General features: G+C 44.8%; 61 protein-coding genes, 1 pseudogene and 1 riboswitch (1 of these 63 running past the window's edge). Of the genes and pseudogenes, 4 read left to right on the forward strand and 58 right to left on the reverse strand.

Going from position 1 to position 57,671, the window contains the following annotated elements:
* Positions 1–42 precede the first annotated feature (42 nt).
* Both ESE_RS0103955 and ESE_RS0103960 read right to left on the reverse strand, forming a co-directional pair.
* On the reverse strand, positions 43–777 hold the full coding sequence (locus tag ESE_RS0103955; protein WP_010371602.1) for an SDR family NAD(P)-dependent oxidoreductase: 735 nt from the start codon (positions 775–777) through the stop codon (positions 43–45).
* A gap of 81 nt (positions 778–858) precedes the next feature.
* Positions 859–1,737, reverse strand: a complete 879-nt coding sequence (locus ESE_RS0103960; RefSeq protein ID WP_010371606.1) for a LysR family transcriptional regulator — start codon at positions 1,735–1,737, stop codon at positions 859–861.
* Between the two features lie 127 nt (positions 1,738–1,864).
* Between ESE_RS0103960 and ESE_RS0103965 the strand changes: the two genes are divergently transcribed.
* The gene (locus ESE_RS0103965; RefSeq protein WP_010371609.1) at positions 1,865–3,490 is read left to right on the forward strand and encodes a malolactic enzyme; all 1,626 of its coding nucleotides are present in this window, start codon (positions 1,865–1,867) and stop codon (positions 3,488–3,490) included.
* A 22-nt stretch (positions 3,491–3,512) separates the two neighbouring features.
* A complete protein-coding gene (locus ESE_RS0103970) occupies positions 3,513–4,466 on the forward strand; it encodes an AEC family transporter (protein WP_010371612.1) in 954 nt (317 codons plus the stop codon).
* A gap of 240 nt (positions 4,467–4,706) precedes the next feature.
* On the opposite strand, the gene ESE_RS0103975 is transcribed toward ESE_RS0103970, so the two are convergent.
* The 23 genes and pseudogenes from ESE_RS0103975 to ESE_RS0104085 form a co-directional block, all read right to left on the reverse strand.
* The gene (locus ESE_RS0103975; RefSeq protein ID WP_010371616.1) at positions 4,707–6,038 is read right to left on the reverse strand and encodes a dihydrolipoyl dehydrogenase family protein; all 1,332 of its coding nucleotides are present in this window, start codon (positions 6,036–6,038) and stop codon (positions 4,707–4,709) included.
* A 168-nt stretch (positions 6,039–6,206) separates the two neighbouring features.
* The gene (locus ESE_RS0103980; RefSeq protein ID WP_010371619.1) at positions 6,207–6,779 is read right to left on the reverse strand and encodes a TetR/AcrR family transcriptional regulator; all 573 of its coding nucleotides are present in this window, start codon (positions 6,777–6,779) and stop codon (positions 6,207–6,209) included.
* Positions 6,780–6,810: 31 nt separating this feature from the next.
* Positions 6,811–7,315, reverse strand: a pseudogene (locus ESE_RS11400) (VanZ family protein).
* Between the two features lie 49 nt (positions 7,316–7,364).
* Positions 7,365–8,045 (reverse strand): ABC transporter ATP-binding protein, encoded by a 681-nt coding sequence (locus ESE_RS0103990; RefSeq protein WP_010371627.1) that lies wholly within the window; start codon positions 8,043–8,045, stop codon positions 7,365–7,367.
* A 2-nt stretch (positions 8,046–8,047) separates the two neighbouring features.
* Positions 8,048–9,103, reverse strand: a complete 1,056-nt coding sequence (locus ESE_RS0103995) for an FtsX-like permease family protein (protein WP_010371628.1) — start codon at positions 9,101–9,103, stop codon at positions 8,048–8,050.
* Positions 9,104–9,246: 143 nt separating this feature from the next.
* A complete protein-coding gene (locus tag ESE_RS0104000) occupies positions 9,247–10,212 on the reverse strand; it encodes a matrixin family metalloprotease (protein ID WP_010371631.1) in 966 nt (321 codons plus the stop codon).
* A 159-nt stretch (positions 10,213–10,371) separates the two neighbouring features.
* Positions 10,372–11,565, reverse strand: a complete 1,194-nt coding sequence (locus ESE_RS0104005; RefSeq protein ID WP_010371635.1) for an SAM-dependent methyltransferase — start codon at positions 11,563–11,565, stop codon at positions 10,372–10,374.
* A 124-nt stretch (positions 11,566–11,689) separates the two neighbouring features.
* The gene (locus tag ESE_RS0104010; protein WP_010371638.1) at positions 11,690–12,058 is read right to left on the reverse strand and encodes a VOC family protein; all 369 of its coding nucleotides are present in this window, start codon (positions 12,056–12,058) and stop codon (positions 11,690–11,692) included.
* 108 nt (positions 12,059–12,166) lie between these two features.
* A complete protein-coding gene (gene rpsN / locus ESE_RS0104015; RefSeq protein ID WP_010371640.1) occupies positions 12,167–12,436 on the reverse strand; it encodes a 30S ribosomal protein S14 in 270 nt (89 codons plus the stop codon).
* Between the two features lie 2 nt (positions 12,437–12,438).
* Positions 12,439–12,588: a 50S ribosomal protein L33 gene (gene rpmG / locus ESE_RS0104020; protein ID WP_002827335.1), complete on the reverse strand. Its 150-nt coding sequence runs from the start codon at positions 12,586–12,588 to the stop codon at positions 12,439–12,441.
* 298 nt (positions 12,589–12,886) lie between these two features.
* Entirely contained in the window at positions 12,887–13,255 is a 369-nt protein-coding gene (locus ESE_RS0104025) for an iron-sulfur cluster biosynthesis family protein (protein ID WP_010371650.1), read from the reverse strand.
* Between the two features lie 142 nt (positions 13,256–13,397).
* On the reverse strand, positions 13,398–14,030 hold the full coding sequence (locus ESE_RS0104030) for a hypothetical protein (RefSeq protein ID WP_010371653.1): 633 nt from the start codon (positions 14,028–14,030) through the stop codon (positions 13,398–13,400).
* A 92-nt stretch (positions 14,031–14,122) separates the two neighbouring features.
* A complete protein-coding gene (locus tag ESE_RS0104035) occupies positions 14,123–14,302 on the reverse strand; it encodes a hypothetical protein (protein ID WP_010371655.1) in 180 nt (59 codons plus the stop codon).
* Positions 14,303–14,352: 50 nt separating this feature from the next.
* Complete coding sequence (locus ESE_RS0104040; RefSeq protein WP_010371658.1) at positions 14,353–15,546, reverse strand: acetate/propionate family kinase; 1,194 nt, start codon at positions 15,544–15,546, stop codon at positions 14,353–14,355.
* A gap of 167 nt (positions 15,547–15,713) precedes the next feature.
* Complete coding sequence (pepT, locus tag ESE_RS0104045) at positions 15,714–16,946, reverse strand: peptidase T (RefSeq protein WP_010371661.1); 1,233 nt, start codon at positions 16,944–16,946, stop codon at positions 15,714–15,716.
* A gap of 21 nt (positions 16,947–16,967) precedes the next feature.
* On the reverse strand, positions 16,968–17,765 hold the full coding sequence (locus ESE_RS0104050) for a Nif3-like dinuclear metal center hexameric protein (protein WP_010371664.1): 798 nt from the start codon (positions 17,763–17,765) through the stop codon (positions 16,968–16,970).
* Positions 17,762–18,454: a tRNA (adenine(22)-N(1))-methyltransferase gene (locus tag ESE_RS0104055; RefSeq protein ID WP_010371667.1), complete on the reverse strand. Its 693-nt coding sequence runs from the start codon at positions 18,452–18,454 to the stop codon at positions 17,762–17,764. The genes ESE_RS0104050 and ESE_RS0104055 overlap by 4 nt, the downstream gene beginning before the upstream one ends.
* A 93-nt stretch (positions 18,455–18,547) precedes the next feature.
* Positions 18,548–18,967 (reverse strand): Hsp20/alpha crystallin family protein, encoded by a 420-nt coding sequence (locus ESE_RS0104060; RefSeq protein ID WP_010371670.1) that lies wholly within the window; start codon positions 18,965–18,967, stop codon positions 18,548–18,550.
* A gap of 167 nt (positions 18,968–19,134) precedes the next feature.
* Positions 19,135–20,418, reverse strand: a complete 1,284-nt coding sequence (locus tag ESE_RS0104065) for a tetratricopeptide repeat protein (protein ID WP_010371672.1) — start codon at positions 20,416–20,418, stop codon at positions 19,135–19,137.
* Positions 20,419–20,513: 95 nt separating this feature from the next.
* Positions 20,514–20,663, reverse strand: a complete 150-nt coding sequence (locus ESE_RS12345) for a hypothetical protein (RefSeq protein WP_010371675.1) — start codon at positions 20,661–20,663, stop codon at positions 20,514–20,516.
* A gap of 55 nt (positions 20,664–20,718) precedes the next feature.
* Positions 20,719–22,422: a hypothetical protein gene (locus tag ESE_RS0104075; protein WP_010371678.1), complete on the reverse strand. Its 1,704-nt coding sequence runs from the start codon at positions 22,420–22,422 to the stop codon at positions 20,719–20,721.
* A gap of 102 nt (positions 22,423–22,524) precedes the next feature.
* Entirely contained in the window at positions 22,525–23,151 is a 627-nt protein-coding gene (locus ESE_RS0104080; protein ID WP_010371681.1) for a hypothetical protein, read from the reverse strand.
* A gap of 26 nt (positions 23,152–23,177) precedes the next feature.
* Positions 23,178–23,564 carry a hypothetical protein gene (locus ESE_RS0104085; protein ID WP_010371684.1) on the reverse strand — a complete coding sequence of 129 codons (387 nt, stop codon included), beginning with the start codon at positions 23,562–23,564 and terminating at the stop codon, positions 23,178–23,180.
* A gap of 141 nt (positions 23,565–23,705) precedes the next feature.
* On the opposite strand from ESE_RS0104085, the gene ESE_RS0104090 reads away from it, so the two are divergent.
* The gene (locus tag ESE_RS0104090) at positions 23,706–24,185 is read left to right on the forward strand and encodes an NUDIX hydrolase (protein ID WP_225070619.1); all 480 of its coding nucleotides are present in this window, start codon (positions 23,706–23,708) and stop codon (positions 24,183–24,185) included.
* 83 nt (positions 24,186–24,268) lie between these two features.
* Here ESE_RS0104090 and ESE_RS0104095 read toward each other — a convergent pair whose 3' ends face one another.
* The 25 genes from ESE_RS0104095 to ESE_RS0104215 form a co-directional block, all read right to left on the reverse strand.
* Positions 24,269–24,646, reverse strand: coding sequence for a hypothetical protein (locus ESE_RS0104095; RefSeq protein WP_010371688.1), 378 nt, complete (start codon positions 24,644–24,646; stop codon positions 24,269–24,271).
* 258 nt (positions 24,647–24,904) lie between these two features.
* On the reverse strand, positions 24,905–25,048 hold the full coding sequence (locus ESE_RS12350) for a hypothetical protein (RefSeq protein WP_010371691.1): 144 nt from the start codon (positions 25,046–25,048) through the stop codon (positions 24,905–24,907).
* Between the two features lie 52 nt (positions 25,049–25,100).
* Positions 25,101–25,634: a hypothetical protein gene (locus ESE_RS0104105; RefSeq protein ID WP_010371694.1), complete on the reverse strand. Its 534-nt coding sequence runs from the start codon at positions 25,632–25,634 to the stop codon at positions 25,101–25,103.
* Between the two features lie 117 nt (positions 25,635–25,751).
* Positions 25,752–28,937, reverse strand: a complete 3,186-nt coding sequence (locus ESE_RS0104110) for an AAA family ATPase (protein WP_010371697.1) — start codon at positions 28,935–28,937, stop codon at positions 25,752–25,754.
* Positions 28,938–28,939: 2 nt separating this feature from the next.
* A complete protein-coding gene (locus ESE_RS0104115; RefSeq protein ID WP_010371700.1) occupies positions 28,940–30,109 on the reverse strand; it encodes a metallophosphoesterase family protein in 1,170 nt (389 codons plus the stop codon).
* A gap of 70 nt (positions 30,110–30,179) precedes the next feature.
* On the reverse strand, positions 30,180–31,112 hold the full coding sequence (locus ESE_RS0104120; protein ID WP_010371703.1) for an L-lactate dehydrogenase: 933 nt from the start codon (positions 31,110–31,112) through the stop codon (positions 30,180–30,182).
* A 76-nt stretch (positions 31,113–31,188) separates the two neighbouring features.
* Entirely contained in the window at positions 31,189–32,397 is a 1,209-nt protein-coding gene (locus ESE_RS0104125; RefSeq protein ID WP_010371705.1) for an MFS transporter, read from the reverse strand.
* A gap of 110 nt (positions 32,398–32,507) precedes the next feature.
* Positions 32,508–33,026 carry an ECF transporter S component gene (locus ESE_RS0104130; RefSeq protein WP_010371707.1) on the reverse strand — a complete coding sequence of 173 codons (519 nt, stop codon included), beginning with the start codon at positions 33,024–33,026 and terminating at the stop codon, positions 32,508–32,510.
* A gap of 1 nt (position 33,027) precedes the next feature.
* Positions 33,028–33,825, reverse strand: a complete 798-nt coding sequence (locus ESE_RS0104135) for a bifunctional hydroxymethylpyrimidine kinase/phosphomethylpyrimidine kinase (protein WP_224228594.1) — start codon at positions 33,823–33,825, stop codon at positions 33,028–33,030.
* Between the two features lie 179 nt (positions 33,826–34,004).
* The gene (locus ESE_RS0104140; protein ID WP_010371713.1) at positions 34,005–34,280 is read right to left on the reverse strand and encodes an HU family DNA-binding protein; all 276 of its coding nucleotides are present in this window, start codon (positions 34,278–34,280) and stop codon (positions 34,005–34,007) included.
* 246 nt (positions 34,281–34,526) lie between these two features.
* A complete protein-coding gene (gene der, locus ESE_RS0104145; protein WP_010371715.1) occupies positions 34,527–35,837 on the reverse strand; it encodes a ribosome biogenesis GTPase Der in 1,311 nt (436 codons plus the stop codon).
* 185 nt (positions 35,838–36,022) lie between these two features.
* Positions 36,023–37,255, reverse strand: coding sequence for a 30S ribosomal protein S1 (rpsA, locus tag ESE_RS0104150; protein ID WP_010371718.1), 1,233 nt, complete (start codon positions 37,253–37,255; stop codon positions 36,023–36,025).
* Between the two features lie 99 nt (positions 37,256–37,354).
* Positions 37,355–38,029, reverse strand: a complete 675-nt coding sequence (gene cmk / locus ESE_RS0104155; protein WP_010371721.1) for a (d)CMP kinase — start codon at positions 38,027–38,029, stop codon at positions 37,355–37,357.
* 94 nt (positions 38,030–38,123) lie between these two features.
* Entirely contained in the window at positions 38,124–38,768 is a 645-nt protein-coding gene (locus tag ESE_RS0104160) for a LysM peptidoglycan-binding domain-containing protein (RefSeq protein WP_010371725.1), read from the reverse strand.
* Positions 38,769–38,848: 80 nt separating this feature from the next.
* The gene (locus tag ESE_RS0104165) at positions 38,849–40,291 is read right to left on the reverse strand and encodes a RecQ family ATP-dependent DNA helicase (RefSeq protein ID WP_010371726.1); all 1,443 of its coding nucleotides are present in this window, start codon (positions 40,289–40,291) and stop codon (positions 38,849–38,851) included.
* The gene (locus ESE_RS0104170; RefSeq protein WP_038228910.1) at positions 40,284–41,336 is read right to left on the reverse strand and encodes a YpbB family protein; all 1,053 of its coding nucleotides are present in this window, start codon (positions 41,334–41,336) and stop codon (positions 40,284–40,286) included. Before ESE_RS0104170 ends, ESE_RS0104165 begins: the two co-directional genes overlap by 8 nt.
* Before the next feature lie 129 nt (positions 41,337–41,465).
* A complete protein-coding gene (locus ESE_RS0104175) occupies positions 41,466–42,044 on the reverse strand; it encodes an ECF transporter S component (protein ID WP_010371732.1) in 579 nt (192 codons plus the stop codon).
* Positions 42,045–42,131: 87 nt separating this feature from the next.
* A riboswitch (FMN riboswitch) is annotated at positions 42,132–42,263 on the reverse strand.
* Between the two features lie 26 nt (positions 42,264–42,289).
* Positions 42,290–42,808, reverse strand: coding sequence for a hypothetical protein (locus ESE_RS0104180; RefSeq protein ID WP_010371735.1), 519 nt, complete (start codon positions 42,806–42,808; stop codon positions 42,290–42,292).
* 86 nt (positions 42,809–42,894) lie between these two features.
* Entirely contained in the window at positions 42,895–43,482 is a 588-nt protein-coding gene (locus tag ESE_RS0104185) for a TMEM175 family protein (protein ID WP_010371738.1), read from the reverse strand.
* A 48-nt stretch (positions 43,483–43,530) separates the two neighbouring features.
* A complete protein-coding gene (locus tag ESE_RS0104190; protein ID WP_010371741.1) occupies positions 43,531–44,298 on the reverse strand; it encodes a pseudouridine synthase in 768 nt (255 codons plus the stop codon).
* Positions 44,299–44,303: 5 nt separating this feature from the next.
* A complete protein-coding gene (scpB, locus tag ESE_RS0104195) occupies positions 44,304–44,939 on the reverse strand; it encodes an SMC-Scp complex subunit ScpB (protein WP_010371743.1) in 636 nt (211 codons plus the stop codon).
* Entirely contained in the window at positions 44,929–45,711 is a 783-nt protein-coding gene (locus ESE_RS0104200; RefSeq protein WP_010371745.1) for a segregation and condensation protein A, read from the reverse strand. The genes scpB and ESE_RS0104200 overlap by 11 nt, the downstream gene beginning before the upstream one ends.
* Entirely contained in the window at positions 45,704–46,075 is a 372-nt protein-coding gene (locus tag ESE_RS0104205) for a hypothetical protein (RefSeq protein WP_010371748.1), read from the reverse strand. The genes ESE_RS0104200 and ESE_RS0104205 overlap by 8 nt, the downstream gene beginning before the upstream one ends.
* 13 nt (positions 46,076–46,088) lie before the next feature.
* Complete coding sequence (gene xerD, locus ESE_RS0104210; protein ID WP_010371750.1) at positions 46,089–47,000, reverse strand: site-specific tyrosine recombinase XerD; 912 nt, start codon at positions 46,998–47,000, stop codon at positions 46,089–46,091.
* Position 47,001: 1 nt separating this feature from the next.
* A complete protein-coding gene (locus ESE_RS0104215) occupies positions 47,002–47,877 on the reverse strand; it encodes a CvfB family protein (protein ID WP_010371753.1) in 876 nt (291 codons plus the stop codon).
* Between the two features lie 231 nt (positions 47,878–48,108).
* Between ESE_RS0104215 and ESE_RS0104220 the strand changes: the two genes are divergently transcribed.
* Positions 48,109–48,660: a hypothetical protein gene (locus ESE_RS0104220; protein ID WP_010371757.1), complete on the forward strand. Its 552-nt coding sequence runs from the start codon at positions 48,109–48,111 to the stop codon at positions 48,658–48,660.
* A 52-nt stretch (positions 48,661–48,712) separates the two neighbouring features.
* Here ESE_RS0104220 and ESE_RS0104225 read toward each other — a convergent pair whose 3' ends face one another.
* The 8 genes from ESE_RS0104225 to ESE_RS0104260 all read right to left on the reverse strand — a co-directional run.
* Positions 48,713–49,678 carry a cation:proton antiporter gene (locus ESE_RS0104225; RefSeq protein ID WP_010371760.1) on the reverse strand — a complete coding sequence of 322 codons (966 nt, stop codon included), beginning with the start codon at positions 49,676–49,678 and terminating at the stop codon, positions 48,713–48,715.
* A gap of 110 nt (positions 49,679–49,788) precedes the next feature.
* The gene (locus ESE_RS0104230) at positions 49,789–49,959 is read right to left on the reverse strand and encodes a type II toxin-antitoxin system RelB/DinJ family antitoxin (RefSeq protein ID WP_003607683.1); all 171 of its coding nucleotides are present in this window, start codon (positions 49,957–49,959) and stop codon (positions 49,789–49,791) included.
* A gap of 144 nt (positions 49,960–50,103) precedes the next feature.
* Positions 50,104–50,550, reverse strand: coding sequence for a D-aminoacyl-tRNA deacylase (gene dtd / locus ESE_RS0104235; RefSeq protein ID WP_010371768.1), 447 nt, complete (start codon positions 50,548–50,550; stop codon positions 50,104–50,106).
* Positions 50,550–52,784, reverse strand: coding sequence for a RelA/SpoT family protein (locus ESE_RS0104240; protein ID WP_010371771.1), 2,235 nt, complete (start codon positions 52,782–52,784; stop codon positions 50,550–50,552). Before ESE_RS0104240 ends, dtd begins: the two co-directional genes overlap by 1 nt.
* A 204-nt stretch (positions 52,785–52,988) precedes the next feature.
* Positions 52,989–56,372: a DNA polymerase III subunit alpha gene (locus ESE_RS0104245; protein ID WP_010371773.1), complete on the reverse strand. Its 3,384-nt coding sequence runs from the start codon at positions 56,370–56,372 to the stop codon at positions 52,989–52,991.
* 122 nt (positions 56,373–56,494) lie between these two features.
* Positions 56,495–56,695 (reverse strand): YjzD family protein, encoded by a 201-nt coding sequence (locus tag ESE_RS0104250; RefSeq protein ID WP_010371776.1) that lies wholly within the window; start codon positions 56,693–56,695, stop codon positions 56,495–56,497.
* 104 nt (positions 56,696–56,799) lie between these two features.
* On the reverse strand, positions 56,800–57,297 hold the full coding sequence (locus ESE_RS0104255; RefSeq protein ID WP_010371780.1) for a dihydrofolate reductase: 498 nt from the start codon (positions 57,295–57,297) through the stop codon (positions 56,800–56,802).
* A 6-nt stretch (positions 57,298–57,303) separates the two neighbouring features.
* Positions 57,304–57,671: the end of an ABC-F family ATP-binding cassette domain-containing protein gene (locus tag ESE_RS0104260; RefSeq protein WP_010371783.1), read on the reverse strand. 1,522 nt of this gene lie beyond the right edge of the window; the window shows 368 of its 1,890 coding nt (coding positions 1,523–1,890); the start codon falls outside the window, past its right edge — the gene reads right to left on this strand; its stop codon occupies positions 57,304–57,306.

Raw genomic sequence — 57,671 nt, forward strand, 5'->3', positions numbered from 1 at the left:
TGATGACTTTAAGATCATCAGGTTTTTTGTATATCATCCCCATTAACCGCGCCATTTCGCCAAATAGCTTGCAGCAGCCTCAACATCTGGTACCCGTAGGCGTTCACCAGTAATTGGATTCACATTCTCAAAGTGCAACGCACCGATTAATTCGCCAACCGTCTTCGATGAAACATAACTGTCTTTGCGATAAGAAGTTGGTCGCACACGTGTATTTACCGGTCCAAGGACCAACGCATTCACATTAAAGCGACCTGCCATTTCAACAGCATATAACTCACTCAACATCAAAACCGCTGCGCCGGCCGGTGCAACCGGTCCAGAATATTTGCTAAACGCAGCATCTTCAGCAGACACGCCACTAATAAATGTATAGTTCGAACCCTGACGTAACAAAGGCATCAAAGTCTTGCTAGCTACAAAGTGGGCTGTAAGCAAGCCCTGCATCAATTCTTCCCATTCTGCCTTCGTAATATCCGTCAAAGCAGCACCTTGCCACCATCCACCTAGTGACGATACCATGCCATCCAATTGTTCAAAGTGATCAACAATCACATCGTGCATCTTTTGTGCATCTGCTTCATCCGAAATATCGCCAAATAAGTAAAAGACATTCTTCCGGTATGGTTGGTCAACATACCCCAGCGCGTCAAGCGCCTTGTCTTCAGAGCGAGTGGGCACCAGAACGGTAGCGCCATTTTCGGCTAAGTACTTTACAATTCCTTCGCCGACCGCGCCTGTCCCGCCAGCGACCAAAATTACTTTACCTTCATACATATCATTCGCCTCTTCGTTAGTTAATACAATTATATTAACGAAACGAAGGCCAGAAGTGTTGTAAAAAGGGCATTTCAAGTCTTAACATTGCCACTCATCACGAATGACCCGCAAAATTGCTTGTGACATTGGCCCCACTTCAGCTCGATCCCGTGACAATAAATAGATATCAAAAGTTGGCATATCGACGTCCAAAATATCAATCTGCTTTAGCCCGGTTGCATTTTGCGTTAGTGCCAAAGCCGTAATAAAACTCATCCCCACACCATCTCGCAACACATTTTTCAACGTCTCAGGGTTTGAGGTTTGAAACAGAATTTTCGGATGCGTGTCGCTGATTTCGGTTAACCGTTTAAAAATACGGCTATGCACAAACCCTTCATCCAGCATAACAAATTCCTCAGCCCCGATTTCATCGAAATACATACTGTCCGGTTTCGTCGCATCGCCAGTCGCAAACACAAATGGAAATGAGGCAATTTTGGTTGCCGTCACCCCGCTAATACGTATCGGATCGACTGAACTAACCATGCCAAAATCTAACTGGCCTGTCTTAATTTGCGACATCAAGTCAGCACTCCCCATTTCAACCGTCTCCAAATAGGGTAATAGTTCTAACACGCCCAATTTTTTAAGTAAATCTCGAAAGTAATACATACCAATAATCGGTGGCAACCCAAAACGTAATTTCTCAATTGACTGTAATGCAACCTCTTCCTTTGTAAAAGCAATTTCTCGCCTAATTTTGACTGCCAGTTCATAAACCAACTGACCGGTTTTTGTCAGGACAACCGATTTTTTAGTGGTATCTCGGACGATCAGTGCCGATTCGAACTCCTCTTCCAAACGTTTTAACGCATATGAAATCGTTGGTTGGGTCACCCCAAATTGTTCAGATACAGCCGTAAACTGTTTTTGCTCTGCCAATGCCGCAAAATAAGTTAAATCTTTCAAATTCATCCGAAATCCCCTACGCTTATAAATTATTTTTATTATACCATGGTTATTTGACTATATATTTTTATAAGGCGTAAGGTTGTCAGCGTTGAGAATTTATTATTTATTTTTTGTAGGGAGATGTTTACACATGCGTGGACAAGAAATTTTGAATAACCCCTTCCTAAATAAGGGGACTGCCTTCACTGAGGCAGAACGCGAAGAATTTGGCTTGACTGGTATGTTGCCAGCCCACGTTCAAACGATTCAAGAGCAAGCTGACCAAGCTTATGCCCAATATCTAACAAAGGTTAATGACGTTGAAAAGCGTATTTTCCTTTCAACGTTGTTCGACACGAACCGTACGTTGTTCTACTACTTGGTTGATCAACACGTCGCTGAGTTCATGCCCGTTGTCTACGATCCAACAATTGCCGACACGATTGAGAACTATTCAGCATTGTTCGTTAACCCACAGAACGCTGCATTCTTGGACATCAACCACCCAGAGAACATCGAAGCAACGTTGAAGAACGCTGCTGATGGCCGTGACATTAAGTTATTGGTTGCTACCGATGCTGAGGGTATCTTGGGAATCGGTGACTGGGGGGTTCAAGGTGTTGATATTGCCGTTGGTAAGTTGATGGTTTACACAGCTGCCGCGGGTATCGACCCTGCCTCAGTTTTGCCAGTTTCTGTTGATGCTGGTACGAACCGCAAGGAATTGTTGGCAGACCCACTATACTTGGGAAACCGTCACGAACGTGTTCGTGGTGACCAATACTTTGAGTTCATTGATAAATTCGTTAAGACGGCGCAATCATTGTTCCCAGAGATGTACTTGCACTTCGAAGACTTCGGTCGTTCAACGGCAACGAAGATTTTGAACACGTACAAGAATGACTGGCCAACGTTTAACGATGACATTCAAGGTACTGGAATCGTTGTGACGTCAGCTGTTTTGGGTGCCTTGGCTATTACTGGTGAAGACATCAAGTCACAAACGTACTTGACGTACGGTGGTGGTTCAGCTGGTACGGGTATTGCTAACCGTGTCTTGGCTGAGTTTATGCAACAAGGTTTGTCAGAAGAAGAAGCTCGTAAGCACTTCTACATGGTTGACCGTCAAGGATTGTTGTTCGACGATGACGAAACGTTGACACCTGAGCAAAAGCCATTCGCCCGTTCACGTTCAGAATTTGAGAACGCTGACGAGTTGACGGACTTGTTGTCAGTTGTTAAGGCTGTTAAGCCAACTGTTTTGGTTGGTACGTCAACTAACCCTGGTTCATTTACTAAGGAAGTCGTTGAAGCAATGGTTGCTAACACGGATCACCCAAAGATCTTCCCATTGTCAAACCCTACGAAGTTGCACGAAGCAATGCCAGATGATTTGATCAAGTGGTCAGATGGTAAGGCATTGGTTGCAACCGGTGTGCCTGTTGACCCTGTTACGGCTTCAAACGGTGTCACTTACGAAATTGGACAAGCTAACAACATGTTGGTTTACCCTGGTTTGGGATTGGGTACGATTGTTGCTAGGGCTAAGGTTTTGTCAGATGGTATGATTTCAGCTGCTGCCCACGCTTTGGGTGGTATGGTTGATGCCTCACAACCCGGTGCCCCTGTTTTGCCACCTGTTTCACGTTTGTCAGAAATGTCATTCCGTGTTGCGGTTGCTGTGGCTAAGCAAGCAATTGCTGAAGGTTTGAATCAAGTTGAAATCGACGACGTTGAAGCTGCTGTTAAGGCTGCTCAATGGACGCCTGAATACTAATCGCACATAGGAGTCATTTAAGATGTCTGCATTGCTAACTTCAATCTCATCTGTTGTTGAGATTATTTTCGTGATTGCTTTGGGTTTCTTCCTCCGCAACGGCGGTAAGTTTCAAGACTCATTCAAGCACGATATTGAATTTTTGATTATGAAGGTCGCATTGCCCTTAAACATTTTCGTAGGTGTTTTGGACAACTTGACCCGCTCAAAGTTACTATCCCTTTCTGGATCACTGATTTTTGTTATTATTTCTTTTGCTTTTGGTTACTTGGTAGCTTGGCTGTTAACAAAGATTTTGAAGGTTCGCGAAGGCCGTCGTGGTACGTTTATTAACATGTTTGTTAATGCAAACACGATTTTTATTGGATTGCCTTTGAATTTGGCCTTGTTTGGTAACCATTCATTGTCATTCTTCCTGGTTTACTACCTAGCAAACACCGTTTCAACGTGGGCTATTGGTATTTTCTTCGTTTCAAATGACGGACCAAAGTCTGACGTTGCGCAAAAGTTTAACTGGAAAAAGTTGTTACCTGCCCCATTGCTTGGGTTTATCGTTGCCTTGATCTGGTTGCTACTTGATTTGCCATTACCAACGCTTGTTGATAAGACTTTCTCAATGGTCGGCGGTGTCGTTACGCCACTGTCATTGATTTACATTGGTATCGTCTTGGCCGACGCTGGATTGAAGTCAATCCACTTTGACCGTGATACCATCGTTGCCTTACTCGGTCGTTTCGTCTTTGCGCCTGCCGTCATGATTGTTGTCATGATGATGTTCAAGCACAATATGACGATCCCTTCTGTCGAGCAAGGAACGTTAATTATCCAAGCGGCCGCCCCTGGATTAGCTGTTTTGCCAATCCTAGTAGGTGAAGCTAAGGGTGATGTTGAATATGCAACAAACGTTGTCACAACGTCAACAGTCTTATTCGTGATCGTGGTGCCAATTTTGATGGAAATCATCACCCTATTGTAAGACTGAATTCATTTATACCAAATTAACCTTTTAAACCAATCTCATAGAATAAACTTGATGCATCGTGCTATAAACAACTACACGAACTAGCAGAACACTTTTACAAAACAAATTGTTGTTTGCTGTTGCGATACACCAAGCGATTGTACCTACCATTTACAGAAATGTATGGTACTAAAAGACCCCGTTGCCTAACCAGCAACGGGGTCTTTTTTATCAGAACAAATTTTTAATTACTAATTACAATTGGCCCCATGCAGACGATGCAATTGATGGGAACAAATGTACCATACGCTCAATTTCAGCTTGACCAAATTTAAACTCAATGGCTGGCAACAAAGCATTAATGACATCATCTGCCTTATGTGACACTTCCGTTGCACCAACCAGCTTGTGTGCTTGATCAAAAATTAAAATGTTGTCACCAATCTTTTCTTGATCAACTTGGCGGTACCAATCATCTGGAATGTGATTTTGGACCATCGTGTACAATTCAGGATTAGCCTCAGCTTCAGCCACCGTTACCCCAACCTGTGCCAAACGTGGTGACGTAAAGACAACAGACGGAATTACTGGATACACGATTGGATCTGTCGTTTCACCGGCAAACGTATGCATCAGGTAAAGTGACTCAAAAATGGCCGTTGGCGTTAATTTAGGTTGTACCTTATCAATCACGTCACCTGACGCATAAATATTTGGTACCGTCGTCCGCAAGTAATCGTCAACGACAATTCCCTTTGCATTATAACTAACGCCAACTGTTTCCAAGCCAAGCTCTTCGACATTCGGAATACGGCCAGTTGCGTCTAAGACCCAATCTGTTTCAACCGCCAAATCAGCACCACGCACAACTAGGCCATCTGCGCCCTGCACAATAGCATCAACTTGTGTGTCACGATCGAATACAACGCCACGTGATGTCAAATCAGCAATGATTTGTTCTACGAACGGTTGGTGGTAAGCGCGGAGTGCCTGTGTGCCGCGCATCAAAACAGTGACTTCTGCACCAGCAGCATTTGCCATTGTTGCAAATTCCATTGCAATATAACCCGCACCAATAATTGTCACTCGGTTTGGCATGTCACTCAAATTCAAGAAATCTGAAGAATCATGCGCTAAATCTGCACCTGGGATTGTCAGACGGTTTGGACGCAATCCTGTCGCAATGACAATCTTGTCTGCCGTCTTAGCCTCACCATTAACCATCACTGTGTGGGCATCTGCCAACGTTCCACGACCAAACAACACATCAACATCAGTTGAATCCAACAAACCTTGGATGAATGCTGGCAAACCATCAATAACATCGTGCTTGTGCGCTTGATTAGCAGGCCAATCAATCTTAACGTCACCTGTCACAACGCCGTGAACATCTTCCATATGGCGTTGGAAAGCCACTGGTGAATCTAATACAATTTTTGCGTTGCAGCCACGATTTGGGCAGGTTCCACCGACCAAATCCTGTTCAACAACACCAACCTTCTTCCCTTTCGCTCCCAACGGAATTGCCCCGTCAAATGTACCGTGGCCACTACCGATATACAACACATCATAATCATACGTTGTCATAAAATCTTTCCTCCCGTGGAAATATGCGATTGTTTAGATATAATTGAGCTCTCAAAATCAATTACATTATCTAGTATATCGGAAAAGTAAGCGAATTCATAATATTTAACCTGATACAAAAAGTCGACCTTGATTGATGACAATCAAAGTCGGCTTTCTTAAGGTTTATTATTTAAATAGTGCCCGCGATGCTAACGCAATCAACTCAGTTAATTCATCATTAGAAACTGTTAACCCATTACGCAAACGCGATTGCAATAACCACTGCATCGGTTGCAATGACTGCGCAACAATAATATCCACATTAGCCGTCATCAATAGTTGTTGCTGGTATGCGCGCTTAATAACAGTTAACATTGCCGGTCCCAGCAAAGATCCTTCCCCCTGAATCTCCGTTGGCAGGAATTCTGGATTCGCTACCAACGTTGCCATAAAGGCAACTTGCTTGGGATGCTGCTCAAATGTTTGTGCGTACGCTCGCATCACGACTTCGAATTGTTCTTGTGGTGTCTGGTCATCGTCAGGCACCGCAATACTCCCCACTAACAATGTCTGAACTTTTTCAAATAGCTGCCCCAGTAAATCTGCTTTATTTGCGTAATAGATGTAAGCTGTGGCAACCGAAACACCTGCTCGCTTAGCCAATTTATTAATACTAAAATTCGCAATACCCGCTTCTTCAACGAGGTCATATGTCGCATCTTCTAATGCTTTTATTTTATTACTGTCTCTTGTTCTCATACTCTTATATTAAGGGAGTTTCCCTTTCCGTTCAAGCGTGAATTCGACGCCAAATCGCTTGTATGACAACAGTCAAAATAACCGCCGTTAACGCGCCAGCGCTATCAAGCATCACATCCGCAAACATTGGTGACCGACCACCCGTCAAAGACTGATGGAATTCATCCAGGCCAGCATACCCCGTTGCAGCCTGCCACGCAATGAAAGCAGCAATGAACCAATTACCGAGTTGTTTATGAATAGCCATGTACCAAGCCATTCCAAGAATAAAGTAAGTGCTAAAATGCGCAAACTTACGCATAAAAAAACTCAACATATTTAAAATAATTTTGCGATGCGTCCGTCACATCCCCACCGTAATGAATCGGGAACTGAGCGAAAACATCCTTTAAGGGTTCGTTTGCCAACACATGGTGCAACGTACCAATTTGACTCTGTTGGGCATAGGTTTGACTACTCGAATAAAAAAGCACCGCCATGATCAAAAAGGCGATGCCATACCAAATGGTGGTTCCTTGTAATTTTCTCATGCTCATATGTTACTAAGCTTCTCTTGGCGCCGTCAAGTGGGCAAAAGTAAGTGCCTCAACTCTTTTCTGATAAGCGACCGTCGACAATTTCATACGTCCGATCTGCAAACTCCTGTAATCGGATATCGTGCGTCACCACAACAACTGCTTTATGCTGTTGGTGTGCAATTTCAGCCAGCAGTTGACCGACCTCGTTTACCCGCTCACTATCTAACGCAGCTGTCGGTTCATCAGCCAAAATAATTGTTGGATCCGCATATAGCGCCCGTGCCAACGCCACCCGTTGCTTTTGACCACCTGACAATTCGTCTGGATATCGGTGCGTCATGGCCACGATACCCAGACGTCTTAAAATACGCTCAAACGTTTTTTCAGCTACATTAGGCGTTTTCTTTACCTGATCAACCAACTTAAATTGATCGGCAACCGTCAAATAAGGCACCAAATTGTATGCTTGTAAAACGAAGCCAATTTTATCAAGTCGTAGTTTCTCTAAATCGCGTTGCGTTAATGCTTGTAAATCTTCGTTCATCAAGCGCACCTCACCTTCAGTCGGTGTTTGCAACCCTCCTAAAATCGTCAAGAGCGTGCTCTTACCAGATCCCGAAGGACCGATAATCAACACAACTTCACTCGCACGGACTGACATCGACGCATCTTGTAACGCCACGACTTGATTTTCTCCCTGGCCAAACCGTTTTGTTACATGGCGAACTGCTAACACTTCCTTTGTCATGATTACCCTCCAATCACACTTGCTGGGTCAATTTTACTAATCAACCGAATTGGTACGATGGTTCCTAACAGCCCCGTCAGCAACAGCCCTAGCGCAATTAGTCCCGTAACAGGCCAACTGATATACACCGGCACAGTATCTGGTAATAGGGTTAAGGTCATCACGGCCAATCCACCCCCAATGACCACCGCCGACATCACAATTACTCCTGTTTCGAAGAGTGTATTGCGAGTCAAAAAACGGTTTGGTATGCCTTGCGCACGTAAGACCGCCAAATTAGGCAATTTTTGAATCGTCAAAATATATAGGAAGATTGTCATAATAATCATCGAAATGATAACCAAAAAGCCGATCATCAAGCCAAACGTGGCTTTTTGTGCCACATACCCAGGTAGTTTATCAATGAGTTGCTTCGTTGAATAGTTCACTAATTCACGCGGTACATTCGGCGCATCCTCGCGATAAACGGCTAAACTTCCTGCATAATCATTTGAAACACCCTTGATTGAAGACCAAGCTTCTAAATCACCGTAAACAACCGGTGCCATATTGTACTGCGCTTGGGCGACATAGCCAACGATCTTATAACGCGTTGCTGATAAGCCTAATGTCACCGTCTCGTGGCGGGGGTACCGTGCATGATTTAACGTCGTATCAACAGCAATTTCGTCCGCATGCTGTGGCAGCCGACCACTAACAACTTGCAACCGGTCCTTCACAAATTCATTTGCATGCAACCCAATAAACTGGACTGACTCACGATGTCCGGCACGTTTCATCGTTGTCGGCGTAATTCCTAAAATTGCTGCGCCACGCTTTTGCTGTAATGACCGCGCTTCTTGCTCAGTTAACAAGGATTGACCAGCATTACCATTTGCATCCCGTGTCATTACGGCTGATTTAATTTGCCAGCTCTCGATTGCCACTGTATTTTCACGTGCTAGTCCCATCGCCAATGCACAGAGCACAAAGACGAGGTAACTAATTAACATGACGACCGTGATAACTAGCCCGTATCGCATTTTCTCTTTTTTAATTTCACGCCAAGCTAAGAACATTGGAGCACCTCCTATGATTGATAGCGCTATCATATCAATGAGTTGCCACTTGCGATACTATCAAACGCGCAAAAACGGCATGCCTTAAAAAACTGACATGCCGTTTTTATTTCTTTTTATCAACCTGATCGATGTATCAATCTTTAACGATCAATATGTTGCCGTTGAAAGCGCGCAATAGCGGCTGTCACACCCGCAACAGCCGCAACCATTACTGCGACCACTTCAACTACCGTTTGTTTTACGACAGCTGTTGTATCTGCTACCGTTTGACGCAATGTTGTTGTCTTGCTCTCAGAAGCCAATGTCTTCGCTGTAATGCGTTCTGGTGTCGAGACAGATGATTGACTACTTTGACTTGAACTTGCCTCAGAGACGCTTGTCGCACGACTCAATGACGTTGCCGCAGCGGACACTACCGCCTTACTTGTTGCCGTTGACTCAGTAGCGACGGTCATTGCAGATGACGCACGGTTCTTAGTCGATGACATCGCCCGGTCACTTGTTATTGCCGATGATACGGGTGCACTAACCGACGCTGATTCTGTTACCGCCGAACTTTCTGCGACGGATGTAGACTGCGGTGCATCAAATGCTGCATTATCAATTTCACATCCGTGTGATGCCAAATCTGCCTTTAAGGCTTCATAATCATGCGCTTGACCACCCAACTGGCCGCCCGCTGGGGCCATCAAGGTTGAATTTGAATCATGATTCAACCCTAACGAATGCCCCATTTCATGGGTAATAACCGTTTGTAAATCAACCCCTTGCGTCGCAATTCGAGCTGGATAAACATCTGTAATCCCATCAGGCGCATATGTTAACGCAACGTTTGGATCGGAATCCCCTGTTGCCGTCTCTTGTTTTTCAACTTTAACAGTCGCCGCAGCTGGATCGCTTGTAACCTGAACAACAGTTGCGCCAGCTAAACTATTCCAATAGGCAGCCGCTTGAGCTGTTTGCGCGGGGTAATCGGCAGAATAGGCCACTACTTCGCCTTGTGAATCTAAATTACTGTACTCCCAAGTCACAGCGTGCACAGACTGCCCAAACGGCAGTGAAGCCACTGTCAGTGACGTTGCAAGTACAACTTTAATGAATCGCATTGTTTTTCTCTCCTTGAAAACTCAGCATCTATCATATTACTTTTGTTTTGTAAGGAGAAAGCGAATCGTTTTATGTAATCGCTTACGATATATAAGTGTAATTTTGTCACAAAAAAGACACTTAACCTAAAGCTAAGTGTCTCTTGTTAAATCATATTATTAAGCTTCTCGCGCTGTCATGAATGCACGCGTCATTGGCAACCCTTGCCCTGCAGGTCCCTTTGTCATCAAGAATTGAATAACGTCAATGTTACCCGCTTCAAATGACGCCGCACTACCTTGCAAATACAAGTCCCATGCCCGAGCAAATGGCTCACCATGCTCAGCAATCGTCTCGTCATACACGTTGTGGTAATTTGCCGTCCACGCTTCCAACGTCTTTTGGTAGTGGCGTCGCAATGGCTCAATATCATCCATTTGCAAACCAGCTTCCATAATGTGTGTCACATTTTCAGCAATGTTTGGAATATAACCACCTGGGAAGATATACTTTTGGATAAACGGATCGACACCAGCACCATAGTGTTGTCCTGTGATACCGTGAATCAATGCACGTCCATTAGGCACTAGGTACTCAGCAACCTTCTTAAAGTACTCACCAAGGTTCTCTTTTCCAACGTGCTCAAACATACCGACTGATGTAATGTAGTCAAATTGCATATCCTTGATATCACGGTAATCCATCAACATGACGTGCACCTTATCTTCAAGACCCAATTCCTTAACACGCTCTTGCGTTAGGGCATATTGCTCTTCAGACAAAGTCACACCATAGGCATCTAAGCCATACTCTTGGGCGGCCGTAATAATCAACGTTCCCCACCCTGAACCGATATCCAATAACTTCTTACCAGGTTCAGCATGCAACTTATCCAAGATGTGGTGCACCTTGGCAACTTGCGCTTCTTCAAGCGTCATATCATCACGCGCCCAATAAGCAGCTGAATAGGTCATCGTCTTGTCTAGCCACTTATTGTAGAAATCATTTCCGATATCATAGTGACTATGAATATCTTCCTTAGATGATTGCTTATCGTGGCCGTGCATCATCTTCGTCAAAGTTCCCTTAAACCCACTTTGGTTCGTTAGAAAACTACCTGACTTACGATAAGCCGACGCAATCAATTCTTGAATACTACCTTCAATTTCAATGTCACGACTCATATAAGCCTCAGACAAAGTCAACGTTGGCATTTTAGCCAGCGTCTTCATATCCAATTTTTTATTTAACTTAATGTGGACCTTTGGAAGGCCCTCGCCATAGTTTTCAGTCTTGCCATCCCAGTATGTCACCATAACTGGCATGTCAAAGGCATTTGCTAAAAGCTTACTTAAAACAGTTTTTTCTAACATCTCTGCAATACACCTCAACTAAAATTAGATACTAACGTCATTCTACTCTTTTATTTCGGAAAACGTATTAATAATGTATTAAATTTTACTTATTTGGCATTAATAGTTAAGGGCATAACTTATATTAGATGCCCGACACTCCAAAGTACAAGCCGTCTGGATTGGCGAAATTAAAGACTTTTTGCAGTCCCATCTCAACTAGTTCCCCTGTCTCAATCCCTAGACTTTGCATTTTTTCGTACAAAGTCTCAATATCGTCGGAATGCAACATCACTGATGGCACATTATCTGCTACCTCAGGGGAATTTTCTTTAATAAACGTCAAATCAAAAATGTTAAACGCAAAAGCGCCATCTTCACTAGGCGCCATTTGCACCATTTCTGTCGCTCCCATATCTTGGCGATCACGCTCGACAAAACCCACCGATTGCCAGAATTTCGCCTCCCGGTCCACATCCGTCACATATAGCATCACTTCAACATCATTATTCATCTCTTTAGCCTACCATTCCGATTTTTCTAAATCATACCATAATGGCGTAAAAAAAAGCATCTACGTCAAACGTAGATGCTTTCTTTAAGACTTAAGGTAAAATGCAGATTACCAAGAAGCCTTCTTAACACCAGGGATCAAGCCCTTGTGTGCCAATTGACGGAAGTTCAAACGTGACATTCCGAACTCGCGCATGTAAGCGTGAGGACGTCCATCAATCTTATCACGGTTGTGCATACGTACAGGTGAGGCGTTGCGAGGCAACTTTGACAAACCTACGTAGTCACCAGCAGCCTTCAAGGCAGCACGCTTCTCAGCGTACTTCTCGACAGTTGCTTCAATCTTCTTAGCCTTAGCGATCTTTGACTTCTTAGCCATGATTACTTAACCTCCTTGAACACAGTAACACGACGCAACTTTGGAGAGTACTTCTTCAACTCCAAGCGGTCTGGTGTGTTACGACGGTTCTTAGAAGTTAGGTAGATACGCTCACCAGTTTCGGCGGCTTCTAACAAAATGTTAATGCGCATTAACATAACTCCTTGAATTTAATTTGTGAGGTGCCCCTCACCACTAATTTGAACGACAGGATTAGCTGCATTGGGCTAATCCCCAAGCTTGCGCCGTTACAATATAGCTAGTAAATTACAAATAATTATATTACACAGTTTGTTCGCAAATATCAAGTGTTTTGACCAAAAAAGTGACAAGTAATTTTACTTGACGCATTTTTAGTCGCCCAACAAACGTTAAATAAATCCACAGGATACTTAAAAAGCCACCAATCCTCAGCTCTTGAATCAGGATTGGTGGCTTTTATGAGTTTAATTAATCTGTCACAGTAGCTGTTTCGTCACGAATCTCAGGCGTATCATCAATGACACCTGAATCTCCGCGCAACACAACCCCGCCAAACTTCTTAACATCCAAAACCATGTTAGGAATCATGTAGTCCTTTGAGTAACCCTTGATTGGCAATGGTCCGATGTTTGAATCGATTGTTTCGTCGAACCATGGTAACAAAGGTTGGTCCTCACGAATAATGGCAAACACGAATGAAACTTGCATGGCAACCTCACCGTGGTGTGAATATGGTGACACACCATCTTCATACATCATCACCAAACGGCGACCAGGCTCGGCCTTCAAAATAGGGTTAATCTTCTCCAATGCAGCATCAGTAATTGTCAAATACATGATTTCTTCCTCCTTCAGATTTTGTCTGAATTCATTCAATTTAATTGTTTCATCTCTTTCAACAATTAAAGTATAGCACCCTGAATTTTGAGCGGTTGAAAAAAGGCACACTTCTGTCACGATACCTGATTACCAGAGATCATCAGTCCGCCAAGCGCATAAAATACCAACTCATTAGGCCAAAACCAGCTGCTAAGACATCAAGTGCTAAGACATCAAAGAACCCTGCCAATGGCCAGCCTAATAGTGGCACAACAAATTGCAAGACATGAAACAAACCGAAAAGAATTGTTAGCAACTTCAACCCATTAGCTAAAGAATCCATTTCGCGGCGCACACTAGCAATCGCAACGCGCCAGAGCGACCAAATAAGTACAATCACCAAGCCACCAAACACAACATCACGGACAATTACGCCACGTGCTAACACTGCCTCTGTGATCGAATTCAACGGCCAAACTAACTGTAAAATCACGGCTGCTAACCAGACAATCAATAATTGTTGCATTGCTGCAGACAACGTTTTGTCTTGCTCATATCGGGCAAAACGCCACACAGCAACCAAAGTTAATAATATTAATAGCCCCGCCACTAACTCTAACCCGTGAAAGCCACTTGCATACATCGCATCCGGGGCAGTCAGCACCGCTAATGGGTATTTCGCTAATTTATACGTGGGCCAAACAAATGTTGCGATAACACTCTCTAACATTAAAATAATCGCGCCAATTAACCCAGCGCCTAAAACAAATTTTCGTTGCCACCATTGTTGCATGCTATCACCTCGTTTAAATCAATAGTTCCATTGTACAAAAAACGTTCAGATGCGCCTAGCACCTGAACGTTTTCTTGTCGTCTCATTAAGGTTTACTTCATTTTAGTTGTCCGGATTTCTTCAAACTGGCCGTCAAAGACGTTTGTTCGATTGGCTGAGGCCCTCATTTTATCAAATGGCGTCACATGATCCGCTTTAACAACAACGCGCTTCAAACGGTGCTTACCGTAAAACCAAAAGCCGATTGCTGCAATTATCAAAATTGTTAGCATTTAATGTCCCCCTTATTCATATACAAAGTATACCTGGCGAACCTTAAATTTTACTTGCCTGCTTGTGCCTTAAGACGTTCAACATCACGGGCAATTTCTAGTTCTTCATTGGTTGGGACTAACAACACAGTTGCACTTGATTCGGGTGTTGAGATAATACGCTCTACACCACGAACATTGTTTGCTTCCTTATCCATTTCAATGCCAAGGAACTTTAGACGCGCAATAATATCCTCACGCACATTAGCGGCATTCTCACCGATACCAGCTGTGAAGACAATACCATCAACACCACCCATTTCAAATGTGTACTGGCCAAGGTAGCGCACCACACGATTCAAGAACATATCAAGTGCCAACTTTGCGTGTTCATTTGTATCAGCCACTTCTTCTAAGTCACGCATGTCTGACGACAACGTCGAAACGCCAAGCAACCCTGACTTATTGTTCAAAATACGCAACATTTCAGCGTTTGAAAGACCCTCACGCTCTTGAATGTAGTAAATCAAAGATGGGTCAACGTCACCTGAACGCGTCGCCATCATCAAACCAGCCAATGGCGTGAAGCCCATTGAGGTATCAAATGACTTACCATCTTTAATTGCCGTAATCGATGCCCCAGCACCTAAGTGCAACGTAATCAGCTTTAACTCTGACAATGGCTTGCCCATCATATCAGCTGCGCGTTCAGCGACATAGCGATGTGAAGTTCCGTGCGCCCCGTACTTACGTGCCCCATACTTCGTGTAGTACTCGTATGGCAATGGGTACAAATAGTTTTCACGAGGCAACGTCTGGTGGAATGCCGTATCAAACACCGCGACTGAAACCGCGTCGGGCAAGAGTTCTTGGAACACTTCAATTCCCGTCGCATTCGCTGGATTATGCAACGGTGCATAATCAGCCAAACGATGAATCTTATGGAGTACCTCATCGTCAACAATCACTGATTTGTTGAACCATTCACCACCTGCCACAACACGGTGACCGACACCGGTGATTTCGCTCTTATCTGCGACATTTTGTGTGCGGAACTGTTCCAGCATCTCTTCAATAGCTGCTTTGTGATCGGCAATATCGCGCACAATTTCAGTTTTTTCCCCATTAAACTTCATTGTAAAGACACTCTCAGGCAAGCCAATTCGTTCAACTTGTCCCTTCGCGATGACCGTTTCGGCCGGCATATCTAGTAGTTGAAACTTCAATGAAGAAGATCCCGCGTTAATTGCCAATGTTTTTGCCATATTTCATGTGCTCCCTGTTTGCAATGGATATCATCCAATTTATTGGACTAATTATAACATGTAAGCGTTATCATGACTAGTCCATTCCAGAAGATGCTGAAGGATTGACAATCAAAAAAAGCCAGGCAGGCCATTAATAGGCATACCCGACTTTTAATCAACATTGATTACTTGTTATTCAATTCAATAATCTTCAAAATTGTGTCAACCGCTTGGTTCATCACCTTTGTTGACACATATTCATAACGACCGTGCATGTTCTCACCACCAGCAAACAAGTTTGGTGTAGGCAAGCCCAAGAACGTAATCTTTGAACCATCCGTACCACCACGAACTGGCTCAATAACTGGCTTAATATCCAATGCCTTCATGGCGGCTTCAGCCAAATCTACCGGCGTCATATCATCCTTAAGAATCTCACCCATATTGTAGTATTGGTCATTCATCTCAAGCTTAATACGCTCAAGACCGAACTCACCATTCATCTTTTCGACGATATCACGCAAAATTTGCTTACGTTGCTCAAAAATAACGCGATCGTGATCACGAATGATGTAAGCCATTTCAGCTTCTTCTGGCGTACCAGTCAACTTCAAGATGTGGAAGAACCCTTGACGACCTTCTGTCAATTCAGGACGGTCTCCGACTGGCAAAGCTGCGTGCAAATCCATGGCAACTTGCAACGCATTGACCATCGTGTCCTTGGCTGAACCAGGGTGTACGTTACGACCTTGAATCTTGATTGTTGCTGCAGCAGCTGAGAAAGTTTCCCATTCCAACTCGCCCAATGGACCACCATCGACCGTGTAAGCAAAATCAGCACCGAATTCAGCCACGTGGAAGTTATCGGCACCAATACCAATTTCCTCGTCTGGGCCAAAGCCGAACACAACCTTACCATGCTTGATATCAGGGTTAGCAATCAAGTATTCGGCTGCTGACACAATTTCAGCAACCCCAGACTTATCGTCCGCACCCAACAAAGTCGTCCCATCAGACGTAATCAACGTGTGACCCGCATACTTCTTCAATGATGGGAAATCAGCTGGTGACAACGTGTACTCTTCGTTCAACTTGATATCTGATTGACCATCATAGTTTTCAACGAATTGTGGGTTAACGTTTTCTGAGTTGAAGTCAGCCGTATCAACGTGAGAAATAAACCCAATCGTTGGCACATCAGCATCTGTGTTCGCTGCTAATTCAGCAAATACATAACCGTCAGCCATAGTACGAACGTTTTCTAGTCCCAAGTCCTTTAGTTCTGTTGCCAAATCAGCCAAAAAAGCAACTTCCTTTGGATCTGATGGCACCGTCGTCGACTCTTCGTTTGAACGCGTGTTGACCTTTGCGTAACGCACAAAACGGTCAATTAAGTTTGGATATACTGTTTCTGTCATGTCTATTACCTCTTATCTATATTAAATATATGTGTAAGGATCGGTGTTCTGCGCTGAGGCAAAGACATCGGTCAGTTGCCAACCATTTTCTGTTTGCCAAGTTTTCACTAGGTCGACTAACCTGTCCTTGGCAATGGCCTCCATGTGATGATCTGGATCAATCACGACAAAATCATCAGCCAATACATCGTGAGCGGTATGGTAGTAAAAATCTGCTGTCACATAGGCATCAGCCCCCGCTGCCAATGCTGCCGGATATTCGCTACCCCCATCGCCACCAAGGACAGCAATACGCTTCAACTGGCGGTTCATATCATTGGCGATAACGCGAACATGGGCTACTTGGAATAAGTCACGCACAAAGGTTGCATAATCTGCGACCGTTTGTGGTGTTGCCAGCTCACCAATTCGTCCGAGACCCGTTTGGCCATCTGGATTTGGAATGAGGGGCTTAACCTGTTCCAGTTGCAAGGCACTGGCCAGCCAATCATTCATACCACCTGCCGCTGCATCTAAATTTGTATGCGCCGCATAAACGACAATGTCATGCTTAATCAAATCAGCATACATCCGATTCTGCGGTACTGACAAATCTAAATTCTTCGCCGGGCGGAAAATCATTGGGTGATGGGCAAAAATGAAATCAACGTGCTTTTCAATCGCTTCTTGCACGACTTCTGGTCGGACGTCCAATGCGGTCATCACCGTCTGAATTTCTTGCTCTGGATCGCCGAGTTGCAACCCGATTGGATCGCGTTCCCAAGCTAATTCGCGGGGAGCATAAGCTTCAATTCGTGCAATTAATTCTTTTGCCTTCATTCTCCCAAGACCTCCCCAATATCACGTTGCATCGCTTGATACTCTTGATAAGCCGGGGTGTCCTGCTTATTAGCATCAGCTAACTTCGCCATAATCACACCAATGCGTTCATATTCACGTTGCCACTTCGCTAGCCACGCCTCTGGTCGATTAACCAAGTTATAAGGACCAAATTGTAGCGCTTGCTTATCGTAAGTTACATGACCCGGCACCGCAACCAAAATTTCGTAGAAGTGACCATCATCAGCCACAACCGTTTCGTCGGTTAGCTGGTAACCGTTATCCATCAACCATGTCCGTACCACATCAATATCAATATTAGGTTGCAGGATGAGCCGCTGGTAACGTTGGACATCGGCATGGCCAGCCGTTAGAATCTGGGCAATTAAGCGACCACCCATTCCAGCGATTGTGACCGTGTCAATCAAGTCTTCGGGTTGAACTGCCGCTAGGCCATCAGCCAAACGGGGCACCAACACATCCCCTAACCGATGCCGATTAATTTCATGTTGCACATTATCTAACGGTCCCTGCGCGACTTCACCTGCAATCGCAAATGAAATCCGCTTATTCAACAAGAGATTTGCCGGCAAATAAGCGTGATCTGAACCAATATCAGCCAGGCGGGCACCATCGGGTACATACGACGCAACCGTCGCCAACCGTCGTGACAATTGCAATGCATCCATTCGCATGTCCTCGTTTCCATTAAGTTTATTACAAATATATTAGCACAAATAACGCCGGCCTGCTAACAGGTCGGCGTTTCTCATCATTTTTGTTTAATCTTCAATTTTGATGCCCGATGTTTTTGTAACTTCGGTCTTCGGCAACACCACGTGGAGTACACCATTCTTATACTTGGCAGTGATACCTTCCCGGTCCACATTTGGTAAGTAGTATGATCGGCCAACTGACCCGAAACTACGCTCAGATTGCAAAATATTGCCATCTTTGTCTGAGTGATCTTTAATTTCATGACGTGTGGCCGCAATGTGTAACGTATCCGCTTCGTAATCCACCTTCACGTCTGCCTTATCAGCACCAGGAATATCGGCAGTGACTTCAAAGCAATCATCCTTCTCAACAACGTCCGACTTCATATCGGTACCAAACGTTTGTGAGCGTACCAATGACGCATCCATTTTATCAAGCAATTCCCCTAGCGTTTCATGTCGTCGACGTAACAATTCATGTGCCATGCCTTTAGTCCTCCATTTTTCTAACATGTTTACCCTTCATTTTTAACACGTCAGTTAACTCAGACAATAGCGATAAGACTCGGCTTCACAAACTGTTTAACTTCGTGACGTAGCCATGGTGTTTGTGTGAATAAAAAAGCCCATACCGCAAAGTATGAGCTAAAAATTTATAGGCCCTTGTCTTCCTTGAGTTGGTCGTAAAGTTCGGCCATCTCGTAGTCGTTTGGTGCCAATTGTGTGTAGTTGAACAACGCCTCTTCAGCCAATGCCGTCTCACCTTCTTCACGGAAGTAGTAGTAGGCTGGCTTCAAGAAGTTAATGTTATCCAAGAAGAATGGCAAAGCGGCGTTCCAGTACTTCGTAGCCATCTCGAAGTCCTCCAAAGCCGTATAGCTTTGTGCCAAGTTCCAGTACAATTGTGGATCAGTTTCAGAATCGTCTTCACCCAAGAACGCGTTCAATAAGTTAATGTTCCCAACGTGATCACCCATGGCAACCAACAAGTTTGAATAACCAATCGTCAACGTCAAATCTTCTGGATTATTCTCAAGTGCTTCACGATAAATACGATCAGCTTCTTCATCTTCTCCTTGGATTTGCGCAACGGCTGCTGCTCGTTGGTAAAGCGTGGTGTTAAAGGCGTCGACCGCGATACCAGCCTGGTACGTAATCAACGCTTGTTCTTGATCATTTGTATCTTCATACAATTGGCCAAGTGGTTCATACAACCCCGCGTATGATGGATCGATTTCTTGCAATTCCTCCAGGGCGTCGATCGCCTTGTCGGCCGTTTCAGGGTCTGCCGCGTATGTCATTCCCAATTGGAAACGAACATCTGGCGTCAAATCAGTCGTCTTGATTTGCTCAAGGTAACCCAAAGCGTTCTTGAAGTTACCTACCAGTGCGTAAGCCACACCAATTCGTGACGCAATGTCCAAACCAGAGAAGCGACGCTCACCGGCTTGTAGCAACTCACGGTAGAACGGAATGGCTGTGTTGTATTGCCCAGTCGCAAAGTAGAACTCGGCCAAGGCAAACTTAATGATTGACTCTTCTGGTGCCAAATCATAAGCTTCACGCAACTTCGCTTCAGCCGCTTCATTCAATCCTTCAGACTGATACAAGTCGGCTAGTACCAACAATGATTCAATGTAAGCATTTGACTCTGGAGAAATTTCAGCCAAATAAGCAATCGCTTCATCTGTCTTATCCTCGTCAATCGCAATATCGGCCAACGCCGTACGCAATTGATCTTCATCCGGATACTTCTCCAACAACTTCTGGTAAGCACGCTTCGCTTGGCTTGAGAATCCCAAACCATATAGCTCCTCGGCCAGTGAGTAAACTGTGTCATCGTCATCATAACGCAATGATGACGCAAATGACTTCTTTGCATCCTCCAATTGTCCACCAGACAATTCATCAAGCATGCGTTCTGCAAATGTTGCCATAAGTACCACTCTTCCTTCTTGTTTAAAGTCAACAATTTATCATACAGAAAACGCGCCAGGATTGCCAATAAAAAGGGTATCCTGACGCACTTTGGCTACTTTGTTTCTGTTGCCGTCGCTTTCGCCTTAGCACGTGCTTTTTCTAGCAACGCTTGACGTGCCGACTGCTTTTGATCACGCGTTACAGCACCCTTAGATGCTGCCCCACGCGCGAAGTCATTTGACTTAATGGTTCCCTTGCCCATTCTGACATACCTCTCTTGTATAACACGTTACTTCCATTATACAAGTCCAACGTGCTTACTTCAAAGATTTGTTCGTCAAAGCAATAACATTCGCAACTGAGGCGCCCTTCACTGTCTTGGCCTTAATCTGAACGTCATCCCCAGCTTGTAGCAACAATGCTGTCTGCGCCTTTGATGGATCCAGCGTAAAGAGTGTGTCATCATCAACTAACTTGAAAATAACGACTTGTTTATCATCAAGCGTCGCATTTGCATTGACACGTGCCACCTTTCCAGTGATTGTTTCCGTCTTAATGCTATCATCGTTGGCGCTGGCCGTTTGGACACTACCCGCTAGCGCATTTCGGTAAGAAGCCAAGGCATCGGCAGCATTCGCCCCTTCACCAATGACATTTTGGTCCGCCCCCTTAATGTACGCATACTCGCGGAAACGTTCATTTTGATCCATCATCGACACGACCCAAGTTGGCGTGCCATCAATGTTCATAATCACTGGGTTTGAGCCGTGCCATTTGTTCTGGGGATGCAATTGCTTAGCAACCTTCATCGCCCCATCCGAATCCATAATACCGACGTTCTTACCAACGTAGAACGTCAGATCACCAGTCCGCGTATTAATCAACGAGTACCCCTTATCCGAATCAGCGTTCGAGGTTACCGTCGTAAAGTCATCGAAATATGAGATTGAACGATCGTTATTAAAGACCGGTGTCACACCACTTTCTGACCCGTTTTCAGTGGGCTTGATTTGGTTCTTGTGGCGGAAATTGAAGGCGTATGGATTACCATACGTACGGTTCATCCGTGTGGCTGCCTCTGGGGAAACCCCAGCGTCCACCCATTTTGGTAGGTCTTTAGTTGCATAAACCGTCGTCTTACCCGTGTCCGCATTGGTCAACGACACGTGAATGTCATTAAACACCAACTGACCCGCCCAACGAACATTCAGCAGGGTTTGTACCCAATATGGTTGCCCATTGTTATCAATTTCCAAAATTGGTTCACCAACTTGTTCAAACTTCGGATTGCGCATATAAATTTTGCGAGCAATATTATGTGAGAACCAGCTGGTTTCAGAATAATCCAACTTTTCTTTGACAAAGTGAGCTGTATCGTTAATGTCAGTCGCTGAAATAATGAAATATCCTGGCAATGTGCGATTCATAAACCATGACATAAACCCAGCGAATTCGACTGGTGCCACGTAATAAGGCTTGCCATTAATGTACTGGGCTGACAAATCCCCCAAACGATACATGGATGAATCTGGCACTTGTGAAAAAGCCTTCTTCATCATGTTCTGTGACGCTTGCGCTGAGAGCGCAATTGGCTGATCATCTTTCGTCAAAGGTGCTTCTTTTTTCACTGTTGCTTTAACAGAATCATACATTGGCCGCACAGTGACTGCCTGCGAAATACCGGCCGCTAATGAAATCACAAACGCGACAATTGGAATCACAAACGGCCAGATGGTTAATCCTGCAAAACTAATACGGCTGCCGCGCTTAGTTACCCGTTCAACAACTTGTGCTGAAGCACCTGCAAACAGTGTCCATAGCACAAGAGCCGTTGTTTCAATAGCCACTGGACTCACTAACTGCGAGAGTGTTGGTACCGGCATGAGCCAATACACATAAATCGCATTTAGAACCGTCACCGCAATAAACGTCCAAATTGTTAGTTTAGAAATCTTGAACTTAATTGCCCAGACTAACGTAACCAACGCCGTTAGCTCGAGCACCAGAAATGATGTTAACATATCCTACCCCTAATCCATGTAATACCTTAATACTACCGTAGTTCAGACGTGGTGCCTAGACAGAAAAACGCCGACTATTTGTCAGCGTTTTTCTTTGGTTCCTTATTCCGAATCGTGTTGCGACTTCAGGTTTAGTTTAGGCAATTCTGCATGTTGATGGCCGAAATCCAACTCTGGAATACCGTGCGCCAGCATATGGGCATTTCGGTGTTCAAACTGCGCATCTTCCCACGCCGCATCAACTTCCTGCCATGACCCCGTTTGTGCCAAAATCTCACGATATTTAGCTGGCATTTGTTGCGCGCCAATGGCCACCAGGGCATCTGCATGCGCTTGTAATGCTGGACTAAATGCTGCGTGTGGTTCAGCCAACCAAGCAAACAGGCCAATTGTTTCAATTTCCAACGGGGTATAATCCGTTTCAGCGACCGGCGTGAATGTATCTGGTTCAAGGTGCATCGCTTTTGGCGCAACCAACATTTTTGGTGCAACTTCCCACTCAAAGAAACCTGGCACGTCTGTTGATGGTGTCACGCGGTTGATGGTCACAACCCCTAACTGGTAGCCCAGCGCAAGTCCTAAGGTATACTCATCCGGTAATGGTTCGTCGCCAGACACCATTAAAAATTCGGCCACATCAGCGGCTGGTTCGTATGGAAAAGCTAACAACGCTTGCTGACCTAGCATGACATCGTTGGCAATTGGTTGTGGCACAACAAGAGCTTTCATTACTCATTCCTCAATCTGTTTCAGTTTTAATCTTCAAAAAGTTCCGCCAAGCGGTTCATTAGGTAGGCTTCCGCCGCTTCTACGGCATCTTCTAATTCCTCAGCATCATCTTCAGTAAAATTGCCAACAGCTTCGCGATTATGCAAATTACGAATCGTCAACAAGGTGGTGCGTTCACCATCTGATAACCCCGTATGCAGATTCTCCAAGGCACGGCTCACCATGTCATCGGTGGCTGGTAATTCAGCAAACACTAAAAATGATTGCATAATCTTACGGCGCTCTGATTCATATTCAGCGTGGATGTCTTCTTCCGGGCGTTGGGCTTTGGCAACTTCTGCCGTTTCACGCTCAGTCACTTCGTCTAGGTACAAAACCGTCCCTAGCTCTATATCAAATTCATCAAACGTCATATCAACCTCCTGTACGTTGCTGTGGCCCTTATTGTAACATATTCACAGAAGTAAGTTAGTCAGCCAAACTAGTAAAAACGTTAATCGAAGCGCCACAGCCACTATGATACAATGAGCTTTAGTTAAAACCTCGGGGGTCCTATGATGGTGATGGAAAATTATTTTAAAGCACTGCGTGAAAAAATCGGCCATGATGAAATTATTATGCCAGGTGTCGCCGGTGTTCTATTCGATGCCACACGTACAAAAGTTTTGCTGGAAAAACGTGGTGATGGTGAAGTTGGCTGGAGTTTGGTTGCCGGCATGCAAAACTTGGGCGAATCTTCGGTGACCACGATTATTCGGGAATTTAAGGAAGAAGCCGGCATCGATGTGGCGGTAACAGCCTTAATCGGCGTTGACTCAAATTTTCACCACACTTTTCCAAGCGGTGATCAAGCCCAAATACCAATGACCTTGTACGAAGTTAAACAGACCGGTGGTGAACTGCGCGCGGATGGGGATGAGACCTTATCACTCGCGTTCGTCCCGCTAGCTGATAATCCCAAAATGTATAACGTCCAACACCAACTAGTCATCGAACAATTACAGCGTCAGGCACCTTATGGTTGGTTCTTCTAATAACTATAATCAACTGCCACTATTTTTAGCACATCAACAAAAGGCCAGCCCAGAAAATTCTGAGCTGGCCTTTTCATTGATAGTTAATCTATTACCTGACCAATCGTTGCCAATACATTAGCCCGGTAATCTGTTGACGTCGCATTTAATTGACGCATCTTGTAATAGGCATCCTTATAATCAAAATCACCACGGCGCGTTGCTGCGTAAACCATTAATAAGTTGCAGGCGTCAGTTAACGAGTCCATTGGACGCAACTCGCCACCCGCTTCTAACGTACGGATGTCGGTCATATAGTCTTCGTGATCAAACTCATACCACGTCTGCATCTGCAACAAGACACCAGTTGCCCATCCTTCTTCGCGGACAATCGAAGACATCGTTTGTCCTGCTCGCATCTTCCGTAAAACATTATTAAATCGGTTGTTCACATTCAGAATACTTGTCGCAATTAATGCCATTTATCATTACCTCTAAATCAAAATCTTTCTGAATTTATCTTACCACAAGTTTGTGAAATAAAGAACAATAATTACAACAAACATCAATTGAACGCGCTTACAAAGCGGTTTTTAATTGTGAAAACCTTTTCATTTTGTGATTAGTCCGACAAAATAAAAGGTGTCTGGCTTAAAATCAGCCAGACACCTTTTATCACAGCAGTTAGTGGGCACGTCAGTAGTCTAAAACCCACCGACATTCCCAGTCTGCTTTATTGTTTACTTATCTTCTGCCAAAAAGGCATCGATTTCTGCTGGTGAATCAACCAACTCAACGTGAATTAAACCACGCTTCAATTGTAACTCGGTTTCCTTCGTCAATCGGGTTGCTTGCTTCTTTGCTAACTTCTCAGACTTCTTCATGAGACGGCCTCTTTTCATTTAATACCCTTATTATACACGAAGAAGCATACTCTTAATTTTCATTTGTTCGATGCAACTTTGCAAAGCACGTCATCACCCAGTGTTCAACATCAGCTGCTGCCGTTGAAAAGGTCACCGCATACCAAACGCCGAGCACCAATGCCATCAAACCAACTGTAAACATTACTGACCACACACCACTAATGCCCATATTAGGGAAAACAAAATAATCCAGTAACATAAAAATTATTGGACTCGCAATCACCAGGGTTAAGGTCATCATTAAATCATTTTCGTGTTGGGTCCGCGCTTTGTCGGCCGCCACGTACAAATCGTGAGTTAACTCATGCAACCCAGTTGCCGTCAAAATCTGTACCTGGTCCTGTACCGCAATCGGTAAAGCTTGCTTGATCAAAATAGCAGCCATCACGCTATCACCTGCAGCACGTGGCGCCAAGAAACGTGCGCGGCGCTTAGGTAGCATCGCGTACAAATCCGTTGCATTTAATTTTTCAGCATAAATACCATCTTCATTTTGAGCAAATACGATTATCTCGTCTGCCAATGGTTGTACAACAAAAAACATCGCACACACCTCCATCACTAAGCCGTTAAATTTCTCTCCGAGGGACCATTATTCCCCTATTCACTAACAAAAGCAATGCGTTTGTTCTAGAAATTCCGGTAAAGCGGTTTCATTGGTTTAGACCATTCTATATGTCAGACGACTACGTCCATCCCCGAGTTTCGTAACCACCATCTGTTGCTGAATTTGGCGTTTCATTGACTCCACGTGCGAAATCACACCAATCAAGCGACCACTTTGCTCGACCATCGAGAGCGCCTCCAAGGCCTGATTCAATGTGTTACTGTCGAGTGAACCAAATCCTTCATCGATAAATAGCGCATCAATTTTGGCACCACCAGCTCGACGTTGCACAATCTCTGCCATCGACAACGCAATCGACAGCGCCGCAATAAATGATTCCCCACCTGACAACGTGCTTGTCGACCGGACTTTACCACCATCTTGATCATAAATATCAATATCTAGTCCATTCTGGTTCGCCCGTCCTGCCTGCCGACTTGAGAGCACAAATTGGTACCGACCACTTGATAAGGTACCAATATAGTGTTCATTCGCATAGGTTAGGACCTCATACAGGAAACTGCGCAAGACATATGGCTCCAGGCGTAAGTGTAACAAATTGTTACCGTCGACCGCCTGAGTCAATTTAATCAAATCAGCTGACTTTGCCGTGATGGCATCAATGTCTGTTTGCAATTTCAAAATTGTAGTCTGTTGCTGTTGCAAAGACTCTAAGAGCCATTCCGCTTTGTTTAAACGTTCAGTTGCTTCATCTAAAGCCGTTTGTTTTTGTGTCAATTCAGCTTGTAACTGTGACAAATCTGGCCGTTCTTGACCAGCAGTCAACGCTCGGCTCTGCGCAATGGCTGTCGCGACCGTCTGACGTTGTGTGTCATAAGCAGCCAATTGCCGTTCTAATTGAATTAATTCATCCGGTTGATTCTGAATGCGATCTAATAACGCCTGTAGCGCCTGTTCATCCGCAACGGGGCCATCAGTAATCGCAATTCCCAGGCGGCCCTTCGCTTCATCTAATGCCGTCTGGTACGTATTTTGTTCTTGATTTAATACCAAACGTCGTTGCGAAAGCTCTTGCTGCGTTTGTTCGGCGGAACGAATTTTCTCATCAGCGCTCTGAACAACTTGTTGATAGGTCGCAATTTTTTCAGTCAATGCCTGTTGTTCAACCTCATAATCACTGACTGTTGAAAGCGGTCCGTCCGAATTCAATTCGTGTTGTTCACTGTCATTTTCAGCCAGCTGCGTCGTAATGCCCGCTAATTGCGTTTGCGTCCGTGCTAGATTCGTTTTAACAGATGCAATCTCCTCCGTCACAGTCGCTAATGTCGCTGTCAGTTGTTCTTGTTTAGTAACCTGATCTGATAGGTGCTGGCGAACTTGTGCGATGACAGTCTGTACGGTTGACGTATCATACGTGTCTGGCAACAAGTTGTTTGGAAACACGGTTGCCCATGCTGTGAAAAACTGATTATACTCACTCGCAAATCCGTCTCGTTCTGACGTAAGTTGCTTTGCCAATGTATCATACTGTTGTTTGGTTTGTGTAGCGTCCGTCGTCAAACTTGCTTCAGTCGCGATTGCCTGTTGCTCTGCAGTCTCAGCCTCATCAACAGCCGCCATAGCCACGTTAATTTCAGCATACGAGGTGCTACCAACGTGCGGGTCAGCTCCCTCGCCCGTATAAATCTGGCCACAAACCATGCAAGCCTCACCAATTTTCAGCTCACTATGAAGTTGTTTAATCATGAGTTCCCGGCGCAATGTCGCCTTCGCTTCACGCATCGCGATGACATCCTGCAGATTAGCTTTAGCCGTATCTAGCTTACGTGTCACCCGCATCAAATTCTCAGCCTGTTGTGCGACCTTTTTTTCAGTTTGTTGCAGACGTTCATCAGTCCGTTGTAGCTCATCAGCTTGGGTAGCAAAAACCAACAATTGCTCACGCGATGATGAAACAGACGCTACTGTCGCCAAAGACGTTTGTAGCTCAACTTCTTTGGCAGTTAATTCAGCCAATTGCGTCTTTAACTGGGCTTCGTTAGTTTGTCGTGTTTGCCGTTGCTGGGCCAACTGAGTCGCTTGCGTAATCAGCATTGCCAGACGTTGCGCATTAGGCAACAAAGTCCGTGTAATTGTCGTCAACCGTGCTTCAGCAATCTTAATATCAGCTGCTTGTGTTAAAAGTTCCGCTTTCGTAGCCGTCGCCTCTGACAGGCTATGGGTTGTGGCCGCTTCGCGTGTCGCCAGCTGTGTTAATTCAGTTGCCACCCGCGCTAGTTGTTCTTCATATCGCGTCACATCATTCACGATACTTTGCTGTTGGTTTCCCCACTGCAATAGCGTCGCTTGCTGCCGTTGCTCATTAATTTGATCGGCTTGTTCATCAAGTAGTTGTTGCTTTGCCGTATTTTCAGCCAACAACTCAAATTGACGATTTAATTGTTCGGCCGCTTTCACCCGTTCCTGCGATTGCGCCACGGCCGTTGTTGCCGTCGCCTTTTCAGTTTCACGCGCCGTCACCAGGTCTGTTAAACGCGCAATATAAGCAGTTAAAGCTGTGATTTTCTCAACGGCCGTCGGTGCGCTATCTGCAATTGCTGGATCATCCCACGAAATTTGTGACAACGCCACATCCCGCTGGGTCTCAAGATTCGTGACTTGTTTTAACGTGTCTTTTTGTTGTTCCTTCAACGACTCCGTGAACTGATTAAAAACTTCCGTCCCAAATAGACTCCGCAAAATGGTCATCTTATCATCGCTCTGAGCGGCCAAAAATTCACGGAACTGATTCTGTGGTAACAAAATGATTTTGCGGAATTGGTCTGCATTTAGATGCAATAATTCTTGAATCGCATCCCGCACAACCGGAATTTTCTCGCCCATCGCCGCGATAGGCACTTGTAAAGTTTCGTCAACCTCAGTCAATGACACTTCGGCTTTACGTTCAGTGGTATCATCGTCGGATTTCGCACCACGCTTTTTCTTTAATTGTTGCGTCGGTTTGCGACTAATTCGATAGTACCGTCCGTTATGCTCAAACCAAAAAGTCACAACCGTCTCCGCTGTTGTGGGCGCAAATTCACTGCGCATTTCCTCTGGCTTACGTTCACTGGTTCCTTCACCAAACAAGGCGTAGGTCATGCCATCAAACATTGTTGTTTTACCGGCACCGGTATCGCCAGTGATCAAAAACAATTTTGATTCTGTAAATCGCTCAAAATCAACCGTCGTTTGTTCGTAGGGCCCAAAATATTGTAACGCTAATTTAATTGGACGCATCTTTATCCCTCTTCCTGTTGGCGTAACTGTACTAGTGTATCTGCGATAACACGTTCTTGCGCTGCGGTTAGTGATTCTTGTGTGACTTCTTGGTAGAAGGTCGCAATCAAATCATCATCGGACACATCATCGGCAACGACTTCTGGAATAACCTGATCAACCATCGTGAGTGCCGGTAAGTCATACTGCACTTCGACGACATCCCCATAAATGTCAACCAACGTTGCGCGTGCATTCGTTGTGTGTGCAACGCCCTGAATGCGAATACTAAAAAAGTTGGCATGATTTCTAGCATACTGTTGATAAAATTCAGGACTTATCAAAGTCTCAAACGGTGCTGATAGGACAATCAAATCTTTAGTCGGTGTAATTGGGTGCCAAGTCGTGTGGACCGCGTCGGGTGTGATATCAACAATAAAGACCCCTTTCTCCGTTTGTGCTTCCTTGGTATTGAATTTAACAGGCGATCCAGCATACTGAATTGTTTTAGTTGGACTAGCTTGGCGTAAATGCAGGTGGCCTAACGCCACGTAGTCAAATGCTGAAAATTGGTCAGCAGTGATCCCCTTCAATCCACCGACGCGTGAATTCGTTTCACTAGTAAATTCATAGTCTTCATTACCTGCGCCTGTCACATAATAATGGGTGACCAAAATATGTTGCTTGTGTGGATCAAATGTTGCCACCATATCTTGCACAATTCGGTTCATAACCTGTTCAATACTTTGGTACGCCGCCAATTCGTCTTCTGGGATTTGATAATAAACACGCGCGGTTGTTGGTTCGATAAATGGTAGTAAATAAATTTGCGCTTCTGGCGTTTCCACTGGTTTAAATGCACCCGCTAGCGTTGTATTAAGGAATAACCCGGTTTGCTCACGCCACTCATGGCCCGCTCCCAGACGTGTCGCACCGTCGTGATTCCCAGAGACTGCGTAAATCGGTAAATGATGGGTCAGGTTCATTTCTTTCAGCATCCGCTCCAAGGCCGTCACTGCCTGTGTTGATGCAATCGCGCGATCATAAAGGTCGCCAGCAATAATGACCCCGTCGACTTTTTCAGCAATCGCAATGTCTAACATCTTTTTAAAAGCAGCTTCCTGCTCTGATAACAAACTGAAGCCACCTAATTCTTTACCGATGTGCCAATCAGCTGTATGTAATAATTTCATGTGTCTCTCATTTCTCAAATGAAAAAGGCGACCAAACACGCACCGCTTGTTTGGGTCACCTTTCAGTGTCTTACAATGTGTCGACAATCTCGTCAAACTTTTCTTGGATAAAGTCACGTGATGCTAATAGCTTTTCTTGCTCATCAGTTGTTAAGTCTAGATTAGCTTCTGCTAACACGCCGTCACGGCCAATCACCGCCGGGTATGACAAATAAATGCCCATATCATCACGTCGGTTCGAAACCACTAATTCTGCGTGCGCATCAGCCATCACAGCTTTTGCAATCCGAACTGCAGCCGTTGCGACACCGTAACTCGTATAACCTTTGCCGTTTAACACGGTAAAGCCTCCCTTACGCGCTTCGGCTTCGATACCGGCCAAATCAATATCACCAGCATCAGCCAGCTTAGCAATTGGCTGACCAAGTACTTGCACCGTTGACCACGCGACAAATTGCGAATTACCGTGTTCACCTAAGTTATACCCGGATACTGAACGAGGGTCCAAGTCAAACGCCTCACCCACCGCACGTTGCATACGTGCCGTGTCTAGCAAGGTTCCCGTACCAATCACCTTATGTGTTGGAAATCCAGTAACTTGCTGGAATAATGCGGTAATAACGTCGACCGGGTTTGAAATCACAATCAGAACCCCGGTAAAGCCCGATTCTTTTAAATTGGTCCCCACCGATTGCACCATACTACTCGTAAACTTTAGTTCCGCAAATCGATCACCGCTTGGATTGTCCTGCTGTAACTTAATGTTCCCTAACGTCGAAATCACAACATCCGCGTCTTCCAACGCTGACCAATCATTAATTGTGATATTACCATGCATTTCTAAATTAGCCATCGCATCTTGGAAGTCCAGTTGATCCGCCGTTACCTTACGCTCGTTAGCGTCGATAAATACGTAATCATCTGCAACCCCTTGTGCAATTAACGCGTGTGCCACTGCACTACCGACGTTCCCCAACCCGATAATTCCGACTTTACGTGCCATATCATCCTCCAAAGTTTTAATAATTTCATTATACCGAAAACGGCCATTGTTCTCCACCGAACAACAGCCGTTACCTTTATGCTTTAAATAAATGTTTCGTTGCCGCCATCAACAATGCGGCTGCAATCATCAAAACCACCAAAATTAGATAAACAATATTCTGAATTTCGCCAGCTGGATTTGCCGTAAAGGCCATCCCGTAAAGCATCGGTCCAAACGCAGACATGAAGTAGCCACCGGCCTGAGCCATTCCGGATAGTCGCGCAGTTTCAACTGGTGAATCCGTCTTTGCAGCAAACATGGTCATCGTGTAAAGGAAGAAGAACGATGTCGCAAAACCAATCAAGACGGTTAATGTCCACCAATATGCCAGCGATGACGTATCCTGATTAAACAACATGATTGCCCCAGCCAGCGACAGCACACCCGCAATAGCAATTGCCATCATCGTCCCACGACGACGCATGTGAACAAGAATGTTTGGTACAATAATCGAAATTGGCATACCGATAAATGAGTAAAATGACATAATAACTGAAATTGCCCCTGCTGACACGTGATGATGAGCCATCATCGTTGGTAACCAAGCAACTCCCGTGTAATTAATCGTGGCCTGAACCCCGAACACAATCAAGAAAGGCCAGGCCCGTACATTGGTCCAAATACGCTTCTTAGGCGCTATGACTTGTTTTTCAGTCGCGGTTGTTTTCACTTTTTCTGGCACCAACCGTGCCGTATAGAACCAAAAGCCCAAAACAATTGCTGGCAATAGCACCAATAACCACATCACTGCATGCCAACCGAACGTCGCAACAACCGGTGCAGTTAACAAACTAAATGCGGCTGAACCCACCATAATCGTGAGTGAATAGAGTGATGTATAGACCCCGACTTTATGTGAAAAATAAGCAGCCACAAACGAAGGCATAAAGACATTTAAATGGGCAATACCAATTCCCACAAACACCGTGCCCAACAGCATCGTTGGCATCGTCACAACCAGTCGCAGTGCCGTCCCCAGAAAAATACTTGCAATTGACAAAAATAATGCTTTTTTAAGGCCAAACACAGCCATTGTTTTGGATGCAAAGTTTGAGATTAACAAAAACATCACCAATGGAATCGTTGTTAATATGCCTAACTGACCGCTAGGAACACCTAACTCCTGCGATATTTGTGACAACATCAATGGCAATGTCGTAATTGGCGACCGCATAATTAATCCGATCAACATGACACTTGCTGCTAATGCAATGCCCGTCGGTAAAACTTGTTTCTTACTCATGTACCCGCTCCTAAACCTTTTAAATCAAGATATCCAGCATACCATTGTTTCAGATATGAAAAAAGCCACCAGACGTCTCAATCTGGTGACTTTTTTGTTACTTTGCAAAGTTAGTGACTTTTAGGCATCAAAATCTTGCGCAACGGTACGCTCAGCAACAAGGCCAAGATAAACCCGGCCAATACTTGCATAATGTTAGCTGGTACATCGGCTAGTCCCGCCAAAAAGGCTGGACCAAGCTGCATTTTTGCACCACCGTTCAACCAGATTAAGAATGAACCGGCTAACCAGTACCCAACAACCATCACCAAACCGCCTAAGAAATTGCCAAAGACGCGCTTCCCAATCGAAGGATTTAACCCATACTTACCAATCACCCAACCTTCACCACCATGAATAAGTAATGAAAAGATCATCCATTGGGGATAACCAGCAAGTAAATCAAGCAATAAACCTGTTAACCCACCGACCATTGCGCCGGTTCTTGACCCATAGTGCCAAGCTGCGATAAAAATACCAGTTTCCACCAATGATACAAAGCCTGTTGGCGTCGGTATCTTGGCGACATAACTCAAGACAATATTGATAGCGACAATCACGGCCGCGATGGTTAATTGTTTCGTTTTCATTTTATTGTTCCTCACTTAAACGTCGTGCTGCCTGCCAAACATTACCAACCGGCAACGCCTCGTTTAACGGTACCCCATGTTTAATACCTTCGTACACAAATGCTTTTGCATCTGAGACTGCATGCGCCGTTGTTGCCCCAGCAGCTAACTGACTAGCTATCGCGGAAGAAAACGTGCAACCAGCTCCATTATTGTAGGCATTGGCCACCTTTTCTGTCTTAAAGGTCTTCAGACCATCAGCCGCCACTAAAACATCAACTGCTTCCTGACCAGCTAAACGCTTACCGCCTTTCACCACGACCGATTGGGCGCCCATTTGTTGCATGATACGCGCTGCCTCAGTCATATCAGCGGCTGTTTTAATCGTTCGACCGCTTAACAATTCTGCTTCCACTAAATTCGGTGTGGTAATAGTTGCCAACGGCAATAATTCAGTTTGAATGGCTTTCACCAGTTCATTGACGTTCGCCGTGCTTGTCTCTTTAAAAGCCATCACCGGATCAATTATGACTGGTAGGTGACTGGCATACTCTTTTAAATACTTCGCCACCAGTTCAACGTGTGCAACAGTCGGTAGTAAGCCAACCTTCACACCAGCAATATCGTCAATCGCAAAAATTGCATCAAGCTGGGCCGCTAAAATAGCAATCGGCACAGGATGAATGGTGAAATCATCTGGCGTGACAGTCACAATACTGGTGATGGCACTAAGCCCAAAGTAACCATATTCATTAAACGTTGCCAAATCGGCCTGAATGCCCCCACCAGCCAAAACGTCCGAACCTGCAATCGTTAACATTTTTGTTGGTTTCAATCTGCCATACCTCCACATCGATATCAATAAGATTAAGTTTAGCACAGAATTTTATGAGAATGTATGAAAAAATAAAAAGAGTGAATATCATCATTCACTCTTTCCATATATCAACCTTTTTGGCCCCACGAATTACCGTGAATGCCAGTATTACAGGCTTTAAATTACTTGATGGCGTCCTTCAAGGCCTTACCAGGCTTAAAGGCAGGAATCTTTGATGCAGCGATCTCAATTTCCTCACCTGTTTGTGGGTTGCGACCCTTACGAGCTGCACGTGTACGAACTTCGAAGTTACCAAAACCAATCAATTGTACCTTGTCACCCTTTGCCAAAGTATCTTGGATTGATGCAAAGACAGCATCAACTGCTGCCGTTGCGTCCTTCTTAGTCAAACCAGTTGTCGTTGCAACGTCGTTTACCAATTCTTGCTTGTTAGCCATGTTAATATCCTCCTGCTTAATAGCTGATTGGGATTCCCAATGTACGAAATGAAACTCGTTGTTCCCTTATTTCGATATTTAGAATAGCATAGTTACTTGACCTTAACAAGCGATTGTTTGCTTAAAACGTTGATATAGCGCGCTTTTCAGCCTTTTTCAACAAAAATTCATGTTTTGCCATCATTTTTCGTACAAAAAACGAAAAAGCACCAAATCCGAACGGACCGGTGCTTTTTATTCACTTGCTTACGTACGAGCACGCTTAATCAAGTGAATTGGTGTTCCTGTAAAGTCGAATGACTTACGAATTTGATTCTCGAGGAATCGCGCGTAAGAGAAGTGCATCAACTCTGGATCGTTAACAAACACCACAAAAGTTGGTGGTTGAATGGCAACCTGTGTTGCATAGTAAACACGCAAACGCTTACCATTTACCGTCGGCGTTGGGTTCAAAGCCAACGCGTCCATAATCACCTCATTCAGTGTTGCAGATTGCACACGCTTTTGGTGGTTTTCGTTAACCTGCTTAATCAACTCAGGCAACTTATTCAAACGTTGCTTCGTCTTGGCTGAAACGAAAATAATTGGTGCGTATGATAAGTATTGGAACTCATCACGAATCTGGTTTTCGAAGTCAGACATCGTGTGATTATCCTTTTCCAGGGTATCCCACTTGTTAACCACGATGATAATAGCCCGACCTGCTTCGTGCGCATAACCTGCCACGTGCTTGTCTTGCTCACGAATACCTTCTTCAGCGTTCAATACCATCAAAACAACGTTAGAGTCATCAATCGCACGCATCGCACGCATCACTGAATACTTTTCAGTCGACTCGTAGACCTTACCACGCTTACGAATACCAGCAGTGTCAACCATGACAAACTCATCACCGTCAGCAGACGTGAAGCGCGTGTCAATGGCATCACGTGTCGTTCCTGAGATGTCAGAAACAATAACACGTTCTTCACCTAGGATGGCATTCACAAGTGATGACTTACCAACATTTGGACGACCAATGAATGAGAAGCGGATTGAATCATCATCTGCTTCGTTGTCCGTTTCTGGGAAGTGTGAGACAACTTGATCTAACAAGTCTCCCAACCCAGTTCCGTGAGAACCTGAGATTGGGAATGGATCACCAAATCCCAACGCATAGAACTCATAGATTTCTGAACGCATTTCAATGTTATCGACCTTATTAACGGCCAATACGACTGGCTTTTTTGAACGGTACAAAATTTTTGCAACGCGTTCGTCAGCTTCCGTTAAACCTTCTTGCGCAGAAACCATGAAAACAATCACATCAGCTTCGTCAATCGCAATCTCAGCTTGTTGGACAATTTGCGTCATAAATGGCTCATCAGCCATGTCAATTCCACCAGTATCAATTAGACGGAATTCGCGGGTCAACCATTCTGCGCGCGTATAAATACGATCACGCGTAACGCCTGGTGTGTCCTCAACAATTGAGATACGATCACCAGCAATACGGTTAAAAATAGTTGACTTACCGACGTTTGGGCGGCCGACAACGGCCACAACAGGAAATCCCATGTTACCCTCTTTTCTGTCAGCGCACCGAGGCGGCCGACGTGTTCATTACTATTTTCGATTATACTGTTTAATACAGTATGTGTCTGTTATCGTGTGACCAGCACAAAAAATAGCCCATTTACGAAATTAAGCGTGCGTTAGGACAACCCAACACACGCTTAATTTTTTAAGCTATTAAAAGCTGATTAGTTGAAGTCCTTGAAGATATCTCCAAAGGCATCACCCAACGTAGCTGAACCCTCTTCTTCTGAAGTTGAGTAGTTAGTTGGAGCTTGTTCTTGGCGAGGACGACGTTGGCGACGAGGACGATCGTTGTTTGATTGACCTTCTTCGCGAGCAGGAGCCTCTTCCAAAGCCTTGATTGACAATGACAAACGTTGCTTGTCAGGGTTTACTTCCAAAACCTTAACCTTAACCTTGTCACCGGCCTTCAAAACATCACTTGGGTTAGCGATGTGCTTGTGTGAGATTTGTGAAACGTGAACCAAACCTTCAACACCAGGGAATACTTCAACAAAGGCACCAAAGTCAACAACGCGCTTAACAGTACCTTCCAAAACAGTTCCTTCTGGAGCTTCTGAAGCAGCAGCTTCCCAAGGACCAGGTTGCGTAGCCTTGATTGACAATGAGATACGTTCCTTTTCAGGATCCAATCCCAAAACCTTAACCTTAACATCTTCACCAACTGACAAAACGTCTGAAGGTTGTGAAACGCGCTCGTGTGAGATTTCAGATACGTGTACCAATCCGTCTACACCACCAAGGTCGATGAATGCACCGAAGTTAGTCATACGGGCAACCTTACCTTCAACGACGTCACCAACTGACAATTCGTTGAATACACGTGCCAATGCTGCTGAACGCTCTTCGTTCAAAACATCACGACGTGACAAGATCAAGCGGCTGTCAGCAGCGTTGATCTCAATAATCTTCGCGCGAATAGTTTGACCCTTGTATTGGTTCAAATCTTGCACGAAACGGTTCTCGATCATTGAAGCAGGCACGAATCCACGTACACCTTCAACGTCAACAACCAATCCACCCTTAACGACTTGCGTTACAGGTGCTTCCACAATGTCATCAACATTGTGCTTGCTTGCGATTTCTTCCCAAGCACGACGAGCTTCCAAACGACGCTTTGACAATAGGTATGATCCACCTTCCTTGTCAGAACCGATAGTTGAAACCACTACCAAATCCAAAACGTCTCCTACCTTGACAAGGTCATTAACGTTAGCATCACGGTCAGCCGTCAATTCGCGCATTGGGATAACACCCTCAACACCGGCACCTTCGATACCTACGATAACTTGACGAGCATCGTCAATTGCCAAGACTTCACCCTTAACTACATCGCCAACTTTAACTTCGGCTACGCTGTCAAGAGCTGCCAATAGCTCGTTGTTCTCTTCGTTCATTACAATATATCCTCCTGGTCACACGACTCTAGTAGTTATTATACCTAATCCTTTTATAAAATACTAGTAGTCACGGCCAACTTTCTTTACTAATTTATATTATTTGTTGGTTTTTGTCGCGATGATATCTTTGACTGCTGCCACAACACCATCAATTGACAAACCGGTTGTATCTAATTCAACTGCATCGTCAGCCTTCTTGAGTGGTGAAATTTCGCGGTGCGAGTCAAGATAATCACGTTTTTCAATCGCAACTTCCAACTCAGCCAACGTTGTGTTCATGCCCTTAGCTTGGTTTTCCTTAAAACGACGTTGCGCACGTTCAGCAACTGATGCAATCAAGAAAATCTTAACTTCCGCATTTGGTAAGACAGTTGTACCAATATCACGACCATCCATCACAACGCCACCCTTGGCTGCAATGTCACGTTGTAAAGCGGTCATTGCTTCACGAACAGCCGCATACGCAGAGACCGCTGAAACATTGGCTGTTACTTCAACAGAACGAATAGCTTCGGTCACTTCTGTGCCATTCAAGAAAACCCGTTGCACAGGTTCACCCGGTTCAAAAGTAATCGTTAGGTCTGGCAATAATGCCGTGACCCCTGCTTCATCTTCCGGCTTAACGCCGGCTTGAAAAGCAGCTAGTGTAATTGCGCGATACATCGCACCAGTATCAACATACACAAAGTTTAAATCTGATGCCAAAATTTTGGCAATCGTTGACTTACCTGCTGATGCAGGCCCGTCAATCGCAATTTGAATCGGATTCATTTCAGTAAGTTCCTCACTCGTTAATTTAACAATTAATTGTACGCTATTTCAGAACAAAATAAAAGAGACACACGATCATTGTGTCTCCTTATTTTTACTTCACTTTTAGCGATTGTCCGTAGTAACTCGAATAATTTGCCGCCGTTAAACCTGGATTCAACGAGTAAAGTGCTTCAGGGGTTGTCCCATTCGCAACGGCAAAGCTGTACAAAGTACCTGATTCGAATTTTACACTTCCTGCCTCGTCAGCTTCTGATGAAGAAGATGATGCTGATGACGAACTAGCTGATGACGAGGATGCCGCCTCGGAACTTATGCTACTTGTCGCGGCATTCGCAACGCTTTCTGACTCAGCGACTGCCTTAGACGATGCTGCGGCTTCTTTCGCTGCTTTTTCGCTGGCTGCCTTTGCTGCCTTTTTCGATGCCTGTGTGGCTGCCTGCTTTGCCCGTGACTCTGACTTAGCCGTTTCCGTTACTTTGCTTGTAGTCGTCGTGGTCTTAGTTGATGATGCAGCTGGCAATTCCGTGTTAGTGGTCGCATCTACCGGCTTATTCAACGCTTGCAAATACTTGTAAACGGGCACAAATGACAGAGCAATCACAATCAATACCAAAATTCCAACAACCATGCTGACACGTTGTGACTTACGTCGATTTTGTGTACGTGAGTATTGCTCAGGCGTGTCTTCTTTAAAAGACGCTTCCCATGGCTGTTGTTCATTATTTTTCTCGGTCATGATTGGTCTCCTTACTTCTCTTTTGATTACACCTTAGTCTACACTAACGGCTCATCAAAATTTAGTGTCACACCCATTCCTTAACCTAAATTAAAAAGTTTTGCCACTTGCGTACGCCAATCCGTCACACCAACTGGTTGTTCATCCTGTGTCGTCGCAACTAACGCAAGTTCTTCAGGGTGCCAATCATGTGCACCGACCGACTCAGTATTTGGTGCACCGGTCGTCTCATCCCCAAAGTGCGTTAGTAACGTCGCGCGGAGACCAGACGGTGACTTAGCATACCCAACCAAACGCGCTAAATCAGCCTGCCGTTGTTGCCGACGTTGTTCAAACATGTCTGCAATTTGATCTGCTGTTAGGCCTTGCTTGGTATAAAAGTCTAACAAATTAGCCTTATCTTTACCAATTTCATCAGTTCCAAAACGCTTTTCAAGATAGCCAAAAATCACTTCACGCGTTGGAATTGTACTATCGATCATATGCAATTGCATCGTTTCATCACCGGGCACATACAACAAAACAGCCGCTGATTGCTCGCCGTCACGCCCGGCACGTCCGATTTCTTGTAAATAATTTGCTAAATCATTACTCAAATGATAGTGAATGACATAGCGAACATCGTCTTTATCAATTCCCATACCGAAGGCTGATGTTGCCGTAATCACGTCAATTTGTCCCATCATAAACTGTTGTTGAATCCGGTAACGCGACATTGTATCCAATCCCGCATGGTAAGCAGCCACACGTTGGCCGGTTGTCTCACGCAACCATTCGGCCATTGAAGTCGCTAGCTTGCGACTTGAAAAGTAGACAATCCCGGGCTCTTTCAACTGCCGCACTAATTCAGCCAAACGTTCACGCTTTCGGCCTTCGTTATCTAGCTGCTCAGTGTGCAAATAAATATTTGGACGATCCACTGATTGCCGGTAAATAAACCAATCTTCTGGTACTAACCCAAATGGTGATGTGATATTTGACATCATTTGAGGAGTTGCTGTCGCCGTTAATAACAAAAGTTGTGGTTGGCCAAGCTTCTGATGGACTTGTGGCAAGGCCAGATAGTCGGGCCGAAAATCAGGCCCCCAACTCACAATCGTGTGTGCTTCATCAACAACCAACAAATTAATCTTTACTTTTCGTAAAGCTGATTGGACCACCGTTTGACCAAGCATTTCAGGAGACACAAACAAAAACTTATATTGGTTCAAACCACGCAAAATCGTACGGCGGGCATCTTGTGGCAGTGTTGAATTTAACGCAACCACCTTAGACTCACCCGCATAATTCAAACGGGCCACTTGGTCTTGCATCAAAGACAGCAATGGCGTCACGATGACAACTAATCCTTCGCGCAGATTACCCATCATTTGATAAATAAGTGACTTACCACCACCCGTTGGCAACATCGCCAATGTATTTTTACCAGCAGTTAACGCTTCCAACACCTCTGCTTGACCTGTCTTAAAGCTGGTAAAACCAAACTTGTCCGTCAATACGGCGGTCAATGCTTCCTTATCCACGAGCAGCCACCTCCATTTTGGTTAAGTAAATTTCATATAAACGGAACAAGAAGAACTCACGTGGATCATCTGAGGTCCGCACCGTTGTAAATTCCCATCCATCAATTGGGCCAACCAATTTTTCTTCAAAGTAACTCACAACATCTGGCGTTAAGTAGTTTTTATAAGGAAAATCACGAATTGGTAGCCAAATAGCCGCCGTTAATAAATGCTCACGGATTGTCCCAACTTTCAAACGACGACTCTTCACCATTTCGTCCATTGGACGTCCTGCGATCACACCGTTGTATGACGCTTGCACGCTGTTTGGCAACAAAGGCCGGTGGGCAACTGAATCCCACAACAACTTCAAGGGCGTATTTGCCCCACGTTGTAGTTCCTCAGACCAAATAGCATACTGATCTAATTGCCAGAAATAAAAATCTTCATCCGTCCAGGTTGCTGGGAAACCAAGTTGTTCAAAATTGAAACCCGGTGTGTTGTGACCGACCCATGTGGCAACCAAACGATCGGCATCTGCCTGTGGCCGACGCTGTAAGAAGCGCTGAATTGTTAAGGCCCAAGTGGCAGCCAAGCGTGGCGAATTCATATTTGCGTACCATTGCTTCACCGCCAGCATTGTGCGCGGATCGATTTGCAAAGGATAATACTTTTTATTTTCGTAAGCGACCTCAGAAACGACTTGGTTCGCTAGCCAAAAAGCTTGCATGAATGTCAGCACGTCATACTTGAGCAAAACAGCTAAGTGCTCGGGTACATAATGCGCAGTTTGGTAGGCCATTTGCGCTTCCTGACCAGCTGCGGTCAACACGTACTGGCCTTCTGTCACTTCGGACAACAACCCCTCTGTTACCAACGTTGCAATGCGCTGATCAAAAGTTGCCTTGTCCAATCGAGGCATCAAACCTGAGATTTGCAATAAATCATAACGCAGACCCCAATACTCCGTTGACACCGTTGCTTGACGCTTCAATAAACCAAAAATCACCCTGTGCCGGCGAGGTTCATCTGCCGAAAACAGGGTGATCAAGAAATCATTTGTCAACTGCTTGACCACCTCTCACTATTTTCTACTCAGTTTAAAGAAGAAATATCAGTCGTGCAAGCAATTTAGGATAAAGCGGACGGTCATAGCGCAGGTTCTACCCAACAACATGACCAACCATCATTGAAATTAATTTAATTGAGAATGCGTGTTCGTGATGACACGTCGCAAAGCAACAAAGACCAGACCAGCCACTGCCGTTAGGATGATGCCTTCAATCAAGTTAAACGGTATTACCATCCAAAGCAAATATGTCCCTAGACCAATCGTTGCCTTAATATCGAAATTAGCAAACATCGCATACAACGGTACCGCATAAACATAATTCAAGATGACCATCGCCAACGTCAATCCAACTGTTCCCAAGATTGATCCCGCGATAAAGCGTTTAACGGTCAGCTCACGATGTCCCACCATCAACATAATGACCGTCAATAAAACGCCCATCGCGACAATGTTCATTGGTAGCCCAATGTAGTCATTCACACCCGAATTATTTAAGAGCACCTTCAATAGTGAGCGTAAAATTAAAATTGCGTAACCACTCTTTAGATCAAGCATGAGTGCACCAATCAAAACCGGCACAAACGAAAAATCAATCTTTAAAAAAGTTGCACCAGGTATTAATGGGAATTGTGGAAATACCATTAATACAAACGAAATGGCCGCCAATAAGGCGATAACCGTTAACCGACGCGTCTTGTTCATGAAACAAATCCTCCACCTGGCATATTAAAAGGCCGGTTTCTTCACGCCAGGGCGACGTAAAAAAACCGACCATTACCAGTCAATTTATAAGTTCTTCTGCATACCAGACTTTACTGTCGGTCATGGAATCACACCATGTCAACCGCATTCGCGGGTCGCGGACTTACTGCGTTGCAGCTTACCGCCGGTCGGGAATTTCACCCTGCCCTGAAGATATTAAATTATTGGTGTAACCTTACCACGCATTAACCATCTAAGTCAACCTTGTGACGGAGCTTGTCGTATGTGTGCTTTTCATTATTCAACAAATCATAAATCCGCCGAATTTGCGGTGCAAACCACTTTAGCGTCAAATCTTGCGTCCCCTGCAATGTTTGAATTTGTAGGCGTCCTCGAATCAATCCTGTATCCGGGTTAATCGTATTCACTTGATCCAAGGTCATTCGTAATGAATCCAAATGGAATGGTCGCCAATGTGCAAAATACAAAGTTCCTGAATCACCGAGCGCAAAAGCATACCACTTATAACGGCCGGTTGGTTCACCAGCATCCGTCAAGCCAGCCATTTTAGTTAAAAAGGCTACCACAACCGTTTCATCATCAGCCAACGAACTCTCAATATTCTTGAAATGCTTACGTCCTAGCCAGCCCATTGGCTTCCATAGTAATGGCCAGCCAGCAACCTTGTGGCTTTTTGCGAAATCATACATACCTTCGCCAGTCTTCATAAAATTACGACCCGTTCTTGTATCCGGTGTTGCCATGGTTTATACCTCCGTCTTTCGTGCATATCAGCATTATTGATCAAATCGAAATGACCAGTTTGTTATATTCTATCAGACTTTTACCATCACAAATCTTCCAAAGCTCTGACGTGAACGACCGCCCGTAAGAACAGCCACCCACCCGAAACCACTAAGACCATCCCACCAGTGACCGGTGGCCAAATAAAAGCCAGCCCGGTGCCGACTAATCCAATTGCAATCAAGCCAATTCGACTACGATTCACTCGTCGCATCCGCTTTTGAACAACTGGATTTGCCAGGTGCTTCGACACAATGTGGCTCAAGTTGAACAACGCGCCCACCGATAAGACATAAACTAAACCATACGTTACGCTTGGCGCAACACTATTTGGAAATTCACCAAACCAGGCAGTCGTTATCGGTACCAATGACATTGGTAACAGTGTCAATACATTAATCCAGAGCAACCCACTATCAACTTTCTTTAAATTGCTGATAATCAGATGGTGACTAACCCAAAAACTCGCAGTAATAATAAAGCTCACCAAATAAGCTAAAAAGGTGCTCATCCAGGCATCATTCATAATCGCCGTCCAATTACCATCCGATGGTATCTTTAAGTCCAATACCATAATCGTAATGATAATTGCGAAAACCCCATCACTAAATGCTTCTAATCGTCCTTTTTCCATCATCCTCAACTCCTACAAAAAAAGACGGCCAAAACCGTCTTTTTTAGCTTACCAACGTCCTGCAGACTTTCGGTATTGCTTGCCGGCCTTCAAGGCTTGCACTTCTTCATAACGTAATGGGCGGTATTCACCAGGTGTCAACCCCGCTAAATCAAGCATACCGTAACGTTCACGGGTCAGCTTCAATACTTCGTGGCCAACCGCCTTCATCATTTCCTTGACTTGGTGGTACTTACCCTCATGAATCGTCAACTTGACAATTGCTGTATGATTCTTAGTATTCGTCGACGTGATTTCAGCACGAGCTGGCGCAGCCTTAAATGTTGTATAACGGCCATTTTGCTTTGTTCGCACCGTCACCCCATGACGTAATTGTTCAAGTTGTTCGTTCGTTGGGATGCCCTTCACCTTTGCAACGTAGACCTTATCGATGCGGTAACTTGGGTGCATCAAGCGGTTTGCGAGCTCACCGTCATTAGTCAACAGCAAAACCCCAGTCGTGTCGTAATCTAAACGGCCTACTGGATAGACACGCTCTGGTTCATCCACAATATCCATTACCGTTTGACGGCCCTTATCATCATTTGTCGTCGTAACGACCCCACGTGGCTTATTCAATAAGAAATAAACCAACTTTTCTCGTGAGTCGATTGGTTCACCACTTACTTCGATTTTATCTGATGGTTCTACCTTGGTACCTAACTCACGAACTGTCTTACCGTTCACTGTCACTTTACCGTCTAAAATTAATTGTTCAGACGCACGACGTGAGGCAACACCCGCTTGAGCCATTACTTTTTGCAATCGTTCTGCCATAGGTATTAATTATCTCTTTCTGCTGTTTCAGCTAACTCAGACAAATCAACGTCAAACGCTGATTGTCCACTTTCTTCAGTCATTAATGGCAGCGCAACATCTTGCTTTGCCCGTAATGCATCTAGTGCTTCTGCGGTAACAAGGGGTGGCAATTCTTCTAAATCGCCCAGACCGAAGTAATTTAAGAAGTACTCCGTTGTACCATACAGAATTGGCCGGCCCGGTTCATTAGCACGTCCACGACCTTCAACTAGGTTACGCAGCGCTAATTTTTGAATCGTTGCTTGTGATTGCACACCGCGAATCTCGTCTACTTCGACTCGCGTAATCGGTTGTTTATAAGCGATAATTGCAAGCACTTCTAATGAAGCCTGTGAAAGCGCCGTCGTTAACGGTGCCGTAAAATAACGATGGATCGTATCAGCTAGCACCGTCTTCGTGACTAGTTGATACCGTTCGTCAGTTTTCAGCACATCTAACGCGCTACTTTCATCAGTCGCATACTTCGCTGCCAAATCCTCAAGCAACCCAATCACAGCCGGTTTTGCAAAACCAGTAGCTGCCGCCATTTCTGCTACGGTGATACCTTCATCCCCAGCCACGAAGAGCAATCCTTCAATTTGCTGTAGACTATTCTTCATCGTCCAGTTCCTCATTCTCATCATATGGCACGTCACCCAGTTGCAACCGGATGGTGCCGAATTCATTTTCCTGTGTAACGACCAAATTTTGATGACGCACAAGTTCGAGCATCGCCAAAAAAGTGGTTACAAGTTTATCACGACTATCATCTTCACCAAAAAACGACGTGAACGTACGCTGTTCGCTAGGCATCATATCTGCCATCATGCGTGACATCTGCTCGCGAATTGACCAAGTCTCGCCACGTAACGTTCTTGGCCGCACTTGCTTTTTCGTCCGATTAGCAACCATCTGATTGAACGCCAGCTGCAAATCAAAGAGGCCCAAGCCTTCAGGGAGCGGTGCCACCTCAATATCTTCTGGAATAGCCATCGGTGCCCGCGAAAATTGTAATTGTCGGCCCTCTTCACGTTCACGCAAATCGTCAGCTGCCTGTTGATAACGCTGATATTCCAATAATTGGGCCATCAACGCTTCACGTGGATCCTCTTCATACACAAACTCCGCCAGATCCTGGTCGTATGTCAATTCTTCATTCTTAGGAATCAAATACGTAGATTTAATCGACATCAAAGTTGCAGCCATTACCAAAAACTCACCTGCAATATCTAAATTGCGTTCTTCAGCTTGATGCAAAAAATCTAAATATTGCTCTGTGATGGCCACGATTGGGATATCTAAAATATCCATTTCATTTACTTTAATTAGATGGAGTAATAAATCAAGTGGGCCATCGAACTCATCCAAATGATAGGTTACTTCTTCAGCCATTCGCTAATTTCCGCCATTCCGTTAAAATCGGTTGGGTTGCAATGGTGCCCACTAGCACTTTGTCTGCATACCGCATTTGCAGCGCTTCATAGATTTCGGCACCAACCTGATTACGTTCATTTTCGGCAACTTCGGGGCCAAAAACCACTAACCGTAATACTGCAGAGTCAAAAATTTTCTCGATACCGACCACTGCCACGTAATGTTGGGTTATCGGAGACTGCCACAACAAAATGTCTCGGCAATCGTCAGCTTGATACCATTCAATCTCACGTTGCACCGATGCAACATCGTGTAGGCGTGGCAAATATGAAAGCAAGCCCATTGCAATTTTGGGTTGATCTTTTCGAACAACGACTAACATGTTGCCTCCTTAATCAAGCGCGTGGGTGACTCTTTTGATACACCTCAGTCAAACGCTTATTTGAAATATGTGTATAAATTTGGGTCGTTGATATGTCAGCATGCCCCAGCAATTCTTGCACAATGCGTAAATCTGCCCCATTTTCCAAAATATGCGTGGCAAAAGAGTGACGCAAGGTGTGTGGTGACACGTCTTTAGTAATGCCCGCCGCTATCACCCACTGTTTAATGAGTTTCCACACACCCTGTCGCGTTAATTGGTGACCATGATCGTTTAGAAAAATCACCTGTTCATCCTGTTGTCGGCCAAGAAAAGGACGCCCATCCGCTAAATAACGTTGTAGCCAGTGCGTCGCAACATCACCGATCGGAATAATACGTTCCTTATCACCTTTTCCAATCGTTTGAATCAACCCTAAGTCAAGATGCAAATTATCTAAACGTAAATTCACCAATTCACTCACGCGTAAGCCTGTGGCATACATCACTTCTAGCATCGTTCGATTGCGCAAGCCTAACGTTGTATTGGTATCTGGGACCGCCAACAACGCTTCCACTTCGCTCAATGTTAAAACAGCTGGTAAATGCTGTGCCTTTTTGGGTGGATCAACCTGGGTCATCGGATCCGTTGTTGTCCAGCCACTATCAGTTGCAAATTGGAAAAACTTCCTTAAGGTCGACACCATGTGAATGACGGAGTTCCGTGATTTCCCCTGTGTCTCCATTTCACCTAGAAACGCCATAATCGTAAAACGATCAACTTGGGTGAGTGGCAATGATTTTTCCTTGTCGATTAAATAGGTAAAAAAATGCGTCAAATCTTGCCGGTATGATGTACGCGTGTTGGCTGACAACCCCCGCTCTACCGTCAAATAGTGCAGGTAGTCAACCATATTATCTTCGTATGGACCTACCTGTTTTGGCATCTTACTCGCCGTCACTCTCTTCGACCAAGAACAGCCCATTTTCGTTTTGGGTAATCTTGCGTTGCTTGTACAAGTTTCCAACCGCCCGCTTGAACTGTGACTTTGACATACCAAAATACTTCTTAATTTGCTTTGGATCTGACTTGTCTGTAAATGGCAGGCTCTTTGTTGATGAACGCTGTAATAGCGTCAACAACATCGCTGCATCATCAGAAATCGCCTCATACGCACGTGGTCGTAACGACAAGTTCAAGACACCATCATCACGGACACCGATAACACGCGCATCAACTTCCTCACCAAGACGAGGTTCGCGTTGCCGTTCATCCGGGTGAATAAAGCCAAAGTTATAGTCCGGTGTAATGACCAGCGTACCAACCATCTTCAAACGGTAAACCGTCGCTTTAACTTGCTTGTTCTTCATATCTGCCTTAGCTGGAATACGTACTGCTTGCAAGATGTCTGCCGAAGCAAGTTCACCCCACAAACGATCCTTCTTATCAATACGCAATGTAATCATCAGCTTGTCACCACGTTGGGGCCACAATTCTTTAATTGTTGGCAACTCGTCCAATGACACAACAACATCCTTATTTGGTAACCCAATATTGACAAACACGCCCAAATCACGTCGGATATCCGTCACAGTTCCCCAAGCAAAATGACCCAAGCGAACGTCTGGAATATTTTTTGTGATTTGCAAATTATGCTTTTCATTTTCGTAAGCAAACCCTGAAACAACGCCACCAACCTTGAGTGGCTTCAACAATTCCGCCTTGTCGATTTCATACGTTAACCCATCAATTTGTGCGAAATAGTACTTGTCATTTTCATCTGTCACCTTAGCTGAGATGATATCGCCAATTTTGTGTGTCATATTTATTTTCTCCATATATCTCTTTACATCAGCTGCATCAACCACTCACAGGTCGTCCGATGCCACAGCGCTGGCAAAGCCGTTTTCACTGACATGCCGTCAGTAAACCTATTTTCTGTCTAAACTCTAGTTTACCAGATGCCAGTGATAATATGTAAACTAATTCTGCATTTTTGCGCAAGTTTTGTTAAAATAAGTAGACATTAATTTTTGAAAGCGAGATTTCCCCTCATGAAGGCAGTTGGAATGGAACCCCAAGTCTTGATCGACATTCTTGTCGGTGCCAAGATTGGTGTTGTTTACCCCTTTGGAACTGATCACCGCGGTGATTTAGTTGTTACATCATACGCACTTAAGCAAGCTGGTCTACCATCAAGTATGGCCGGTGCTGTTGTGCAATTAGAAGACGTTGAAGAAACGGCACCTGGTAACTTCGTCTGGAAGTTCAACCCAGATGTGACGTTGATTCGTCCTTTTAAGGTCCACGGTACAATGGAATTGTTCGATGTCGATGATGACTTGATTCACGCTGAACCAACAAACTGGTTCAACGTCGAAAAGGAAAACGAAGGTCACGCCAAGATCGCTGACTGGATGGATAGCTACGTGGCTGCCCACCCTGATATCGATCGTATTCCTCGCGCCGAAATTCCTGAAGAAATCGCCGCGTTGGCGATCTCATTCGATGAATGGCGTGAAGCCTACTTCAACTTCTTGTTTAAGCCATTGAAGGCGCAAAAGCAAGAATTACGTACAAAGCGCTACGATGTTGACCCATTGTAAGCACATTTAAAAAGCTGCCTGAATCGCAAAGATTCCAGGCAGCTTTTTATATTCACCGTACTTTTTTGATAAGTGGGCGCATCATCAATGGCGCAATCAAAGTTGATGCAATGATTACGACAACAATTTCACCAAAAACTTTACCAGATAAAATACCACCAGTTGCCCCGATTTGAGCAATCACCAACGCCATTTCACCACGTGACACCATACCGGCGCCAATTGCATTTCCAGTGTGCTTATCAAGTCCCGCCATTCGCGCGCCGATACCAGCACCGTAATATTTGGTCGCCACAGCAAATACCGTCAGCACCACCATCGCTATCCACGTCTTTGACAGATCATGAAAGACCACATTAAGTCCGATTGAACCAAAAAAGATTGGAAAGACCGTCCATTGTCCAAAGATTTCGCTAGCATGTAAGATTTTATCTGATCGAGAAGATTGACGTAGCAATACACCAAATGCAAACGCAATAATTGGCATAATGGTGTTTAAACCAAGCCCTGAACCCCCAATAAATAATGAATATGCTGTGACCAGTAACAACGCCATAATGTCATCTAGCACCGCAGCACCTAAGATAACCGCGCCCATTTGTGTCCCAAGTTTACCTTGTTCACCGAGCACCGAAATGGTAATTGAGATTGATGTCGCCGCAAACACGACACCCCAAAACAACGCAATTTGCCATTCATAACCAAATACCAACGCAATGACTGGGAAAACGACCAACGGTGCAATAACACCCATCAACGCTGTAAAATTCGCTGCTTTGAAATTATCACGTAACTGACGAGCATCCGTTTCAAGACCGGCGTTAACCATTAACAACAGTACGCCAAACTCTGACACAATGTGCATCAAATGCGAAGGTTCAACCCAATGTAGCAATGCCGGCCCCACAACCACACCTGCTATTAATTGGCCAACAACCTTTGCCATCCCTAATTTGGTTGCTGCCCAGCCAAACGCCAAAGTAATCGCCAGCAACACCACCATCAATATAATCTCCATAAAACCTACCTCCAAATCACAAAAAAGCGCGCACTTCTCATCCCCCTGGTTACCCACCCAGGAAACTTGAAGCACACGCCCAACCGATATCTCTATTCACTTTAAACAAATTACTGATTGCGAGAGAACAAGTTACTAAATGGTGACTCACCAGTGTTCGCAACTTGCGTCAAGAAAATCTTAATGGCCGTTTGAGTTGTCAAACCTTGTGACTTGAAAATCTCATCAGCCTTGTCCTTGACGTTGTCCTCAACGCGCAATTGAATCAACTTCTCTGCCATAACATTACATCCCTTCGCAAATGCTTAATTTGTATAAACATATTGTAGCATATATCGGACTTACAATACTATCAATATCATTGCATATTACTAGGGGATTGTACGGCTAATCTATGATTTTTATTTGACATAGCCTAAAATCAGCTATTTATTATCCGTATCAAACACAATTGTTACGGGTCCGTCATTCACGAGGCTGACTTTCATATCAGCCCCGAATTCACCAGTTTCAACGCGAACACCGGTCGCTGCTAATTTTGTATTAAATCGGTCATACATCTTCTTAGCAAAATCCGGGGCACCCGCCGCTGTAAAACTGGGTCGATTCCCCTTACGTGTATCAGCATAAAGGGTGAATTGTGAAATCGATAAAATCGCACCATCAACATCCGTTAAGCTAAGGTTCATTTTACCAGCTTGATCTTCAAACACTCTTAAATTAGTTATCTTTCGTACCAAATAATCCAATTCAGCGTCTGTATCAGCATCTTGAACACCAACCAGTAGCATAAAACCTTGCTCGATAGCGCCTAGCTGATTACCGGCTACGGTAACACTGGCTTCTGACACGCGTTGTAGAATAACCTTCATTATTTGAATGCTCGCTTTACTTCGTAGACATCTTTGACATTCTTAATCGAATCCATAATGTGTTCCAATTGATCCAAGTTTCGGACACCAACACTCATTGAAATATTAACGTTGTTGTTGTGATCGATGCGCCCATTAACAAAGTTTAATGACTTTGTCGTGTTGTTGACCGTCCGAATCACGTCATTCAACAACTTGTTACGGTTGGTTGCAGTCACTGCCAAGTCCGCCTCATATTCGTTCTTAGTGTCGCCGTCTGGCTTTTCCCAAGCGACGTCAACCAAGCGTTGACCTTCTGTCTCAGCAGCGCGTAAATTAGGGCAACCTAGCCGGTGAACTGATACACCGCGGCCCTTGGTTACATAACCAATTACTTCATCACCAGGTACAGGTGTGCAGCAACGGCCTAACCGAACCAGCAAATTATCAACACCTTGAATAACAATCCGATCTTCGCCGTGCTGTGGCTTTTCCTTGGCTCGTTTTGAATCGTTCTCAATCGTCTGATGCTCTTCCAAAATAGCCCGTTGTTCAGCAACCTGACGTGCTTCTTCCAGTTCTGCACGTTTCTCTTCAGTAAACTTGTTTGCGACACCTTGCGGCTTCAAATCACCAAAACCAAGTGATGCATACATATCATCAACACTCAAGAAATGTAACTTTTCGGCCGACTTCACTTCGTTTTCAGCTGACATTAATTCATCAACATCAAAACCTTCCTCGTTGAGCCAATCAGCCACCATCTTCTTGCCGGCTGCAATGTTCTCCGCTTTATCTTGCTTGCGGAAATACTGCTTGATTTTATTACGAGCGCGACGTGTTGAAACCAAATTCATCCAGTCACGGTTTGGCTTAGCATTTTGTGAGGTCACAATCTCAACAATATCACCCGTCTTAATTGGGTAATCAAGCGGTACCATGCGGTCGTTAACCTTAGCTCCTGTTGTGTGATTACCAACATTTGTGTGGATACTGTACGCCATGTCTAATGGTCCTGCCCCCTTGGCAAGTTCAATAACATCGCCCTTTGGCGTAAAGGCGAACACTCGGTCAGTAAACAAATCACCCTTTACAGACTCCATGAAATCGTCCGCATCGCGAGCGTCTTCTTGTAATTCCAAAATTCCTTGAATCACATTCAGCTTTTGCTGATCGGCATTTTGAACATCGGCACCCGCAAAATTACCTTCTTTATACGCCCAGTGTGCAGCAACACCAAATTCAGCAACTTCATGCATCTGGTACGTACGAATTTGAACTTCAAGTGGACGACCACCTGGTCCAATCACTGATGTGTGTAGCGATTGATAACCATTGGCCTTTGGCAACGCGATATAATCCTTAAAGCGACCTGGCATCGGCGTCCAACGGGCGTGGATAGCTCCCAAAACAGCGTATGTCTCCGGAATCGTATCTACCAGCACACGAATCGCCAACAAGTCGTAAATTTCGTCGAACTTTTTCTTCTTGTCAACCATCTTCCGATAGATTGAGTAAATGTGTTTTGGCCGACCATACACTTCAGCATGCTTCAAATGTAATTCAGTAATTGCGTGTTCAATGTCATCAACTGCTTGGTCAACAATCTCTAACCGTTCTTGGCGTCGTAATTGCATTGACTTAGCAATGTCGTGATAGGCTTCTGGTTCTAGATAGCGCAACGACATATCTTCCAGCTCCCACTTAATCGTCATAATTCCCAAACGATCAGCAAGTGGTGCGTAAATTTCCAACGTTTCCGATGCAATCCGCTTCTGCTTTTCCTCACGCAACGCACTCAATGTGCGCATATTGTGCAGACGGTCCGCCAATTTCACAATGATGACACGAATGTCATGTGACATCGCCAACAGTAATTTACGGTGATTTTCAGCTAGTTGCTCCCGTGATGATTTGTATTCAATCTTTGAAAGTTTTGACACCCCATCAACAATAACAGCAACATCATGACCAAACTCACGCTCGACATCTTCTAAAGTTGCATCTGTATCTTCAACAACGTCATGCAAATATCCCGCCACTACTGTATCCGGATCCATATGTAAGTCAGCCAAAATACCTGCTACTTGGATAGGATGAATGATGTAAGGTTCACCAGACTTACGCTTTTGTTCTTGATGGAGATTGCACGCAAAATCATAGGCTTTATCAACCTTTTTAACATGCTCCTCATTCATATAGCCGGCAACCAAGTCGTGCACTTCTTGTGCGGTTAACACTTTTGCTTCTGCCATAGATTTATCCTCTGTTTTCCAGACCAACACCGATTGGGATTCATACCCGCAGCATCTAATCCGTATTTATCCACCTGGATAGTTATTGTCTATTGTAACGCACTTTATCCGGCTTTTGATAGCCCTTTGTATTACAGCTTGACGACAGTGTTCGTTTTTAGCCAAAAAAACGACCTATCGTCTGATAAGTCGTCCGAATTGTTCTTAGTCTAACTGAAATACAACATTATTAGCCCCTAAAATCTGTTGTAAGGCATTTAAGGTGTCATCCCCATCGGTTAACCAATTTTGTTGGCCAAGTGCTAACTTTTTACCCGTCGCCTCATAGACCGCCAAAACTGGATTCTTGCCATGATGTGACTGAATCACAACATTTAACGCGTCAAGCGCGCCTGCTGCCTCAGCGGCGGCTGTTATTTTCAAATACCACCGCCCGGTTGCCCGACTAGTTAGTGCTTCCGGTTGTCCTTGACTATTGGCACTGCCAAAGCGTTTAATGGCTTTTCCCGCATCCATCACCGTATTTGCCACGATTTGGATGTCGTCACGCCCGCGTTGCTGTTCGACTTTACCCGTCACAACGAGTACTTTTTCCGGTTCCAATAATGCTGCTGATCGCATAAACAATTGTGGGAATAACGTAATAGAAATCGAACCTGTTAGGTCCATCCCATCAACAAATGCCATTTGATCCCCTTTTTTAGTGCGAATCTTTTTGACATTTTCGACATACACAATAATCGTTGCCTGGTTCATTCCTACTGCCAGCGAGGCAATATCCAAACGCTTATTCTCAGGTATCGCGTTTAAGTACGGTTCGATTGGGTGTCCACTAAGATAAACGCCCAAATACTCACGTTCATAACCTAATTTTTCTGCCGATGGCAATTCATCAACTTCCCGTACTTTCGGCGTCAGCGACGCAAAGAGCGACATCGATTCACCGGCTAAACCAACCGCGTCGATGAACCCGCGCAATGATGCCAGAATTGAGGCACGGTTGTAACCAAACTCATCCAAGGCACCCGCATACACTAACGGTTCCAATTGTTCAGCTTTTCGATATTTGCTCTCTAAACGACCAATTAAGTTACCCAAATCTTTAAACGCCCCATTTTCCTGACGCTCACGCAGAATTGATTCACGAAAATCTCGGCGCATACCACTAATCGAAGCCAAACCCATTTGTAAGGCACCCGCTTTATTCATCGAGTAACCTTGCCAAGAGTGATTAATACTTGGGCCTAGTAAAGTCACTCCCGAAGCTTTTGCCTCTGCAATGTATGTACTGACCTTTTTCTTATCCGCAATGGCATCATTCAAAACCGCTTTATAGAAAGCTGCTGGATAATGCGCCTTAATATAAGCAAGTTGAAAGGCTAACTTCGAATAAGCAACCGCGTGGGAGCGATTAAACCCGTACTGTGCAAACGTCTCGATATAACCGAACACCTGCTCAGCGACCTGACTATCATGTCCTTTTGCAACAGCCCCATTAACGAAATCTGCCTTCATGGCCGCAATTTTTGCGCCATCCTTCTTAGACATCGCACGACGCAACAAATCGGCACCGCCTAGTGAGAAGCCCGCAAATTGTTCGGCAACACGCATAACCTGCTCTTGGTACACAATGATGCCATAGGTTGGCGCTAAAATATCAGCCATACTTTGGTCAGGTACGTCTTGAGCTTCTTGACCATGTTTACGGGCCACGAAATGCGGAATATTCTGCATTGGTCCAGGTCTGAAAAGCGCATTCGCGGCGACAATGTCCTCAAAGCGATCGGGCTGTAGTTGCCGCAAAATATTCTTCATCCCGGCCGATTCAAATTGGAAGACCCCATTTGTCATTCCGTGCCGGAATAATCTTAACGTCGCGTCGTCATTTAAATCAATCGTCGCAATATTGAAATTAGCACTGTCTTCTTGTTTCTGGATTTCACGTAGCGCAATGTCCAAAATATTTAAATTCGACAATGCCAAGAAATCCATTTTCAAAAGACCAAGCGCTTCTACCGGTCCCTTTGGCAATTGGGTCACCAACCGACCATCTTCACCCAGTTGCACTGGCATTGTATCAACCAATGGATCGGCTGACAGCACAACACCTGCTGCGTGCAAAGATGAATTACGTGGCAGCCCTTCTAGCTTACGGGCTGTCTCGTAAAGTAACTCACCGTCCACTGGCACATCAATGAGGGCATTGCGGAACGGCTGTGATTGTTCATAGGCTGCCGTTAAATCAGCAGCATCCCGTGGCATCGCCTTTGATAGTGTGTCAATTTGACTAGGATTTAGTCCAAACACACGGGCGACGTCACGAATAACTGCACGTTGGGCCATAGTCGAGAACGTAATAATTTGCGCTACCCGCTCATGTCCATACTTTTCATGCAGATAGGCAAGCACCTCTTCACGGCGGTTATCTGGAATATCAATATCGATATCTGGCATTTGTGCACGTTCAGGATTTAAAAATCGCTCAAACAATAAATCATACGCAATTGGATCAACATCCGTAATCCATAGCGTATAAGCAACCAATGAACCCGCGGCTGATCCACGACCAGGTCCCGTCCGAATCGCTTGCTTATGTGCAAAATTAATCACGTCCCAAACGATTAAGAAATAATCCGCGAACCCTAAGTCAATAATAACCGCTAACTCTTCATCCAACCGTTGCCGATAAACAGACGCATCAACATCAAGCCCATGCAATCGATTTTTCAATCCCGTTTGGGCTAAAGTTCGTAAATAATCAGCGGACGTCTCACCATTCGGTGTCGTAAAAGCAGGCAACGTCACAGCCGACTTCACCAACTCAAAATCAGAGTGTTCAGCAATCCAATCGGTATTCGCAACTGCTTCGGCTAGACCAGCCGTTTCAAACGATGCTTGCCATTCACTGACAGTCGGCAAATACGCTGTGGCCGGTTCTCTCTGTGCCTGGCCAACATTCGTAATGACCTCACCTTGCCCCAATTTTTGAATCACCTGCGCAGCAAATTGATCACTTGCGTCAGCATAAGTTACTTCCGCCATCGCTAATAAACGGGCTCCCGTGGTGTCAGCCAATTGTTTCATAGCAGTTAACAATTCTGGGCGCATTGTTGGTGTTACACCCAGAAATACATGGTCAGCTGTTGAAGCGGTAATCAACGTTTGAATCATTGTCAATGCCCGTTCCGGTTCTGCCCCTAGTACAACCGACAATTCACCAACGGCAGGCAAAATCACATATAAGCCTGATAAAAATTGTGCAATATCCGCAAACGAGGTGGTGTCATGGGTTTGTATATAGCTGCTAATCACCAAAAGGTGGTGATACCCCGTTTGGTTTTCAACTAAAAAGACAATCGGATAAGGTTGTGATGTCACAAGGCCGTGTAACGTGGCTGTTAAGCCCAAAATCGGCTTAATATCGGCTTCCTTCGCTGCGCGATAAAAATTATCCATGCCATACAAGACATTGTTATCCGTAATTGCCACAGCGGTGTAGCCCTTTGCCTTGGCAGATTTAACTAATTGGGCCGGCATCATTGGACTTTGTAACAAACTAAAGGCTGTCTTTGTCTGTAACGGTACCATTGTGGGCTCCTTTCCGAACATGTTCGTTCAAATTCGTTTTAACTTAATTTCATTATAGCGATTTGCATAACAAAAGACCACCCGCAGAACGTGAGTGGTCTTTAGAGTCGTGTAATCAACTGTTAGTCTTCAGCGTGAGCTGCATCCTTAGGCGCAGCAGACTTTGAAATAGCAGCAAATGCAATCGCACCGATTGCACCAATCACCATCGCAAATAGAGACGTTGCAGTTGCGTTGTATGAAGTTCCTTCCAAGGCGCTACCGATGTAACCGATAATTTCGCCAAGGATGAACGTCCAAAAGAAAGTTACGACGTACTTCATTTTTTCTACCTCTTAGCCTTTTCTGGCCAAAATGATTTTACTGTCACAGTTTACGCCTATTCTAACCATTTGTCACTTTTTAAACTGTTCCAAATGGCTAACATTTATCGGCGCGTGTATTTCACAATCCGCCAATCATAATCATTATCCGCATCAGCGCGTCCAGAGGCAATCTCTTCGGCAATCCATACCGTTTGATCCACCGGTGGCATGAGAACATCCCCCATAAAATCAGTATCTAAATAGGTGACGTACAAGATATCTGCCACTGGTAAGTAGCTATCATAAATTGCTTTACCGCCAATAACCGCCAGTTTCATGCCTTTTTCATCGGCAATCTGCTCCGCTTCGGCCATTGTATAGACTTTTTCAAAACCGGCAGGCACATCCAACATTTCATCATGCGTTAACACCATGTTGATTCGCTCTGGCAAGGCACGCCCGCCAAAGCTCAGCATGGTGTTGCGCCCCATCAAAGCAACTTGATGAATCGTTTGTTCCTTAAAAAAATTCATATCAGCTTTCTGTCGCCATGGAATCGAGCCATTTAATGCAATTGTGCCATTATTAGTCTGTGCCCAAATCAAAATCTTTTCAGCCACTATCGCTTACCCCTCTACGCGTTCTGACAATTCTTCCCAACGCATCATCTTATCTTCGAGCGCTTGGTTTGTCTCATCTAATTGTGCCTGTAACTCACTCAACTTACCAAAATCAGCCCCATTTTCGACCATGTCAGCCTCAATTTGACTAATCTTACCCTCAAGTTCAGCAATGTCATCCTCAATCGTTTCCCACTCTTTTTGCTCAGACCAGGTCAACTTCTTTTTCTTAGGTACCTCGACAACCGGTTTCTTTTCTGCAGTGGGCTTAACTGGCTTTGGTGCATCCGTCGTCGGCGCCCCAAATTCAGCTAGGTAATCGCTAAACATGCCCCGGTAACGCGTAATGCGGCCGGCGCCTTGGAAGATAATCA

Origin of the sequence: Weissella cibaria KACC 11862 (genome assembly GCF_000193635.1) — a bacterium.
Taxonomy (GTDB): domain Bacteria; phylum Bacillota; class Bacilli; order Lactobacillales; family Lactobacillaceae; genus Weissella; species Weissella cibaria.

Excerpts from the sequence above, each read along its gene's own strand:
- ESE_RS0104205 (WP_010371748.1), bottom strand. The coding sequence starts at position 46,075 with ATGTTAGTCGTTGTTCGAAAAGATCAACCCAAAATTGCAATGGGCTTG.
- ESE_RS0104060 (WP_010371670.1), bottom strand. The coding sequence starts at position 18,967 with ATGGCACATGAATTGTTACGTCGACGACATGAAACGCTAGGGGAATTG.
- ESE_RS0104025 (WP_010371650.1), bottom strand. The coding sequence starts at position 13,255 with ATGTATTTGACAATTACTGATGCTGCATTGGAGAAGATTAACCCTATT.
- ESE_RS0104010 (WP_010371638.1), bottom strand. The coding sequence starts at position 12,058 with ATGAATAATGATGTTGAAGTGATGCTATATGTGACGGATGTGGACCGG.
- rpmG (WP_002827335.1), bottom strand. The coding sequence starts at position 12,588 with ATGCGCATTAACATTTTGTTAGAAGCCGCCGAAACTGGTGAGCGTATC.
- ESE_RS0104000 (WP_010371631.1), bottom strand. The coding sequence starts at position 10,212 with ATGCGATTCATTAAAGTTGTACTTGCAACGTCACTGACAGTGGCTTCA.
- rpsN (WP_010371640.1), bottom strand. The coding sequence starts at position 12,436 with ATGGCTAAGAAGTCAAAGATCGCTAAGGCTAAGAAGATTGAAGCAACT.
- ESE_RS0104120 (WP_010371703.1), bottom strand. The coding sequence starts at position 31,112 with ATGGCACGTAAAGTCGGAATTATCGGGTTGGGGAACGTCGGTAGTGCA.
- ESE_RS0104180 (WP_010371735.1), bottom strand. The coding sequence starts at position 42,808 with ATGGCAACACCGGATACAAGAACGGGTCGTAATTTTATGAAGACTGGC.
- ESE_RS0104135 (WP_224228594.1), bottom strand. The coding sequence starts at position 33,825 with ATGTTAACGATTGCAGGTTCGGACGTTTTGGCTGGTGGGGGCATTCAG.
- ESE_RS0104115 (WP_010371700.1), bottom strand. The coding sequence starts at position 30,109 with ATGAAATTATTACATACAGCTGATTGGCACATCGGTAAAGAATTAGGT.
- pepT (WP_010371661.1), bottom strand. The coding sequence starts at position 16,946 with ATGACAGAAACAGTATATCCAAACTTAATTGACCGTTTTGTGCGTTAC.
- ESE_RS0104125 (WP_010371705.1), bottom strand. The coding sequence starts at position 32,397 with ATGAGTAAGAAACAAGTTTTACCGACGGGCATTGCATTAGCAGCAAGT.
- ESE_RS0104105 (WP_010371694.1), bottom strand. The coding sequence starts at position 25,634 with ATGTTTTTTGTTGTACAACCATTGGCAGACGAGATAATCGTATTTGCT.
- ESE_RS0104140 (WP_010371713.1), bottom strand. The coding sequence starts at position 34,280 with ATGGCTAACAAGCAAGAATTGGTAAACGACGTTGCAACGACAACTGGT.
- ESE_RS0103965 (WP_010371609.1), top strand. The coding sequence starts at position 1,865 with ATGCGTGGACAAGAAATTTTGAATAACCCCTTCCTAAATAAGGGGACT.
- ESE_RS0103990 (WP_010371627.1), bottom strand. The coding sequence starts at position 8,045 with ATGACAAAGGAAGTGTTAGCAGTTCGCCATGTAACAAAACGGTTTGGC.
- ESE_RS0104030 (WP_010371653.1), bottom strand. The coding sequence starts at position 14,030 with ATGCAACAATGGTGGCAACGAAAATTTGTTTTAGGCGCTGGGTTAATT.
- ESE_RS0104245 (WP_010371773.1), bottom strand. The coding sequence starts at position 56,372 with ATGGTACCGTTACAGACAAAGACAGCCTTTAGTTTGTTACAAAGTCCA.
- ESE_RS0104065 (WP_010371672.1), bottom strand. The coding sequence starts at position 20,418 with ATGGCAACATTTGCAGAACGCATGCTTGATGAATTGTCTGGTGGACAA.
- ESE_RS0104055 (WP_010371667.1), bottom strand. The coding sequence starts at position 18,454 with ATGGATGCATTGCAATTGTCACGACGGTTGGCGACGGTTGCGTCGTAT.
- ESE_RS12345 (WP_010371675.1), bottom strand. The coding sequence starts at position 20,663 with ATGGGCAAGGGAACCATTAAGTCAAATGACTTCGCGCGTGGGGCAGCA.
- ESE_RS0104075 (WP_010371678.1), bottom strand. The coding sequence starts at position 22,422 with ATGTTAACATCATTTCTGGTGCTCGAGCTAACGGCGTTGGTTACGTTA.
- ESE_RS0104220 (WP_010371757.1), top strand. The coding sequence starts at position 48,109 with ATGAAGGCAGTTGGAATGGAACCCCAAGTCTTGATCGACATTCTTGTC.
- ESE_RS0104110 (WP_010371697.1), bottom strand. The coding sequence starts at position 28,937 with ATGCGTCCAATTAAATTAGCGTTACAATATTTTGGGCCCTACGAACAA.
- ESE_RS0103960 (WP_010371606.1), bottom strand. The coding sequence starts at position 1,737 with ATGAATTTGAAAGATTTAACTTATTTTGCGGCATTGGCAGAGCAAAAA.
- ESE_RS0103995 (WP_010371628.1), bottom strand. The coding sequence starts at position 9,103 with ATGTTCTTAGCTTGGCGTGAAATTAAAAAAGAGAAAATGCGATACGGG.
- ESE_RS12350 (WP_010371691.1), bottom strand. The coding sequence starts at position 25,048 with ATGAAGAAGTCTGAGAAGTTAGCAAAGAAGCAAGCAACCCGATTGACG.
- ESE_RS0104190 (WP_010371741.1), bottom strand. The coding sequence starts at position 44,298 with ATGGCAGAACGATTGCAAAAAGTAATGGCTCAAGCGGGTGTTGCCTCA.
- xerD (WP_010371750.1), bottom strand. The coding sequence starts at position 47,000 with ATGCCAAAACAGGTAGGTCCATACGAAGATAATATGGTTGACTACCTG.
- ESE_RS0103955 (WP_010371602.1), bottom strand. The coding sequence starts at position 777 with ATGTATGAAGGTAAAGTAATTTTGGTCGCTGGCGGGACAGGCGCGGTC.
- ESE_RS0104095 (WP_010371688.1), bottom strand. The coding sequence starts at position 24,646 with ATGGCATTAATTGCGACAAGTATTCTGAATGTGAACAACCGATTTAAT.
- ESE_RS0104035 (WP_010371655.1), bottom strand. The coding sequence starts at position 14,302 with ATGCTAACAATTTTGATAATTGCAGCAATCGGCTTTTGGTTTTACGGT.
- ESE_RS0104200 (WP_010371745.1), bottom strand. The coding sequence starts at position 45,711 with ATGGCTGAAGAAGTAACCTATCATTTGGATGAGTTCGATGGCCCACTT.
- ESE_RS0103980 (WP_010371619.1), bottom strand. The coding sequence starts at position 6,779 with ATGAGAACAAGAGACAGTAATAAAATAAAAGCATTAGAAGATGCGACA.
- scpB (WP_010371743.1), bottom strand. The coding sequence starts at position 44,939 with ATGAAGAATAGTCTACAGCAAATTGAAGGATTGCTCTTCGTGGCTGGG.
- dtd (WP_010371768.1), bottom strand. The coding sequence starts at position 50,550 with ATGAAGGTTATTCTACAACGCGTGTCAGAAGCCAGTGTTACCGTAGCC.
- ESE_RS0104160 (WP_010371725.1), bottom strand. The coding sequence starts at position 38,768 with ATGACCGAGAAAAATAATGAACAACAGCCATGGGAAGCGTCTTTTAAA.
- ESE_RS0104080 (WP_010371681.1), bottom strand. The coding sequence starts at position 23,151 with ATGAAAGCTCTTGTTGTGCCACAACCAATTGCCAACGATGTCATGCTA.
- ESE_RS0104250 (WP_010371776.1), bottom strand. The coding sequence starts at position 56,695 with ATGAAGTACGTCGTAACTTTCTTTTGGACGTTCATCCTTGGCGAAATT.
- ESE_RS0104130 (WP_010371707.1), bottom strand. The coding sequence starts at position 33,026 with ATGAAAACGAAACAATTAACCATCGCGGCCGTGATTGTCGCTATCAAT.
- ESE_RS0104050 (WP_010371664.1), bottom strand. The coding sequence starts at position 17,765 with ATGAAGGCAAAAGAATTAATTGCACGAATTGAAGCTTATGCTCCCCGC.
- ESE_RS0103975 (WP_010371616.1), bottom strand. The coding sequence starts at position 6,038 with ATGACAACGTATGATTATGATGTGTTGTATATCGGTAGTGGCCACGGT.
- ESE_RS0104215 (WP_010371753.1), bottom strand. The coding sequence starts at position 47,877 with ATGACACACAAAATTGGCGATATCATCTCAGCTAAGGTGACAGATGAA.
- ESE_RS0103970 (WP_010371612.1), top strand. The coding sequence starts at position 3,513 with ATGTCTGCATTGCTAACTTCAATCTCATCTGTTGTTGAGATTATTTTC.
- ESE_RS0104090 (WP_225070619.1), top strand. The coding sequence starts at position 23,706 with ATGATGGTGATGGAAAATTATTTTAAAGCACTGCGTGAAAAAATCGGC.
- ESE_RS0104240 (WP_010371771.1), bottom strand. The coding sequence starts at position 52,784 with ATGGCAGAAGCAAAAGTGTTAACCGCACAAGAAGTGCACGACTTGGTT.
- cmk (WP_010371721.1), bottom strand. The coding sequence starts at position 38,029 with ATGAATCCGATTCAAATTGCGATTGACGGGCCTGCATCAGCAGGTAAG.
- der (WP_010371715.1), bottom strand. The coding sequence starts at position 35,837 with ATGGGATTTCCTGTTGTGGCCGTTGTCGGCCGCCCAAACGTCGGTAAG.
- ESE_RS0104185 (WP_010371738.1), bottom strand. The coding sequence starts at position 43,482 with ATGGAAAAAGGACGATTAGAAGCATTTAGTGATGGGGTTTTCGCAATT.
- ESE_RS0104085 (WP_010371684.1), bottom strand. The coding sequence starts at position 23,564 with ATGACGTTTGATGAATTTGATATAGAGCTAGGGACGGTTTTGTACCTA.
- ESE_RS0104005 (WP_010371635.1), bottom strand. The coding sequence starts at position 11,565 with ATGTTAGAAAAAACTGTTTTAAGTAAGCTTTTAGCAAATGCCTTTGAC.
- ESE_RS0104040 (WP_010371658.1), bottom strand. The coding sequence starts at position 15,546 with ATGGCAAAAACATTGGCAATTAACGCGGGATCTTCTTCATTGAAGTTT.
- ESE_RS0104230 (WP_003607683.1), bottom strand. The coding sequence starts at position 49,959 with ATGGCAGAGAAGTTGATTCAATTGCGCGTTGAGGACAACGTCAAGGAC.
- ESE_RS0104225 (WP_010371760.1), bottom strand. The coding sequence starts at position 49,678 with ATGGAGATTATATTGATGGTGGTGTTGCTGGCGATTACTTTGGCGTTT.
- ESE_RS0104175 (WP_010371732.1), bottom strand. The coding sequence starts at position 42,044 with ATGAACAAGACGCGTCGGTTAACGGTTATCGCCTTATTGGCGGCCATT.
- rpsA (WP_010371718.1), bottom strand. The coding sequence starts at position 37,255 with ATGAACGAAGAGAACAACGAGCTATTGGCAGCTCTTGACAGCGTAGCC.